This window comes from Elizabethkingia sp. YR214 (assembly GCF_003058195.1).
Lineage (GTDB): Bacteria > Bacteroidota > Bacteroidia > Flavobacteriales > Weeksellaceae > Elizabethkingia.
Map to the genome: position 1 here is coordinate 576713 of NZ_QBUH01000001.1, position 57671 is coordinate 634383.

At 36.3% G+C, this 57671-nt stretch carries 58 protein-coding genes and 2 tRNA genes (2 of these 60 running past the window's edge); 29 read left to right on the top strand and 31 right to left on the bottom strand.

All coding sequences use genetic code 11. The annotated features are described in order from the left end of the window. Positions 1-561, top strand: the 3' end of a protein-coding gene (locus tag C8J95_RS02590) for a GH3 auxin-responsive promoter family protein (protein WP_107807489.1). 957 nt of this gene lie to the left of the window's left edge; the window shows 561 of its 1518 coding nt (coding positions 958-1518); the start codon falls outside the window, past its left edge; the stop codon is at positions 559-561. Between the two features lie 41 nt (positions 562-602). On the opposite strand, the gene C8J95_RS02595 is transcribed toward C8J95_RS02590, so the two are convergent. Continuing rightward, positions 603-3140, bottom strand: a complete 2538-nt coding sequence (locus tag C8J95_RS02595) for an ATP-dependent Clp protease ATP-binding subunit (protein ID WP_059322809.1) — start codon at positions 3138-3140, stop codon at positions 603-605. Positions 3141-3322: 182 nt separating this feature from the next. Between C8J95_RS02595 and C8J95_RS02600 the strand changes: the two genes are divergently transcribed. Genes C8J95_RS02600 through C8J95_RS02610 form a run of 3 tightly spaced genes read left to right on the top strand, consistent with a single transcriptional unit; the run spans position 3323 to position 4991 of the window. Further along, positions 3323-3550 (top strand): uroporphyrinogen decarboxylase, encoded by a 228-nt coding sequence (locus C8J95_RS02600; RefSeq protein WP_107807490.1) that lies wholly within the window; start codon positions 3323-3325, stop codon positions 3548-3550. Positions 3551-3603: 53 nt separating this feature from the next. Next, positions 3604-4023, top strand: coding sequence for a SufE family protein (locus tag C8J95_RS02605; protein WP_009090307.1), 420 nt, complete (start codon positions 3604-3606; stop codon positions 4021-4023). Beyond that, entirely contained in the window at positions 4020-4991 is a 972-nt protein-coding gene (locus C8J95_RS02610; protein WP_107807491.1) for a glycosyltransferase family 9 protein, read from the top strand. Before C8J95_RS02605 ends, C8J95_RS02610 begins: the two co-directional genes overlap by 4 nt. Before the next feature lie 32 nt (positions 4992-5023). Here the strand turns inward: C8J95_RS02610 and C8J95_RS02615 are convergent. The 8 genes from C8J95_RS02615 to C8J95_RS02650 all read right to left on the bottom strand — a co-directional run bounded on the left by C8J95_RS02615 (position 5024) and on the right by C8J95_RS02650 (position 11886). Continuing rightward, a tRNA-Val gene (locus tag C8J95_RS02615) sits at positions 5024-5098 on the bottom strand. Between the two features lie 29 nt (positions 5099-5127). Then, positions 5128-5202 (bottom strand) — tRNA-Val (locus tag C8J95_RS02620). 45 nt (positions 5203-5247) lie between these two features. Further along, positions 5248-6492 (bottom strand): folylpolyglutamate synthase/dihydrofolate synthase family protein, encoded by a 1245-nt coding sequence (locus C8J95_RS02625; RefSeq protein ID WP_107807492.1) that lies wholly within the window; start codon positions 6490-6492, stop codon positions 5248-5250. A gap of 15 nt (positions 6493-6507) precedes the next feature. After that, positions 6508-7383: a ferric siderophore ABC transporter substrate-binding protein gene (locus tag C8J95_RS02630; protein WP_107807493.1), complete on the bottom strand. Its 876-nt coding sequence runs from the start codon at positions 7381-7383 to the stop codon at positions 6508-6510. 9 nt (positions 7384-7392) lie between these two features. Beyond that, positions 7393-7794, bottom strand: coding sequence for a biopolymer transporter ExbD (locus tag C8J95_RS02635; protein WP_009090321.1), 402 nt, complete (start codon positions 7792-7794; stop codon positions 7393-7395). Between the two features lie 7 nt (positions 7795-7801). Then, positions 7802-8497 carry a MotA/TolQ/ExbB proton channel family protein gene (locus C8J95_RS02640; RefSeq protein ID WP_024563795.1) on the bottom strand — a complete coding sequence of 232 codons (696 nt, stop codon included), beginning with the start codon at positions 8495-8497 and terminating at the stop codon, positions 7802-7804. Positions 8498-8595: 98 nt separating this feature from the next. Beyond that, positions 8596-9057 carry a hypothetical protein gene (locus C8J95_RS02645; protein ID WP_107807494.1) on the bottom strand — a complete coding sequence of 154 codons (462 nt, stop codon included), beginning with the start codon at positions 9055-9057 and terminating at the stop codon, positions 8596-8598. 93 nt (positions 9058-9150) lie between these two features. Further along, on the bottom strand, positions 9151-11886 hold the full coding sequence (locus C8J95_RS02650; protein ID WP_185124583.1) for a carboxypeptidase-like regulatory domain-containing protein: 2736 nt from the start codon (positions 11884-11886) through the stop codon (positions 9151-9153). Positions 11887-12118: 232 nt separating this feature from the next. Between C8J95_RS02650 and C8J95_RS02655 the strand changes: the two genes are divergently transcribed. The 3 genes from C8J95_RS02655 to trxA are packed head-to-tail and all read left to right on the top strand — an operon-like array spanning position 12119 to position 14186. Continuing rightward, a complete protein-coding gene (locus tag C8J95_RS02655) occupies positions 12119-13522 on the top strand; it encodes a rhodanese-like domain-containing protein (protein ID WP_107807496.1) in 1404 nt (467 codons plus the stop codon). Continuing rightward, positions 13504-13881: a rhodanese-like domain-containing protein gene (locus tag C8J95_RS02660; protein ID WP_107807497.1), complete on the top strand. Its 378-nt coding sequence runs from the start codon at positions 13504-13506 to the stop codon at positions 13879-13881. Before C8J95_RS02655 ends, C8J95_RS02660 begins: the two co-directional genes overlap by 19 nt. Positions 13882-13886: 5 nt before the next feature. After that, on the top strand, positions 13887-14186 hold the full coding sequence (gene trxA, locus C8J95_RS02665; protein WP_107807498.1) for a thioredoxin: 300 nt from the start codon (positions 13887-13889) through the stop codon (positions 14184-14186). Between the two features lie 35 nt (positions 14187-14221). Here trxA and C8J95_RS02670 read toward each other — a convergent pair whose 3' ends face one another. Both C8J95_RS02670 and C8J95_RS02675 read right to left on the bottom strand, forming a co-directional pair. Next, on the bottom strand, positions 14222-16204 hold the full coding sequence (locus C8J95_RS02670) for a TonB-dependent receptor domain-containing protein (RefSeq protein WP_255412704.1): 1983 nt from the start codon (positions 16202-16204) through the stop codon (positions 14222-14224). Positions 16205-16342: 138 nt separating this feature from the next. Further along, positions 16343-16693, bottom strand: coding sequence for a hypothetical protein (locus C8J95_RS02675; protein ID WP_255412705.1), 351 nt, complete (start codon positions 16691-16693; stop codon positions 16343-16345). A 152-nt stretch (positions 16694-16845) separates the two neighbouring features. Here C8J95_RS02675 and C8J95_RS02680 point away from each other — a divergent pair, with 152 nt between their 5' ends. The 6 genes from C8J95_RS02680 to C8J95_RS02705 all read left to right on the top strand — a co-directional run bounded on the left by C8J95_RS02680 (position 16846) and on the right by C8J95_RS02705 (position 22912). Further along, positions 16846-18375 carry a helicase HerA-like domain-containing protein gene (locus C8J95_RS02680; protein WP_107807500.1) on the top strand — a complete coding sequence of 510 codons (1530 nt, stop codon included), beginning with the start codon at positions 16846-16848 and terminating at the stop codon, positions 18373-18375. A gap of 23 nt (positions 18376-18398) precedes the next feature. Next, a complete protein-coding gene (locus tag C8J95_RS02685; RefSeq protein WP_107807501.1) occupies positions 18399-19622 on the top strand; it encodes a PolC-type DNA polymerase III in 1224 nt (407 codons plus the stop codon). A 31-nt stretch (positions 19623-19653) separates the two neighbouring features. Beyond that, positions 19654-20853, top strand: a complete 1200-nt coding sequence (lysA, locus tag C8J95_RS02690) for a diaminopimelate decarboxylase (protein WP_045182530.1) — start codon at positions 19654-19656, stop codon at positions 20851-20853. An 83-nt stretch (positions 20854-20936) separates the two neighbouring features. Continuing rightward, the gene (locus C8J95_RS02695) at positions 20937-21677 is read left to right on the top strand and encodes an energy transducer TonB (RefSeq protein ID WP_107807502.1); all 741 of its coding nucleotides are present in this window, start codon (positions 20937-20939) and stop codon (positions 21675-21677) included. Between the two features lie 18 nt (positions 21678-21695). Next, a complete protein-coding gene (locus C8J95_RS02700; protein WP_107807503.1) occupies positions 21696-22475 on the top strand; it encodes an energy transducer TonB in 780 nt (259 codons plus the stop codon). Beyond that, a complete protein-coding gene (locus C8J95_RS02705) occupies positions 22475-22912 on the top strand; it encodes an META domain-containing protein (protein ID WP_107807504.1) in 438 nt (145 codons plus the stop codon). The genes C8J95_RS02700 and C8J95_RS02705 overlap by 1 nt, the downstream gene beginning before the upstream one ends. On the opposite strand, the gene C8J95_RS02710 is transcribed toward C8J95_RS02705, so the two are convergent. Further along, a complete protein-coding gene (locus C8J95_RS02710; RefSeq protein ID WP_107807505.1) occupies positions 22909-23184 on the bottom strand; it encodes a hypothetical protein in 276 nt (91 codons plus the stop codon). The two genes, C8J95_RS02705 and C8J95_RS02710, sit on opposite strands and share 4 nt — an antisense overlap. A 112-nt stretch (positions 23185-23296) precedes the next feature. Here C8J95_RS02710 and hflX point away from each other — a divergent pair, with 112 nt between their 5' ends. Genes hflX through C8J95_RS02725 form a run of 3 tightly spaced genes read left to right on the top strand, consistent with a single transcriptional unit; the run spans position 23297 to position 26563 of the window. Continuing rightward, positions 23297-24511 carry a GTPase HflX gene (gene hflX, locus C8J95_RS02715; RefSeq protein WP_034870890.1) on the top strand — a complete coding sequence of 405 codons (1215 nt, stop codon included), beginning with the start codon at positions 23297-23299 and terminating at the stop codon, positions 24509-24511. Between the two features lie 39 nt (positions 24512-24550). Continuing rightward, positions 24551-25825 carry a sodium:proton antiporter gene (locus tag C8J95_RS02720; protein ID WP_107807506.1) on the top strand — a complete coding sequence of 425 codons (1275 nt, stop codon included), beginning with the start codon at positions 24551-24553 and terminating at the stop codon, positions 25823-25825. Positions 25826-25831: 6 nt separating this feature from the next. Beyond that, on the top strand, positions 25832-26563 hold the full coding sequence (locus C8J95_RS02725; RefSeq protein ID WP_107807507.1) for a DNA alkylation repair protein: 732 nt from the start codon (positions 25832-25834) through the stop codon (positions 26561-26563). On the opposite strand, the gene C8J95_RS02730 is transcribed toward C8J95_RS02725, so the two are convergent. Then, complete coding sequence (locus C8J95_RS02730; protein ID WP_107807508.1) at positions 26560-26940, bottom strand: group III truncated hemoglobin; 381 nt, start codon at positions 26938-26940, stop codon at positions 26560-26562. The two genes, C8J95_RS02725 and C8J95_RS02730, sit on opposite strands and share 4 nt — an antisense overlap. A 93-nt stretch (positions 26941-27033) precedes the next feature. Here C8J95_RS02730 and C8J95_RS02735 point away from each other — a divergent pair, with 93 nt between their 5' ends. After that, positions 27034-27525: a YkgJ family cysteine cluster protein gene (locus C8J95_RS02735; RefSeq protein ID WP_107807509.1), complete on the top strand. Its 492-nt coding sequence runs from the start codon at positions 27034-27036 to the stop codon at positions 27523-27525. Positions 27526-27651: 126 nt separating this feature from the next. Further along, the gene (locus C8J95_RS02740; RefSeq protein WP_107807510.1) at positions 27652-27933 is read left to right on the top strand and encodes a hypothetical protein; all 282 of its coding nucleotides are present in this window, start codon (positions 27652-27654) and stop codon (positions 27931-27933) included. 89 nt (positions 27934-28022) lie between these two features. On the opposite strand, the gene gdhA is transcribed toward C8J95_RS02740, so the two are convergent. The 3 genes from gdhA to C8J95_RS02755 form a co-directional block, all read right to left on the bottom strand. Continuing rightward, on the bottom strand, positions 28023-29387 hold the full coding sequence (gdhA, locus tag C8J95_RS02745) for an NADP-specific glutamate dehydrogenase (RefSeq protein ID WP_078403242.1): 1365 nt from the start codon (positions 29385-29387) through the stop codon (positions 28023-28025). Between the two features lie 185 nt (positions 29388-29572). Beyond that, positions 29573-30682 (bottom strand): DNA-processing protein DprA, encoded by a 1110-nt coding sequence (gene dprA / locus C8J95_RS02750; protein WP_107807511.1) that lies wholly within the window; start codon positions 30680-30682, stop codon positions 29573-29575. 37 nt (positions 30683-30719) lie between these two features. Continuing rightward, positions 30720-31487 (bottom strand): rhomboid family intramembrane serine protease, encoded by a 768-nt coding sequence (locus C8J95_RS02755; RefSeq protein ID WP_107807512.1) that lies wholly within the window; start codon positions 31485-31487, stop codon positions 30720-30722. Between the two features lie 167 nt (positions 31488-31654). Here C8J95_RS02755 and C8J95_RS02760 point away from each other — a divergent pair, with 167 nt between their 5' ends. Then, positions 31655-32776 carry a DUF3078 domain-containing protein gene (locus C8J95_RS02760; RefSeq protein ID WP_107807513.1) on the top strand — a complete coding sequence of 374 codons (1122 nt, stop codon included), beginning with the start codon at positions 31655-31657 and terminating at the stop codon, positions 32774-32776. A 5-nt stretch (positions 32777-32781) separates the two neighbouring features. On the opposite strand, the gene C8J95_RS02765 is transcribed toward C8J95_RS02760, so the two are convergent. From C8J95_RS02765 to C8J95_RS02790, 6 genes are all read right to left on the bottom strand, one after another. Continuing rightward, positions 32782-34314, bottom strand: a complete 1533-nt coding sequence (locus C8J95_RS02765; protein ID WP_107807514.1) for a YifB family Mg chelatase-like AAA ATPase — start codon at positions 34312-34314, stop codon at positions 32782-32784. A 196-nt stretch (positions 34315-34510) separates the two neighbouring features. Further along, complete coding sequence (locus C8J95_RS02770) at positions 34511-36253, bottom strand: hypothetical protein (protein ID WP_107807515.1); 1743 nt, start codon at positions 36251-36253, stop codon at positions 34511-34513. Between the two features lie 32 nt (positions 36254-36285). Beyond that, on the bottom strand, positions 36286-36507 hold the full coding sequence (locus C8J95_RS02775) for a hypothetical protein (protein WP_107807516.1): 222 nt from the start codon (positions 36505-36507) through the stop codon (positions 36286-36288). Positions 36508-36639: 132 nt separating this feature from the next. Further along, positions 36640-38190: an AraC family transcriptional regulator gene (locus C8J95_RS02780; RefSeq protein ID WP_107807595.1), complete on the bottom strand. Its 1551-nt coding sequence runs from the start codon at positions 38188-38190 to the stop codon at positions 36640-36642. 280 nt (positions 38191-38470) lie between these two features. Next, on the bottom strand, positions 38471-39553 hold the full coding sequence (locus C8J95_RS02785) for a mannose-1-phosphate guanylyltransferase (protein WP_107807517.1): 1083 nt from the start codon (positions 39551-39553) through the stop codon (positions 38471-38473). Continuing rightward, entirely contained in the window at positions 39543-40130 is a 588-nt protein-coding gene (locus tag C8J95_RS02790) for a SprT-like domain-containing protein (RefSeq protein ID WP_107807518.1), read from the bottom strand. Before C8J95_RS02790 ends, C8J95_RS02785 begins: the two co-directional genes overlap by 11 nt. Positions 40131-40212: 82 nt before the next feature. Between C8J95_RS02790 and C8J95_RS02795 the strand changes: the two genes are divergently transcribed. From C8J95_RS02795 to C8J95_RS02805, 3 genes are all read left to right on the top strand, one after another. Continuing rightward, positions 40213-41346 (top strand): serine hydrolase, encoded by a 1134-nt coding sequence (locus C8J95_RS02795; protein ID WP_107807519.1) that lies wholly within the window; start codon positions 40213-40215, stop codon positions 41344-41346. Positions 41347-41429: 83 nt separating this feature from the next. Beyond that, positions 41430-42125, top strand: coding sequence for a 3'-5' exonuclease (locus C8J95_RS02800; protein WP_107807520.1), 696 nt, complete (start codon positions 41430-41432; stop codon positions 42123-42125). Positions 42126-42144: 19 nt separating this feature from the next. Continuing rightward, the gene (locus C8J95_RS02805) at positions 42145-42477 is read left to right on the top strand and encodes an SUF system Fe-S cluster assembly protein (RefSeq protein WP_009086500.1); all 333 of its coding nucleotides are present in this window, start codon (positions 42145-42147) and stop codon (positions 42475-42477) included. A 57-nt stretch (positions 42478-42534) separates the two neighbouring features. Here the strand turns inward: C8J95_RS02805 and C8J95_RS02810 are convergent, their stop codons facing one another. Both C8J95_RS02810 and C8J95_RS02815 read right to left on the bottom strand, forming a co-directional pair. Continuing rightward, complete coding sequence (locus C8J95_RS02810) at positions 42535-42936, bottom strand: OsmC family protein (protein WP_024565399.1); 402 nt, start codon at positions 42934-42936, stop codon at positions 42535-42537. 68 nt (positions 42937-43004) lie between these two features. Beyond that, positions 43005-43853: a hydroxymethylglutaryl-CoA lyase gene (locus C8J95_RS02815; protein ID WP_107807521.1), complete on the bottom strand. Its 849-nt coding sequence runs from the start codon at positions 43851-43853 to the stop codon at positions 43005-43007. 198 nt (positions 43854-44051) lie between these two features. On the opposite strand from C8J95_RS02815, the gene pepT reads away from it, so the two are divergent. Further along, a complete protein-coding gene (pepT, locus tag C8J95_RS02820; RefSeq protein ID WP_107807522.1) occupies positions 44052-45308 on the top strand; it encodes a peptidase T in 1257 nt (418 codons plus the stop codon). A gap of 152 nt (positions 45309-45460) precedes the next feature. Continuing rightward, positions 45461-46312 carry a UDP-2,3-diacylglucosamine diphosphatase gene (locus C8J95_RS02825; protein ID WP_034869902.1) on the top strand — a complete coding sequence of 284 codons (852 nt, stop codon included), beginning with the start codon at positions 45461-45463 and terminating at the stop codon, positions 46310-46312. 65 nt (positions 46313-46377) lie between these two features. On the opposite strand, the gene thiL is transcribed toward C8J95_RS02825, so the two are convergent. Both thiL and C8J95_RS02835 read right to left on the bottom strand, forming a co-directional pair. Continuing rightward, positions 46378-47436 (bottom strand): thiamine-phosphate kinase, encoded by a 1059-nt coding sequence (gene thiL / locus C8J95_RS02830; protein WP_107807523.1) that lies wholly within the window; start codon positions 47434-47436, stop codon positions 46378-46380. A gap of 4 nt (positions 47437-47440) precedes the next feature. Then, positions 47441-47935, bottom strand: a complete 495-nt coding sequence (locus tag C8J95_RS02835) for a thioesterase family protein (RefSeq protein WP_107807524.1) — start codon at positions 47933-47935, stop codon at positions 47441-47443. Positions 47936-48054: 119 nt separating this feature from the next. Between C8J95_RS02835 and C8J95_RS02840 the strand changes: the two genes are divergently transcribed. Both C8J95_RS02840 and C8J95_RS02845 read left to right on the top strand, forming a co-directional pair. Next, a complete protein-coding gene (locus C8J95_RS02840) occupies positions 48055-49269 on the top strand; it encodes an NAD(P)/FAD-dependent oxidoreductase (RefSeq protein ID WP_107807525.1) in 1215 nt (404 codons plus the stop codon). 104 nt (positions 49270-49373) lie between these two features. Continuing rightward, entirely contained in the window at positions 49374-49601 is a 228-nt protein-coding gene (locus C8J95_RS02845; RefSeq protein ID WP_107807526.1) for a hypothetical protein, read from the top strand. Positions 49602-49652: 51 nt separating this feature from the next. Here the strand turns inward: C8J95_RS02845 and C8J95_RS02850 are convergent, their stop codons facing one another. Beyond that, complete coding sequence (locus C8J95_RS02850; RefSeq protein WP_107807527.1) at positions 49653-50030, bottom strand: DUF2809 domain-containing protein; 378 nt, start codon at positions 50028-50030, stop codon at positions 49653-49655. A gap of 17 nt (positions 50031-50047) precedes the next feature. Between C8J95_RS02850 and C8J95_RS02855 the strand changes: the two genes are divergently transcribed. Continuing rightward, positions 50048-50422, top strand: a complete 375-nt coding sequence (locus C8J95_RS02855; RefSeq protein ID WP_107807528.1) for an energy transducer TonB — start codon at positions 50048-50050, stop codon at positions 50420-50422. A gap of 31 nt (positions 50423-50453) precedes the next feature. On the opposite strand, the gene mutS is transcribed toward C8J95_RS02855, so the two are convergent. Next, entirely contained in the window at positions 50454-53042 is a 2589-nt protein-coding gene (gene mutS, locus C8J95_RS02860) for a DNA mismatch repair protein MutS (protein WP_107807529.1), read from the bottom strand. 174 nt (positions 53043-53216) lie between these two features. Here mutS and C8J95_RS02865 point away from each other — a divergent pair, with 174 nt between their 5' ends. Then, the gene (locus C8J95_RS02865; protein ID WP_059322769.1) at positions 53217-53747 is read left to right on the top strand and encodes an RNA methyltransferase; all 531 of its coding nucleotides are present in this window, start codon (positions 53217-53219) and stop codon (positions 53745-53747) included. Then, positions 53747-54274 (top strand): GNAT family N-acetyltransferase, encoded by a 528-nt coding sequence (locus C8J95_RS02870; protein WP_107807530.1) that lies wholly within the window; start codon positions 53747-53749, stop codon positions 54272-54274. Before C8J95_RS02865 ends, C8J95_RS02870 begins: the two co-directional genes overlap by 1 nt. 28 nt (positions 54275-54302) lie before the next feature. Here the strand turns inward: C8J95_RS02870 and C8J95_RS02875 are convergent, their stop codons facing one another. From C8J95_RS02875 to C8J95_RS02885, 3 genes are all read right to left on the bottom strand, one after another. Continuing rightward, a complete protein-coding gene (locus C8J95_RS02875) occupies positions 54303-55169 on the bottom strand; it encodes a neutral zinc metallopeptidase (protein ID WP_107807531.1) in 867 nt (288 codons plus the stop codon). 36 nt (positions 55170-55205) lie between these two features. Then, positions 55206-57287, bottom strand: coding sequence for a sulfatase-like hydrolase/transferase (locus C8J95_RS02880; protein ID WP_107807532.1), 2082 nt, complete (start codon positions 57285-57287; stop codon positions 55206-55208). A gap of 69 nt (positions 57288-57356) precedes the next feature. Continuing rightward, on the bottom strand, positions 57357-57671 hold the 3' portion of the coding sequence (locus C8J95_RS02885; protein WP_107807533.1) for a hypothetical protein. It continues 69 nt past the right edge of the window; the window shows 315 of its 384 coding nt (coding positions 70-384); its start codon lies beyond the right edge, outside the window; the stop codon is at positions 57357-57359.

A 57671-nucleotide genomic window follows, 5' to 3' on the forward strand; every position in this document is an offset into this window, starting at 1 on the left:
ACAATTACCCTTGAAGATGTAGAGATCGGAAAGAATTATGCAATGGTGTTGACTACAAATGGTGGGCTATGGCGTTACCTGATAGGCGATACCGTAAAGTTTACTTCAACCAATCCTTACAGAATAAAGGTTTCCGGAAGAACCAAGCATTATATCAATACTTTTGGTGAGGAACTGATGATAGATAATGTTGAAGTTGCACTAAAAAAAGCCTGTGATTATACCAATTCGGAAATTATAGATTATACAGGAGCACCAATATATATGAACGGAAACGAATCCGGTGCACATGAATGGGTGATAGAATTCTCTAGAAAGCCATCTGAAATTGAAGCTTTTACTCGTATATTCGATGATACTCTAAAGAAAGTTAATTCAGATTATGAGGCAAAACGTTATAACAATATAACTCTTAAAGAGCCGGTAGTTCATATAGCCAAATCAAACCTGTTCTATGACTGGATGAATAGCAGAGGAAAGCTTGGTGGACAAAATAAAGTGCCGAGACTAAGTAACAACCGGGAATATATAGACCCGCTTTTAGATATGAATAAATATTAAAAAATAAAAAATCCCTCAGAATTTTCTGAGGGATCTTGTTTTTATGAAGTTTTAGGCTCTTTTTCCTTCTTTTTAGGAGACTTCTCTGCTTCCAGAGCATCTTTAGCCTCATTAATCTTAAGGGTGATTTTATCGCCTTCTTTCAACTGTTTGTTTACAAGCATTTCTGCCAGCAGATCTTCAATGTATTTCTGAATTGCACGCTTCAACGGACGGGCACCAAAATCTTTATCCCAGCCTTTTTCAGCAATGAACTCGGTAGCTTCATCGGAAAGCTCAACATGGTAGTCAAGTTTTTCCAGTCTGCTATACAATTTACCTAACTCCAGGTTAATGATTTTCTTAATATCATCTTTTTCCAGAGAGTTGAAGATTACAATGTCATCTATTCTGTTCAGGAATTCAGGAGCAAATGCTTTTTTAAGAGCATTTTCAATTGTACTTCTTGCTCTGGTGTCTGATGTAGACTTTTTAGCTGAAGTTCCGAACCCTACACCATCACCGAAATCTTTAAGATCTCTGGTTCCGATATTTGAAGTCAGGATAATAATGGTATTACGGAAGTCTACTTTTCTACCCAAGCTATCAGTAACATGTCCTTCATCCAGAATCTGAAGAAGAATATTGAATACATCTGGGTGAGCCTTTTCGATCTCATCCAAAAGAACTACAGCATAAGGCTTTCTGCGTACAGCTTCTGTAAGTTGTCCACCTTCTTCATAGCCTACATATCCCGGAGGCGCACCTACTAATCGGCTCACAGCAAATTTCTCCATGTATTCACTCATGTCTATTCTGATTAGTGCTTCGTCTGAATCAAAAAGTTCACGAGCCATTACTTTGGCTAATTCTGTTTTACCAACACCAGTTGTACCAAGGAAAATAAATGTTCCGATAGGTCTGTTCGGATCTTTTAACCCTGCGCGGTTTCTCTGAATTGCTTTTACAACTTTGCGAACTGCATCTTCCTGACCGATAACTTTACCGTTAAGCATGGCATCCATCTGGGAAAGTTTATCCAGCTCGTTTTTGCCTACTTTAGTTACCGGAACACCACTCATCATAGATACTACTTCAGCAACATTCTCTTCGGTAACAACTTCTTTCTTCTCTTTTACCTCTTTATCCCAGTTTTCCTGAGCAAGGTTAAGTTCAATTTGTAGACGTTCTTCCTCATCTTTAAGCTTGCGGGCTTCAAGATAATCCTGTGCTTTTACAGCTTTCTGCTTTTGCTCTTTTACCTCTTCTATCGCTTTTTCGTACTCGATAATTTCGGTAGGAACTTTCATGTTTTTGATATAAACACGAGATCCGGCCTCGTCTAAAGCATCAATTGCTTTATCCGGAAGGAAACGGTCGGTGATATATCTTGCTGTTAAATTAACACAAGCTTTGATAGCATCATCAGTATAAGTTACATTGTGATACTCCTCATATTTATCTTTGATCTGGTTAAGGATCTGAATACTTTCTTCAATAGTGGTAGGTTCTACCATTACTTTTTGGAAACGACGCTCTAAAGCACCATCTTTCTCGATGTACTGACGATATTCGTCCAGAGTTGTAGCACCAATACATTGGATTTCGCCTCTTGCCAAAGCAGGCTTGAACATGTTTGAAGCATCCAGAGATCCTGTAGAACTTCCGGCACCAACAATAGTATGAAGCTCATCGATAAACAGAATTACATCTCTGTTTTTCTCCAGCTCAGACATAATAGCCTTCATTCTTTCTTCAAACTGTCCTCTGTACTTAGTTCCTGCAACAAGACTTGCCAGATCCAGAGTGATTACTCTTTTATTGAATAATACACGGGATACTTTTTTCTGGTGTATTCTTAGTGCTAAACCTTCAGCAATAGCAGATTTACCTACTCCTGGTTCACCGATTAGAAGAGGATTGTTTTTCTTTCTTCTGGAAAGAATTTGAGATACTCTCTCAATCTCTTTTTCACGGCCGATTACAGGATCTAGTTTTCCGTCTCTTGCAAGTCCGGTAAGATCTCTACCGAAGTTATCAAGAACCGGAGTTTTACTCTTACCTGTTCCCAGATTTCCGGAAGGTTTTTTCATCTGACTGAATGCATCATCTTTGTCTTCATCATCATCGAATGCCTGATTTTTAGGCAAATCGCCGTTTTCCTTCAGCATAGATTTATAGTGCTTGGATACAGCTTGATAATCGATGTCGTAAGACTCCAGAATGCTGGTTGTCGGATCTTCGGTTTTATACAAAATACCCAGTAACAGGTGTACAGTATTCACTTCTGTAGATTTATATAATCTGCATTCAAGTGCTGCACGTTTAATAGCCTGATCTGCCATTTTAGTTAACGGAATCTTTTCCGTTACCATAGCATTCGGGTTGTTACTAGTTATGTTAAGGCTTTCAATCTTTCTTCTTATTTGTGTTAAGTCGGCGTTGAAATCCTCAAGAATAGCGTAAGCGGAAGAGTTCTCAGACTTTATAATACCCAATAATAAATGTTCAGTATTGAGGAATTCACTCTGCAATCTCTTGGCCTCATTACGGCTATTGTTGAACACTTGGTTCATCCCTTTTGAGAATTGATATTCCATGATTTTAAAATGTATACTAATTTAAAAGTTATTTCTGAAAAAGTTCTTGTTTTGTTATAGAAGTTTTTCAGCTTATTGAAATTTGCAAACATCTTACCAAAGAAAAAATATGCCGTTATGGCACAAAAAGATTTGATTTTAAGCGAATTGTTTATTAGGTTTGCGCCAAAATTGTATTCGTTATGAATGAAAGCTGGGTTGAAATTGTAGGTTATATAGCATCAGTACTAATAGTTCTGGGCTTTATACCGAAAGACGTATTAAAAATCAGACTTATTAATCTGGCAGGTTGTATTTGCTTTGTAATTTATGGTATTTACAGAGGGATGCTTTGGCCGATTATTATACCCAATGCAATTATCTGTTTCATTCAGGTTTACTATCTTCTTCAGAAAAAGGTAAAAAAGTAGATTATATGATCATTTCTTCCAAAATCTTTACCTTTGCATAAAGCATTTTAATAATGACAATTCAAGAAAAACAGAAGGCTTTAGTAGATGATTTTGCTTTCCTGGAAGACTGGGAGCAGAAATATGAATATATCATTGATTTGGGTAAAGAATTGAAAGGATTATCTGAGGACAAGAAGACCGACGAGAACCTTATTCGCGGGTGCCAGTCCAAAGTATGGATTGATGCTGAATTTAAGGATGGTAAATTATTCTTTCAGGCAGATTCCGACGGAATACTTCCTAAAGGTATTGTAGCAATGCTTACTCAGGTATACAGCGGCCACTCAACACAAGAAATTCTAGACTCCGATTTTAAATTTATTGAAGAAATAGGCCTTCAGGAGTTTCTTTCACCATCCCGTGCAAACGGGCTGATGGCAATGACCAAGCAAATTAAATTTTACGCAGTAGCATTTCAGTTAAAAAGTTGAAAACTATCTTGGCATACCGCTTCTCCGCATTTGGCGATGTAGCGATGACTGTACCTGTTTTTCGGGAATTTCTCGAACAAAATAAGGGTGTTCGTATTGTAATGGTTTCCAGAAAAGGCTTTTCGGGGCTTTTTGAAGGAATTGAAGGAATTGAATTTGTCGGAATTAACATAGACGACTACAAAGGAATTCTTGGTATGCGAAGGCTTGCCAAAGAACTTCTGAAAAAATATAATCCCGATTTTATTGCGGATCTACATGATGTGATCAGATCCAAAATTCTTTACCTATTCTTTAAAAGGAGAGGTTTTAAGGTTTATAAGATTAATAAAGGAAAAGAAGATAAAGAAGAACTTACTGATGTATGGAATCTGAATAAGCACCAGTTGAAAAAAACAACTGAACGATATGCAGATGTTTTACGCTCTATGGGGTATTCTGTAAAGCTTTCCCATACATTAAGACCTTTAACTAAAGATAAATCCGGAATTGGTTTTGCACCATTTGCTCAGCATAGAGGGAAAATGATGCCTCTTGAGAAATCTTTTGAACTTGTAAGGGAGCTTGCGAAAAGCGAGCATATTTACTTTTTTGGTGGAGGAGCATCCGAAGTGGAGGTTTTATCCAAATGGGAGAAAGAAATACCTAATACAACTTCTTTAGCGGGTAAACTAAGCCTTTCAGACGAATTAAATATGATATCGAAACTTCGGGTGATGATATCTATGGATTCGGCCAATATGCATTTAGCTTCTTTGGTGGGGACACGTGTGGTTTCTGTCTGGGGAGCAACGCATCCATATGCCGGATTTTTAGGCTACGGACAAAAAGAAGAAGATGTAGTAGGTGTGAAGGATCTAACCTGCAGGCCATGTTCTGTTTTTGGTGATAAAGAATGTTATCGTGGTGACTGGGCTTGTCTGGAAGAACTGAAAATACAACAAGTAATAGATAAGATAAAGAAATAAAAAAAACTCTCAGAAAACTGAGAGTTTTTTTGTGGGTCCTGAGGGATTCGAACCCCCGACCCTCTGGGTGTAAACCAGATGCTCTGAACCAACTGAGCTAAGAACCCGAATTTTTTAAAGGATTTCGAACCTTTTGTGGGTCCTGAGGGATTCGAACCCCCGACCCTCTGGGTGTAAACCAGATGCTCTGAACCAACTGAGCTAAGAACCCTCTTTTAGAGTTATTTTCTCTTTTTGAGTGGTGCAAATATACAACTTATTCGTGAATTGCCAAATTTTTTTCTAAAAAATCTCCAACAACAAAGTTGCTTCCTCCAATAAAGATCATATCGTCTGAAATACAATTTTCTTTAGCAGCTAAATAACCTGACTGTACATTATTGAATATCTGATAGTTTAGATTTTCTTTTTTGATAAGGCTTTCATATTCCTGAGGATTTCGCCCTCTGTGAATAGATGGTTTTACAAAATAAAATTTTTCATTTTTTGGAAGCAAAGGAATTACATCGTCTATATTTTTATCGTTTACAAAGCCAAGAACAATATGTTTTGACTGAGAATAGGTTTTCAACTGGTTAAATACATATTCCAATCCCGCCTGATTGTGCCCGGTGTCACAAATAGTAAGAGGACTTTGAGAAAACTCAAACCAACGACCAATAAAATTGGTGTTTTTATGAACGTGCAAAAGACCTTTTTCTAAAGACTCTTCCGAAATAGAAATATTCTGATGACGTAGTTCTTCGACTAGTGCCAGAACAACTCTGATGTTATTTTTCTGATAAGTTCCTTTTAAATCGGAGTTTAATTCAGGAGCCAAATCTGTAGCGTCTATAAACTTAGCATTAAGCTCATTTGCCTTTTGTTGGATGATATTCCTTACCGATGGATTTTCGTCGCCAGAAACAATAGGAATCCCTGTTTTTATAATTCCTGCCTTTTCTGTTGCGATCTCTTCTTTTGTATTGCCTAAAATATTGGTGTGATCCAGCGCAACATTGGTAATAGCTGTAAGTATAGGCGAGATAATATTAGTTGCATCTAATCTGCCTCCTAAACCTACTTCTATAATGGCAAAATCCACGTTCTGTTGCCGGAAGTACTCGAATGCCATAATGGTTGTAAACTCAAAGAATGAAGGCTTTATTTCCTCAGGAAGATTTTTCAGTTTTTGAATAAAATCATAAACAAACTCGTCGTTCGCATTCTTTCCATTTACTTTTATTCTTTCCGTGAAATGAATAAGGTGAGGAGAATTGTATAATCCGATTTTATAGCCTTCTTCCTGTAATACAGATGCCAGCATATTGCTGGTAGACCCTTTGCCATTAGTACCACCGATATGAACCATCTTAAGTTCCTTTTGTGGATTCCCAAAATATTCACAAAGTCGGATAATATTATCTAATCCGGGTTTATAAGCCTTTATACCATCAGTTTGATAATTAGGCATTTGTACAAAAAGCCATTCCAGGGCTTCTTGATATTCAGATTTTGTCATGATGATTTCATCGGTTTAGAAAGTGATGCGATATACTCCGGTAGAGGAGAAGTTAGCTTTTTCAGCTTTTACATATTGTTTTACCCACTGGATAGAAGTAGAGACGATACATGGATCCGAAATACCCCCTGAACGTCTTACAGATATTACATTTCCAGCTTTATCTACAGTATAAGCCAGTGTAATAGATCCTGATGCTTTACAAGAATGTACGGGCTGAGCACCGCCACGTCCCATGGTACCAGGAATATAGCCGGTAAGTTTTCTGTCAACTCCGATTTTGCTGTCGCCATTACCATCTCCGCCTAAAGGATCCCCTGCATTTCCGGCTTTTCCACCGTCACCCTGAGAACCATCTTTTGTTCCGCGTCCTTTTAGCAGATTTCCTATAGCTGCGGTTCCTTTTCCATCACCAGTTGCTCCTTGTTTTTTATTAGGACCATCGGCTTTAGTATTTCCGGTAGTCGTTTTCTTTGCGTCGCTTTTTTTAGTCTCTTTAACAGAAGACTTGGTAGCCGTTTTTTTCTCTGCTTTGTCTACTTTGGCAACGGGTATTTTTTCGTTTTTACCTGTAATAATTTTTTCTTTAGCCTCAATAGGTGGCTCTGGCTTTGCTATTTCTTTTACTGGCTCCTCTTCTACAACAGGTTTGGTTTCGAGAGGTGCAAAGCTCCCTTCCTGTTCTTTAGGCTCTTCAGTTCCGTTACCATTGCGATTGTCACCGAAATTAACAAGCATTGTATTAATAACTTCAGCTTCTTTCGGGAAGTTTACTTTAACGGAATACAGTGCAATAAAAAGCAGGAGTGTAGTCCAAACTATAGTGGTTATTACAGCACTTTTTAGTTTGTCTTTTCTTTCTTCCTTTTTATTTACTGAGAAATAACTCATCTTTTGTGTTTATTCAGCCTCTGTAGTAGTGGCGATCGCAATGTTGTATTTGTGCTTTTCTGCAATTTCCATAACGAAAACTACATCTTTATGTAAGCAGTCTTTATCGGCTCTTATTGTAAAAGATGGACTTGTTACATTCTGTAATCTGTTTACAATAAGGCTCTCCAGTTCGTTTCTCTGTACTTGTTTTTCATCTATAAAATAAGATCCATCCGGTTTAATGCTTACAGACAAAGGATTAGGAATATCCATTGCCTCGCTTTCTCCTTTAGGAAGTTTCACATCTATTGCATTTTGATTGGCTGCAGAAGAGGTGATCATGAAAAATATAAGAAGCAGCAATATAACGTCTGTCATTGCTGCCAAACTGAATTCAGGATTTGCTTTATTTCTTCTTGAGATTTTCATGATATTCTTACAAAGGTTTGTTGATGATATCTAAGAACTCTGCAGACAAGTTTTGAATCTTCAGAATGAATTTGTCAATTTTTGTCAGCAACAGGTTGTAAAAGAAGTTAGCCGGGATTGCCACTGCAAGACCTGTAGCTGTTTGTCCTAATGCTGTATAAATACCCTCTGAAAGTGTTTTCGGAGAGAATGAACCTGTAGAGTTAGACAAATTGAAGAAGGCTAATATCATCCCGATTACGGTACCTAAAAGTCCTAACATAGGTGCAATACTCGGTACAGCTGCCAACAAGTTAAGATTCATTTCCATATTAGCAACCTCAGCTTGTCCCTGACCTTCCATCGCATTTACAATGTCAGATACCGGACGGCCAATACGGGAAAGCCCTTTTTCCAGAATTCTGGCTTCAGGAGAATCCTGACGGGAGCAATAATCTATCGCTGCATCTACCTTTCCGTCTTTTAAGAAATCTTCAATATTTCTCATAAGATTAGGATCGGTATTGGAAGACATTCTTTTGATAAAGAAGAATCTTTCCAAAAACAGGTAAAAAGAGAATATACCCAGTAATAAAACGGTTATCATTACCACATTGGCAAATATATTACCGTGGAACATTATTTTCCAGAAAGAAAATTCCTGGGTTGTTGCCGCCACCTGAGTCTGTGCCTGCAATATGGTTGATATTTCTAAAAATGCCATTAATGAATTTGTTTAAATTTTAAAACGCAAGTTTCCTATAGATATTGTTGAGAACAATATATTAGAATACTTGTTTACGGAAAAGTTAAATTTTACTCTTATTCGTCGTCTGCCTCGGTAGTATCCTGTCTAAAGTGACATTTTAGTTTAAAGGCAATTGGTTCGTCCGAAAAAGTATAAAAATCATCTATGTTTCCTTGCCAGATTAACTGAAGATCTCCATTCTCATCTTTAGAGAATTTCAACTCATTATCATGGATGAAGGCATCTTCGTCATCATATAAATTTACACCACAATAGGTTTCTTCTTCAGAATCATTCACATTGAATGTCTGCCCTACAAGTTTGTCTGTATCAATAGGGAAGTCCGAAATGCTTAAAGAAAGCTGTGGAAAATTATACTGCAAAGAGTCGTCATCAACGTGATCCAGATCATCATCCGTAATGATTTCTACTTCCAGGAAGTTTTGCTTATTACTATAGACTGCCTTGCAGTAACTACTTTTAATATTGTACTTAAGGATCTCTTCCGGATGGTAGATTTTCAAAATCCCTTTCATAGGATAGTTTAAATGCTTTTAGTTAATTAATAATCAGTATATGGAACAAAGATAAAAAACATTTTTTTTCAGACAAGATACAAGGCTTCAAAATTATTTAAAATTAAATTTCACCGTAAACATAATCTGGCTTGGACGGATATACATTCTTCTGTATGTAGTACCAATAGAGCTGTTTCCTATTTGTTCATATGTCTTTGTATTGGCGATGTTTAACCACTTTATTTCAAAATCTATTTTCTTTTTAGCCCATGTATATTGGTAAGTTAAATCATAGAATGGGTTTTGAAAACTTTGTCCACCTTGGGAGAAATTTGTCTGATCCCAGTTAAATCCAATAGAGTGATTCTCGATAGGGTAGAATATTAAGTTTAGATTTTGAGTCCAGTTATTAGACTTTACAGTTGTCTCTCTTCCCTGTGTTGTATACAGGTTATTTCCCCATCCATAGTTCATTGTATAATCTAGACTCATCCAGCTGAAGTAAGCATTGTTAAATTTGAATGCTATACTTTCATTGTTGTTTTTAGAGCGTTGAAGAATATTATCATTTAAGCTTAAAGACTTGTTGTTGCTATTTGTAAAACTTACAGAAGCATTTGTTTTAAACTTAGGGAAATATTTACCTACCTCGAAGCTTTGTGAGTTAGTATTAATATCATTATTTCTAACAATATAAGCAAGTGTTACGTTTCCCCCATTGTAAGAAGTATTTGCCATAAGGTTATTTCTCGTATTGGAAACGCTGCCTCGTATATTAAAGAATAAGTTATTCAAAGGATTTCTATATTCTATTCTCGCTCCTGATGACTGCACTCTGTTTTGGGATAAAACACCATCCGCAGCTGTTGCTATAAGGCTTGATGGCGTTTGTAATATATAGCCAGCATATACACTATTAATAGTCCCGAAATTATAATTAATATTACCGCTAACAGAGGCTTTCCAAAATGATGCAAATTCATATTGAGCAAATAAACTAGGCTCAAATGTAGTTTTTTGAAGATCGATTGCTACCTTCCTTGCAGGATCTGTTGCTTTAATATTATTAAAGTTAACAGGAAGCGTTAGATACATACTGAAGTTTGATCCTTTATAATTAATCTGGGTAGAAGCTGTTGGAGTTGTGTTGGTGAATTCCAGGTTATTGGAATAGTCATCTCCATAATTTTCTCTATATCCATTATTATCAACACCAAACAGAGTTGTATTCAATTTATTACTTATATATGAGATCCCAATCTCTGGAGTGAATGTCCATTTTTTAGCAGAGAAACTAACATTTACTGCATTGTTGGTTTCAAAAGTTTTAGTTCTTAAATATTGTTCTGCAATTTTTGCGTTAGGTGAATATGCAAATATAGGTGTGAAAATAGGCTTCCCTGAAGAATCAAAAGACTGTTTGTCTGTAAATTTAATGGGATCTACACGAAGTGTTTGTCTGTCTGTCTGATAATTGATAAAAGATCTGACATTAATTAACTTTTCTTTCCAAGGAATAATCGTACTCAAGGAGTTTTGAAAACTTGTTGTAGGCGATTCTAAGGCTTCATTGGCAGGATTCGCAATAAATCCAGAGCTTTGACTGATACTTCTGTCAATAACAGCACGATCTGCATTCCAGAATTGGGAGAAAGTTGTGGTGTTTTTAAAGAAGCCTTTTTTAGCATTCTTAGTGAAGATAACTTCTCCTTTTACTTTATCTGTATAAAAGTTGTTTTTAATTGCATTTGTTACTTTTGCCCCTTGGTTAAACTGAGGTATGTATTGCGTTTCATTATACGACTCTCTTTCTACAGCATTGTTAGTATAACTAGCATTGGCTTTGAACTCCCATTCTTTATTTTTATTCAAATTTGTTAGTAGATTTCCGGAGAGATAGTGAACGCTGTTCATTAAATATCTTTTTTGCGGAATATTTGGCGCATCAGAATTGTCCACATTCAGCCAATTATTTTGGCTAATGTTTCTTCTAATACCTTCATAGCGGCCTCCAAAAGACAATATGTTTCCTTCATTTTCTACGGCCTCACCATTATTATTGGATTTATAATTAAATAACCATTGTATCTTATCGGTAAAGAGCATTGGTGTTAATTTTACATTCCATAAAAGAGGAGAGGCTCCTAATCCTATTTCTCCTCGGCCAGTCATGGTTACAGATTTTTTTAATTTGATATTAATCGCTGCACGATCACTCGGAACTTTATCCTGAAGAATTTTTACAGGCTGGTGATTTTCCATAATTTCTACCTTACCAATGGCATCAATAGGTAAAGAATTGTTGATGGTGCCATAGCCTCCTTCCATTAAATCTTTTCCGTTGACATAGAATTTATTAAGTGGCTCACCTTGGTACAAGATTGTTCCGTCTTTATTAACGTCTATACCTGGGATTTTCTTAAGTGCATCTGCTAAAACACGGTCATTTTTATTGGCAAAAGCTTTCAGGTCATACGCAATTGTATCTCCTCTTTTTGTGATGAGTTTAGTTTTTAGTACCACCTCTTTTATTTCGGTAACATCAGATGCAAGACTGAAATTGACGGTCTGATCCTGGTTGCTAACTTCTTTAGTTTGTGGTTTTTGATTGAATGCTTTAACTTTTATATTGATTTTGGATAAATCTGTGTTGAAGACAATTTTATAATTTCCTTTGCTGTCGGTAATTCCGTAAGCAATAATTACAGGGTTATCTGGGTTTTCGATAGTGACACTTGCGCTTGCAATTCCGTTGCCACTAGTATCCGAAACTTTTCCGGAAATAGTCTTCTGTGCAAACAGGAAAAAGGTTGCCATGAAGAACAAAAGAGTTAAGAGTTTTTTCATATCAAATTTTATAACTAAATAATTAGTAAACGAAATTGTGACTTTGTTACAGATAAAAATAAATAAATTTCATAATAGTTAAGATAAATGATCATGCATAAAGTTAAATATAGCCTCGGAAAATGTGGAAAATAACAATAAAAGTCATGTTATATATTGAGTTTACGGTATGGTCTTTGACGCAAAAGTTGTACTTTAGATGGCTATTTTATTCATAATAAATTAAATTAAAATGAAAGTAGAACAAATATATACAGGATGTCTTGCACAAGGAGCTTACTATATTGTATCTCAGGGAGAAGCAGTAATTATAGATCCATTAAGAGAAGTGCAGCCATATCTGGATAAATTACGACAGGACAATGCGAAGCTAAAATACATTCTCGAAACTCACTTCCATGCGGACTTTGTGTCAGGGCATGTTGATTTAAGTGGTAAAACAGGAGCAGCCATCGTTTATGGACCTACTGCAAAACCTGAATTTGAAGCAACCATTGCTAAAGATGAGGAAGTTTTTGAGGTAGGTAATATCAGGATAAAAGTATTGCATACACCCGGGCATACGATGGAAAGTTCATGCTATCTCCTTATTGACGAGAATGGAAAAGAAACAGCTCTGTTTTCAGGAGATACTTTGTTTTTAGGAGATGTTGGAAGACCAGATCTTGCACAAAAAGGTAAAGATCTTACACAAGAAGATCTTGCAGGAATGCTTTATGATAGCCTGATGAATAAGATTATGCCTTTATCAGATGAAATAACGGTTTACCCTGCTCACGGAGCCGGAAGTGCTTGTGGTAAAAATATGCAAAAGGAAACGGTAGATACTTTGGGAAATCAAAAGAAAACTAATTATGCACTGAATCAGCCGGATAAAGTAGCTTTCGTTAAAGAAGTTACGGATGGATTAACGCCGCCACCAGGATATTTTGCTATGAATGTTGCTATGAACAAGATGGGTTATGAAAGTTTTGATCATGTTCTTGAACAAGGGCTTAAGCCATTATCTGCAGAAGATTTTGAAGCTGCGGCAGATGAAACAGGAGCATTGATTCTGGACACAAGACCTGCAGCAGAATTTTATAAAAACTTTATTCCTCAATCTGTAAATATCGGAGTGAAAGGAGATTTTGCACCATGGGTTGGAGCAATGATAGTAGATGTAAAGCAGCCGCTATTATTGGTGACAGATGAAGGAAGTGAAGAGGAGGTTATTACCCGTCTTAGTCGCGTAGGCTTTGATAATGTATTAGGGTATCTTAAAGGCGGTGTTCCGGTATGGCAATCAGCTGGAAAAGAAACTGATTCTGTGGATAGAATTACCCCTGAAGAATTTGCTCAAAGATATACAGAGGATGCTAAAGTAATAGACGTAAGAAAAGAAGGTGAATATGCTGCAGAGCATATAGCAGATGCATTTAGCCGTCCTTTGGCGTATATCAATACATGGATAAAGGATATTGATCCAAAAGAACATTTCTTCCTGCACTGTGCAGGTGGTTACAGAAGTATGATCGCAGCAAGTATTCTACAGGCAAGAGGTTACCGTAATTTCACAGAAGTGGAAGGTGGTTTTGGTAAGATTAAATTAACAGAAGTGCCAACAACGGATTTTGTATGTCAAAGCAAATTGTAGGAAGTATACTAACTATTCTGTTATTTGGTGGCATGATTTCCTGTTCGGTAACCCCAAAAACAGAGAACCAAAAAATAAGCAGGCTTGTAAATGATAACAAAACGTTTTTAGTAGATGTCCGTACTCCGGAGGAATATAATGCTGAAAAAATAGAAGGAGCTATTAATATTCCGCTGGATCAGATTGAAAACAGATTATCTGAATTTCGAGGTAAGAAGAACATTGTTGTTTTTTGTCGCACCGGAATAAGAGCAGGAAAAGCAAAAGATCTGTTACAAAAAAATAACGTGCCGGATGTTTATAGCGGAACTTCTTATCAGAATGTTTTTGAGGTAAAAAAGAATAAAACTAAAAACTGAGAAAAATGTCAGCAAAATTTAATGAACTTATTCAGTCAGAGAGACCGGTATTAATAAACTTTTTTGCAACGTGGTGTCAGCCATGTAAAGTAATGTCTTCAGTTTTAAATACTGTTAAACGGAATGTAGAAGAGGAAGCCCGAATTGTAAAAATAGATATAGATCAGTACCAGTCTATAGCTGCAGAATATGGGGTGAGAAGTGTTCCGACATTACTACTCTTTAAAAAAGGTGAGTTGTTGTTCCGACAGAGTGGTGTAATGGATGTAAACAGTCTGACAACAGAACTGAAAAAATATATATAAGATAAAAAGAGCCTGATTTTTCAGGCTCTTTTTATTTAAAATGTATAGGAACAGGTTATTGCAAGATTTCTTCCGGGAGAGATAAACCTTTGGGTATAACCTGAACTGGCTGAGGTTTTATTTAGATATTCAGTATAGGCTCTGTTGAAAATATTTCTGAGCTGTAATGTAGCATTGAAGTTTTTGAATACCTCAACACGGGCATCAATATTAAACAGCGTAAAATCTTTCGTTGCGATTTCTCCAAATAAAGGATTTGTTCTGTTTTGCTGTCCAGTGTATCGCATCTCTGCACCCAGAATGAATACATTGAAGTTTCCTTCTAGTCGGAAGCGTGTTTCTAATGGTGCGATTTCAGGAAGAGGAACATCCTGACTCATATTTTTTGCATAAGTATAAGCTGCTGCTGCCTCGGTTCTCAGATAATTTGTAATATTCCACTGGACGGATCCTTCAATACCAGCTTTATAAGCATTGTCTATATTTATCATTTGACGGACTCCTTTAAACATCGGGAATGTAGGTTTTATATCTGTAGAAATTTCAGAGGATATAAAGTCTTTCAATCTGGAATAAAAAGCATCCATCTGGAAGCTCAACTTGTCTTTTTTATAAGAATATACCAAGTCTATCTGATAGTTTTTTTCCGATTTTAAGAAAGGATTTCCCAGGTACTGATAGAAATCGTTCCCAAGAGGGAAGAAGCTTATATAGCGTTCAGTAATACCCGCGCTTCTTTCTCCGCGACCTATTAATACAGTTATCTGCTGATGCTGGTCTAAAACTTTGTTGTAAGAAAGACTAAAGCTGTGTGTTGTCTGGTTTGTTGAAAGTTTATCCCCATACCATGTAGTAAAAAGAGGGGAAGGATCATTAGCAGTTGAATGAGAATAATCTAATCTGTAAGAAGCCGTAATTTTATTATTTCCCCAATGACGCTGGAACTCATTAAACCAGCCTAAACGGTTTATTTGTCCATTCTGCCAGGTGCTATAACTTTTCATGGGCATTCCACCGTGCGACATATTCATTTCCTGCGGAACTTCCCGTTCTCCGTCATGACGGAAATCGGCACCTGTGTAAAGCAGATTGTTATCCCACTGTAATTTAAGTTCGGCACGTCCACCTCCGGACCTGCTTTTTATTCTGGAGATCATACTCATGTCAGGAGCTCCCATGGTATGATCTACTTCTGATAAATAACTGCTCAGGCTTAATTTTTTGAAAACAGAATTCTGGAAAGTCATATCATGCTTTAGAGAGTATAGCCATGTATTATCTTTTAGAAGATCCATCATTCCGGTTGCAAACTTTACATCTCTGGCCTGATTAGTTGTTACCTGTGCGGTTGTTACATTATGATCATTCCACTGATAGGATACCCGAGAGCCAATATTATATCTTTCGAAAGCAGAAGGGACTTTATTACCATTGCCGTCTTTATAATCATCAGCTTTTTGATAAGAGCCAAACAAGTCTATATTGAATTTGCGAGTAGAAAGACGGGTAAGAAGCTCATTGCGTGTTCCATATCCGTTGGTCTCATATCCGGTAGAAAGTCTGCCGCTAAAAGCAGGTTTTTCAGTAAACTTCGGATCAATACTTACAAAATTAATGGTGCCTCCGAAAGAATTCCCGAACCGGAATTGATACGGACCTTTGTAGATCTCAGCTTCTTTCACAAGGTTTAGGTTTACCTGACTTGCAGGTGGATCCATTCTGCTTGGGCAGGCTTGTATACTTGTAAGAGATCCGTCATTGACAATATTAAGCTGCTCGAATTTAAATCCTCTTAAAACAGGATCTGTTGCATAGCTTCCGGCAATTCTACGTCCGCTGATTTCCGGAAGATTGGTGAGGAAATTTCCGGCATCATGATTTAGAAAATCAGAATGATTTGCAGAGATTTTTTTACTGGTGTTGTTTTTGAGAATACGTACTACTTCAATATTTTGCTGAAGTATTGAATCTGATTTCTGAGCGTATATATTGCTTGCGCCAAGGCTTAAAAATGCCACGACAGCGATATTTTTATTGGATAATATCATAATGTGTTATAATAAGTTTAATGATGATGTCTGATTATTAGAAGAATAACCAGATTGAAATAAACGATGTACGGTTTGTACATGTTTATATATTCGGAGAAATTAAACTTATAATACGGGAGGCCTTAGATGCAGGCGCAGAAATCCAAATAACAGAGTCTGGATTTTATGAGGAACTTCTTGAAATACAGGTAAGATCCTATGAATAGAAACCGAAGTTTCAAGGGCTGGCAATCCAATAAATTCTGAAGCTATTTTTAACCATGTAAAATTAGGATTGCGAGTTTCTTCTTGGTTCAGTTGGCATTTTCCGTTACAATGCAGTTCCGGTTTATTTTTATTGGTACAATTTTCAAGATACCAGTCCATATTGATTTTATATTCTGCCCATACCCATGTCTTCTGGAAAACAAGAAGGGTGCAGATAAAACTAAATAAATATGGAGTAAGTCTTTTCAAGAAAATTAATTCTATGCAAAATTAACGATTAATATTCCCTTTGTTATGAGGATTGTTAATGATTTTTGTCAAGAGAAAAATAGTTCAATATTAAAAAATATGTCCTGTTTTCACCCAAAATTTCTAAATTTATCCGTCAAAAATATTTTTAGATGGCAGATAAAGGAAAATTTATTCAGGAGCTTACAGCTAGATATCAGTGCAATGGTGAACATATTGTACTAGGGAAAGGTATTTTTAATGGAGAAGTAGTTCCTGAAGTGGATGTGTGTATTCCTTTGAGCACAGTAAACCGACATGGGCTTATAGCAGGAGCAACAGGAACCGGAAAAACAAAGACGCTTCAGGTTTTTGTAGAGCAGCTTTCCCGTAATGGGATCCCATCCATGGTTATGGATATTAAGGGTGACTTGTCCGGATTGGGAGCTGCAGGAGAAAACAATGCTAAGATCCAGGAGCGCTATGCAAAAACACAACTGCCATATAGTCCACAGGCATTCCCTGTAGAATTTATGAGCATTTCCGATGAGAAAGGAGTGCAACTAAGAGCTACAGTAACCGAATTTGGACCTGTATTACTAAGCAAAATTTTAGGACTAAATGATACCCAGTCGAGTATCATGTCTATTATTTTTAAATATTGTGATGATAAAGCTCTTCCGTTACTGGATTTAGACGATCTGAAGAAGGTATTGCAATATGTTACAGATGATCCACAAGGAAAATCGGAACTAAGTAGTAATTACGGAAGTATCGCTTCGGCATCGCTAGGTGCGATACTACGTTCTATTGTTGCTTTGGAACAGCAAGGGGCAAAAGAATTCTTTGGAGAATTATCCTTTGAAGTAGAAGATCTGTTACAAACCCGAAATGGCTTGGGAGTTATTAATATTTTGCGTGTAACCGATTTACAAAGCAGACCACAGTTGTTTTCTACATTTATGTTATCATTACTGGCGGAAATTTTTGATAAATTTCCAGAAGTGGGAGATAAGGGAAGACCGAAATTTGCGTTGTTTATAGACGAGGCTCACTTGTTATTCAAAGAAGCGTCTAAAGCACTGTTGAACCAGATTGAGACTATTGTAAAGCTAATCCGCTCTAAAGGTGTAGGGATTTACTTTATTACTCAGGTGCCGGGGGATGTTCCGGATGGCGTTTTGAGCCAGCTTGGTTTAAAAATTCAGCATGCACTAAGAGGCTTTACAGCTAAAGATAAAAAGGAAATAGATAAAGCGGTTGAAAACTATCCTACAACGGAGTTTTATAAAGCATCGGAACTTATTCAGAACCTTGGGATTGGTGAAGCATTTGTAACGGCTTTAGATGAAAAAGGAATTCCTACACCTTTGGTAGATACATTCCTTATTTCTCCGGAGTCCAGAATGGATATCCTTACACCACAGGAAATAGATAATCTGGTTGTATCTTCTTCTTTGGTACAAAGATATAAAGATGCAATAAACAGAGAATCTGCATATGAGATTCTTAGTAACAGAATGAATCAGGTGATTCAGAATCAACAACAGGCTCCGTCTTCAAATGGAAGACAGCCAAAACCGGAACCCGGAATGTTTGACCAGGTTCTTAAAAGTCCATTAGCAAAATCTGTAGGAAATACCATCGTAAGGGAAGGTATGAATATGCTTTTCGGAATGCTGGGACTGAAAAAAAGAAGATAATTTTATTTAATTAATAGAGAACATTGTATTCAATTATAGATATTGAAAGTAATGGCGGTGCTTTCAAGAAAGAAAGTATTATCGAAATTGCTATATACCGATTCGATGGACACGAAATCGTAGATCAGTTTATATCTCTGGTAAATCCGGAAGATGTGATTTCTCCGTATGTCCAAAAGCTAACAGGAATCACTGCCAAAATGGTAAAGACTGCGCCTAAGTTTCACGAAATTGCAAAAAGGATTGTTGAAATCACGGAAGGTACTGTAATCGTTGGGCATAATGTAGAGTTTGATTATCGAATGATCAGGCAATCTTTCCATAGGTTAGGATATAATTACGAAAGAGAAACGATAGATACTATTCCGTTAGCAAAAAAACTAATTCCAAATGAAGAAAGCTACTCTCTGGGCAAGCTTTCAAAATCTCTGGGCATTCCTCTCACGGATAGACACCGTGCATCTGGAGATGCAAGAGCGACTGTGGAATTGTTCAAAATATTACTGGCAAAAGACCAGGAGAAAGAAATTTTGAAGCACCAGAAAGAGACTCAGGTGTCAAATAATCTGAATAAAAAGATTACGGCGCTTACAGAATTTCTTCCGGCAGAAAACGGAATTATCTATTTTCAAAATGCGAATGGTGATATTCTGTATACCGATTATTCATCTAATATTTATCAGACAGCAACAAAGATATTCCATGCGCGGACAAAGAAATGGGACAAGTTAAAAGCTGAGACTACTCAGATTCATTATGAATTTACAGGAAATGAGCTTATTGCAAAACTTATGATGCTGCAGAAAACTAAAAAGAAAACGCCTTCGTTGCCTTTCGGATTGTATTATAAGAATGATAAATACATAATAGAAAGAACCAAGGGACAGACAGGTGATTTACTGAAGTTTAAATCTTTTTCACAGGGGAATAAAGTAAAGACTTTTATCACTGAACAGGAACGTTTTCAGGATAACCCAACAGCTTTAAAAGAGTTTCTTTCATTAGATAATCGAAATGAAGTATGGATTTCTGAGGGAAGAACTAAAAGCGAAAAATCCTTTTTAGTTCTGGAAAAAGGAAAACTGACAGGGTACGGATTTTATGAGCTTCACCACCAGATAAAGTCTTTAAGTAAGATAAAAAAACTGAAAATTGAAATTCATGCAGTAAATAATATGATATACAATGAATTAAAATTATCTTTGCTGCGCAATAATTATGAGATAAAAAATCTGCCAACAACATAATGTTAAGTACAAAAAGTACAAGAGAAGCCATATGACAAATCAAGAATTACTAAAAATTGCAGGAGAGTACGGAACACCCGTATATGTTTACGAAACTGATAAAATCAGAGAACAGTATGAAAAGCTTACCAAATCGTTCGATGATAAGACCAGATTTTTCTATGCAGCAAAGGCTTTAACTAATATCAACATTCTGAAGTACATACAAAAGTTAGGTGCTAATATCGATTGTGTGAGCATTAATGAAGTGAATTTGGGCCTTAAGGCTGGATTTACACCAGAGAAGATCTTGTTTACACCAAACTGTGTAGATATTACTGAGATTGAAGAGGCAATGAAGCTTGGTGTACACATCAATATTGATAACATTTCTATTCTGGAACAATTCGGAAATAAATATGGTAATACATATCCGGTATTTATCAGAATCAATCCACATATTTTTGCCGGAGGTAACTATAAAATCTCCACTGGGCATATTGATAGCAAATTTGGTATTTCTATTCACCAGCTAAGACATATTCAGCGTATTGTAAAAACTACAGGACTAAATGTTGAAGGTTTGCATATGCATACCGGAAGTGAGATTAAAGATATTGATGTCTTTATCCAGGGTCTTGAAATAATGTTTGAGATGGTGGAGGACTTCCCGAATCTTAAATATATCGATATGGGAAGTGGTTTCAAGGTACCATATCAGGAAGGAGAGCTGGAAACTGATGTGAAAACATTGGGTAAAAAAGTTCTGAAAGCAGTAAACAATTTCAAAAAAGAAACAGGAAAAGATTTTGAACTATGGTTTGAACCAGGGAAATATCTGGTGAGCGAAAGCGGACATTTCCTTGTAAGAACTAATGTTATCAAACAGACTACAGCAACTGTTTTTGTTGGTGTTAATTCAGGATTCAATCACCTGATCCGTCCAATGTTCTACGATTCATACCATAAAATAGAAAACCTTTCCAACCCGACAGGGCCGGAGCGTATCTATACTGTTGTTGGAAACATCTGTGAAACAGATACTTTTGCATGGGACAGAAAAATAAATGAAGTAAGAGAAGGTGATATCCTTGTCTTTAGAAATGCAGGAGCTTATGGTTTTGAAATGAGTTCTAACTTCAATAGTCGCTTAAAGCCTGCTGAAGTAATGGTAATGGACGGAAATGTACACTTGATCAGAAAAAGAGATGTTTTTGAAGATCTTCTTAAAAATCAGATCGAAGTGTTGTAATTTTTAACATTCACATAATACGATATAAAGGCATTAAAGACTATATTAGCAGACTCTTTAATGCCTTTTTTAATGAAACATTTATGATGAAAAAATTACTTCTTTTTACTTTATTAGGATCTTTATTTTTTGCACAGCAAAAAGAGGGAGTAGCTCCTGCTGTTTATGACAAATATCCCAAAGGACAGAGCGATTATAATGGAGGTAATGTCCAATTCTATAAAGAACTTCATCAATTAATTATAGATAAGAAGATTCAACCCTGCGAAAATAAGACAGAACTATATTCTGTTAGATTTGTGGTATATCCGGATGCTACAATAAAATTTGTGAAAGAAGAGAATCCTGAAAAAGCAGAGAAAAATAAATGTGCTTACCAGTTAACCAGAACCCTTTTTAAATATCTGGATGGCTGGAAGCCTGCTGAAGTAGACGGACAAAAAGTAGCAGCTATTACAAGTATGATTATATTCCCGGATGCACTGTTCGATAAATATGTAGAAGGTTATGATGCTGTAAATTATTATGGGCCTCCGGCTGAATTTCCGGGAGGCGTTCAAGCTTTTAGAAAGAAATTTAGTCGTAATGTAAATGCAAATGGCTTTAAATGGGACCAAAGGATTCAACTTGTGATGTATTTTAAAATTGATGAAAATGGTAATGCAGTAGATTTTAGGATGGATCCGAGTTCCGGTAATGCTGATTTTGATGAAATGCTTATAAAATCTGCAAAATGGATTAAAGATAAATGGAAGCCCGCAACACTACATGGAGTGAATATTAAAACCGGATTTAGATTTCCAATAGTTCTCAGTGAAAATTAATAAACCCAACACCAAAATATGAAATCACAACTATTATTAGTTTTTACACTTATGTGTAATCTGTTTTTCTCTCAAAATACTAAAAAGCTCAAAGAATTTGTATTAGATAAATATCCTGATGATCAGGTTTTCTACAAAGGAGGATTAAAGGCTTTTTATCGCGATGTACATAATGTTATTGAAGAAAATAAAATAAAAGCTTGTGGTCAAGATGATCCAAATCAGTATTATAAGCTTAAACTTAAAATTTACCCTGACGGAAGAATAGAAAAACTTAAGAATGTAGATTCATTAATCAATGCAAAAAATGAATGTGCACGTGTACTGGCTAATAATGTTGTAAAAGATCTTAAAAATTGGAATCCTGGAATCTATCAGGGGCGTAAAGTTCCTGCTATAGCTGAGATTTATATCTTTCCATACGACTTGTTCGGAAATTATAAAGACGGACTTAATTCTATAGAGAATTTTACATTACCGGAATTTCCGGGTGGTAAGTCTGTTATGATTAATACAATTCATAGAGAATTTTACACCATCTTCAGAGATTTTGATATTCAAGGAGGTATTCTACTGAACTTCGATATTAATGAAAAGGGAGAAATGAACAATCTTACAGTATGGCCAAAAATTATGGAGCAGAATTTTGTATGGGAAACGATGCGGACATTTAAAAGAATAAAGACTACCTGGAAACCGGCTATGAGAAACGGAGTTCCTATGGCTTATCATTTTGAATATGGAATGGGGATGTCAGTGGGATACAATTATGATAAAACAAACAAAGACAACAATTAATGAAAAGAATTTTAACCGTTATTGGATTTATGCTAGTAACGATGTGTGTTACTGGGTGCGCAACCACTCAGAAAGAAATAAGTGCCAACCTTAAACGACAATGGATGCTTGTTTCTATGAAGGAGTTCTCTAAAGACGAACTTATACATGCAAAAGCATCTGTAGATTTAACAACCAGAGAAGCTGGGGCTATAGGTTACTCCGCTTTTATGGGGTGTAATAATCTAAGATTCCAATTGAATGAAGTAAACGGGAATAGATTATCTGTATCTGGTGTTTCCGGAACAAAAATGTTTTGTCCGAATCACCTTGATTTAGAAAATCAGTTTATAGCTCTTTTTCCTACAATGAAGTTTTATAATGTAGAAGGACATTTTCTTACACTGAGAAACAGAGATGGGGAAGAAATGAAATTTGTGGCAGCCGACTGGGATTAGTCAGAAGAAGCTATCTGCCAGAATATATCAGCATCTTTTGGAAGCATTATCTTATGAGGGCTTACCAGAAATATATCAGCATCCTTATCGTAGGTCACTATATTTTTAAAATATTTTAGCAAATCGCTATTAGAAAAACCTATCCGGAACTCATTTCTGAGCTCCGGATTTTCGTGTACAAAGCAAAGATTTCCGGAATTGTCTTCCGGTAGGTATTCCAATTTTAATACCTTTTGTAAATAATCTTTTAATATTTGTATTTCATCTCTCACAACACTATAAAATTAATAAAAAGTATAATTATACATAACTGTGTTACTAAGGGTTAAAATATGTTTTATATTTAATTCTGTAAACTTTATTTCACAATTCTTATTTTTGTATATGCTAGAAAAAAAAGAACATCAGTATGAAAAGGCGGTCTTGGTAGGTCTTATTACCAAAGATCAGGATGAGGAAAAACTAAAAGAATATATGGACGAACTGGAGTTTCTTGCTTATACAGCAGGAGCGACGGTCGAAAAAAGATTTACCCAGAAAATGTCCCAGCCGGACTCTAAAACATTTGTAGGTAAAGGTAAAGCTGAAGAAATACGAGACTATGTAAAGGAAAATGAGATAGGAACAGTTATTTTTGATGATGAACTTTCCCCTTCTCAGTTAAAGAATCTTGAAAGAGATATAGAGGTTAAAATTTTGGATAGAACCAATCTTATTCTGGATATTTTCGCTCAACGTGCTCAGACATCCTATGCAAGAACACAAGTAGAACTTGCGCAATACGAATATCTGTTACCACGACTTACCAGAATGTGGACTCACTTGGAGCGTCAGCGAGGGGGTATTGGGATGAGAGGACCTGGTGAAACCGAGATTGAAACTGACCGTCGTATTATCCGTGACAGAATATCTTTATTAAAAGATAAACTAAAAACAATAGACCGCCAGATGGCGACCCAAAGAAATAACCGTGGAAAAATGGTTCGTGTTGCTTTGGTGGGCTATACCAATGTAGGAAAATCGACTCTGATGAATTCCTTATCTAAATCTGAAGTATTTGCAGAAAACAAACTTTTTGCAACACTGGATACCACAGTAAGGAAAGTAGTGATAGGCAATCTTCCTTTTCTGTTAACAGATACTGTAGGATTCATTCGCAAGCTGCCAACACAGCTGGTAGAATCTTTCAAATCAACATTGGACGAGGTGCGTGAGGCAGACTTATTAATCCATGTTGTCGATATCTCACATGAAAGTTTTGAAGACCACGTTAATTCAGTAAACGAAATTTTACAGGAAATAGATGCACACAAAAAGCCTGTGCTAATGGTGTTCAATAAAATTGATGATTTCAGCTATGAGAAAAAAGCTGAAGATGATCTGACGCCAGCTACTCGGAAAAATGTTTCTCTGGAAGAATGGAAAAATACATGGATGGCAAAGTCTAAGCACCCTACTGTTTTCATTTCTGCTCTTACGAAGGAAAACTTCCCTGAGATGAAAAAAATGATTTATGATGAGGTACTGAAAATTCATATCTCAAGATTCCCATATAATGATTTCCTTTTCGAATATTATGACGATGAAGAAGTAGAATAATAAATAAATTAAAAAACACAACAAGAAGAAAAAAGAAGAATGGAGTTATATTATTCGTTTTCTGCACTCATAGTGCTGGCATCTATTTTTGCCTATATCAATTATAGATTTCTGAAGCTTCCCAGTACAATCGGGATTATGGTAATAGCCATTACGGTTTCTACATTTCTGGTATTATTTGGAGAAAGTGTATTGCCTAAAACATTTGTAAGGCTAAACCGCCTGATGGATAGTATTGACTTTACAGAGGTATTGATGGGAGCAATGCTTAACTTTTTATTATTTGCCGGCGGGATTCATATTAATATCAATGACCTCAAAGAACAGTTTCGGCCGGTCTTTATATTTTCGACGATAGGTGTGGTAATCTCCACCTTTGTGGTAGGTTTTGGAGTTTATTATATTTTTCCGCTTGTAGGGGTACATATTCCTTTCCTTTATTGCCTTGTATTTGGAGCCTTGATTTCACCAACTGATCCTGTAGCGGTGCTCAGCATTCTGAAGCAGGCAAAAGTATCTAAATCGCTCGAAACAAAGGTTGCCGGAGAATCATTGTTTAATGATGGTATGGCTGTCGTTGTCTTTACAGTGGTATTGCAGTTGGCGGTGGGTAAAGAAGTGGATCTTGGAATCGAGAATATATCTCTTTTATTACTTCATGAAGCCGGTGGCGGATTGTTACTCGGTGTTTTGTTAGGTTGGATTACTTCCCGATTGATGAGAGAGGTGGACGATTATATTATATCCGTACTGGTTACACTGTCCGTAGTAATGGGAGGTTATCTTATTGCACGACAACTACATATTTCAGGGCCATTAACGATGGTTGCCGCAGGTTTGTTCATGGGGAATTTCAATGTTAATTTCAAAATGAAATCTGTTACCCAGGATTATCTTATTAAATTCTGGGAGCTGATAGATGAAATTCTGAATGCCGTTTTGTTCCTGTTTATAGGTTTTGAACTTTTAATGATAAAAGATCTTCAGAACTTTATCATTCCGGGTATTATTGCTATTGTAGTGGTATTACTGGCAAGAGTTATTTCTATATGGGGGCCGACTCAGTTTATGTCTTTCAGAAGTCGATTCAGCCCGCAAACGATTAAGGTTTTGATATGGGGAGGAATCCGGGGAGGTGTTTCTATCGCTTTGGCGATGTCTATTCCGAAGAATGAATATAGTACGGCTATTCTCAGTATCACTTACTTTGTTGTTGTATTTTCTATTATTGTTCAGGGCCTTACTATTGGTAAGGTGGCCAATCCTAAGAAGATTGCAAATGAAGAAAAAGAACAGGAGCATATTTCAGAATAATAATATATGAAAGGAAAAGCAGATCATATAGGACAACAGATAGAAGAAGCCCTTCAGATGCTCTCTACACGAGAAAGAGCTGTTCAGATGCCACGATATTTCAAAACCGGAAAAGGAGAGTACGGAGAAGGAGATATATTCTATGGTGTTTCTGTTCCGGATCAGCGAAGTGTAGCGAAAGAGTTTTATAAAGAAATTTCACTGAAAGAGCTTTCGGATGTGTTAAAGTCCGAAATACACGAAATGCGCTTAACAGCAATCTTTATGCTGGTGGCCAAATATGAAAAGGCAAAAAACAATACAGAAAAAAGACAGTTGGTAGATTTTTATCTCGATCATCTTGAATATGTGAACAACTGGGATATTGTAGATTCTTCTGCGCATAAAATATTGGGTGCCTATGCTTTCCACAACGGTGAGGAGGAAATTTTATACAAGCTTTCCTTTGATGAGGACTTGTGGAAGAAGAGGGTAGCGGTTATAGGATCGTACTGGTTTATAAAGAATAAGCATTATGAGTTGACACAAAAGCTAGTACTAAATAACCTGAAACATCCGCATGATCTGATGCATAAAGCTAATGGTTGGATGCTTCGGGAAATTGGAAAGAAGGATGAAAGTGTAATGTTGGATTTCCTCAACAAGTACTATAAAGAAATGCCGAGAACAAGTCTTCGCTATGCTATTGAAAGATTAGATGAGGAGCTCAGACAAGATTATCTTAAGGGAAATATTTAGAGCCTTCTGGCCATTTCCATTTTATAAGCCATAAGATTCGCAATATTATTGGCTTTGTATATGGCTAAGTCTGCATTTTTTCCAGAGAAGTTTTCTTCTACTGTTTCTGTCCATAGCTTTATCCAGTGTTCAAAATGCTCTTTCTCAATAGCTTTTATTTCATTAATTGGGAAATGTACCCGCATTGGATTTCCTTTGTAAGTCATTTGACCAAAAAGAATAGACTCCCAAAAGTCATACATCTTGGGTAAATGCTTGCTCCAGTCAACCTTGCCAATATCATTAAAGAATAAGCCTATCTTGTTGTCTGTCTGAATTTTCTGATAGAATTTGTTTACCAATAATTCTATATCTACTCGGGTTTCCAGGTCATTCATTCCCACTATTTTTATCAAAGGTACAATGAGAAGCAATGCTTTACAAAATTTTAAAGACTGATTAATTACATATCCTTAATTTTGTAGCTTATTATGGATTTAAAATATTACGCCGAACAGGCTAAACTAAAACATAAAGAACACAAAAAGTTTCTGGATTCTCTTAAAAAGAAACCTCCTAAAAATCTGGATTATGCTGTACAGGAAACTCATGATGAGGTTTTCGAGGAAATTGACTGTCTGCAATGTGCTAATTGCTGTAAAACAACAGGGCCATTATTTACTGAAAAAGATATAGAACGGGTTTCGAAACATCTTCGTATGAAAGCTTCTGACTTTGAGGAGAAGTTTCTGAGAGTAGATGAAGATCAGGATAAGGTTTTACAGGCCTTGCCTTGCTTTTTTCTGATGAATGACAATAAGTGTTCTATTTATGAGGTAAGGCCTAAAGCTTGCCGCGAATATCCACATACAGACCGAAAAAAAATTTACCAGATTAATAATCTTACATTAAAGAACACGATTATATGTCCTGCAGCATATACCTTCGTAGAGAAAATTAGAAAAAATTTGGAAAAAAAGTAAACGTATTCCCAATGAATATTAAATAATGTCAAAGTGCGTTAAAGTTTTATAATGTAAACAATTTCAAATAGATAATGATCGTTTTAAGAGTGAACACTAAAATTTAATTTTTAAAAACGAAACATTATGAAAAGGTTATTTTTCTCAGCCATTTTACTGGCTTTAGGTACAGGTGCTACATTTGCTCAGTCAACAACTCAGGACACTACTAAGAAAACTACTACAACGACAACAGAAGTAGCAACAACACCTTCTACAAGTACAACAACTACGACTCCGACGACAACTACCTCAACAGAAATGAGTACTTCTACTAACGTGAATACGGATGATAAGAAGCAACCGGCTACGAATGATCAGAAGGCAACTCATGAAAAAAAGAAGAAAAAGGAAAAGAAAATTGAATAATCCAAAACTTCACTATTTAGTTTTTCTTCAAAATAAAAAGGATGGTTCAAAACCATCCTTTTTATTTCTTCATATTTTACTTTTTGTTTCTATACAACACCTTGCGCAAGCATAGCTTCTGCTACTTTTACGAATCCGGCAATGTTAGCACCTTTTACATAGTTTACATAGCCATCCTCATCTTTACCATAGTCTCTACAAGCTTTGTGAATACCAATCATAATTTCTTTAAGACGAGCATCTACTTCTTCAGAAGACCAGTTAAGACGTAGAGAGTTCTGCGTCATTTCAAGACCAGAAGTTGCAACACCACCAGCATTGGATGCTTTGCCAGGAGAGAACAATACTTTGTTATCCAGGAAGTAGTTAATAGCATCTAAAGTAGAAGGCATATTTGCTGCTTCGGTTACACAAATACATCCATTAGCTACTAATAACTTAGCATCTTCAAGATCTAATTCATTCTGCGTTGCGGAAGGAATAGCAACATCACATTTTACCTCCCAAGGTCTCTTGCCTGCAACAAACGTTGCAGAAGGATATTTCTTAGCATAATCTTCAGCTCTGTTGTTTCCAGAAGCACGAAGTTCTAATAGATAATCGATCTTATCTCCAGAGATTCCTTCCGGATCATAGATGTATCCGTCCGGACCAGAAAGAGTAATAGCTTTACCTCCTAGCTGATCAATTTTTTTAATTACACCCCATGCTACATTTCCAAATCCGGAAACAGCAAAAGTTTTACCGCTGATGCTTTCACCAATGGTTTTTAGCATCTGCTCGCAGAAGTATACCACACCATATCCTGTAGCTTCAGGACGGATAAGTGAACCTCCATATGCAAGTCCTTTTCCGGTAAGTACACCGGTAAATTCGTTTCTTATTTTTTTGTATTGACCAAATAGGTAACCGATTTCTCTTGCACCAACACCAATATCTCCAGCAGGAACGTCAGTGTCTGGTCCAATGTGCTTACAAAGCTCTGTCATAAAAGCCTGGCAGAAACGCATGATTTCATTGTCAGATTTTCCGCTTGGGTCGAAATCTGCACCACCTTTTCCTCCACCCATTGGTAGAGTTGTTAAGCTGTTTTTGAATACTTGTTCAAATGCTAAGAACTTTAGTACACTTAGGTTAACTGTGGGGTGGAAACGTAACCCTCCTTTATATGGTCCGATTGCAGAATTCATCTGAATTCTGAAACCTCTGTTTACCTGAATTTCTCCTTTATCATCAAACCATGGAACACGGAAAATAATTACTCTTTCTGGTTCAGCCATTCTTTCTAATAGCTTGAATCCTTTGTACTGATCTTTTGAAAGAATGAACGGAATCACCGTTACGGCTACTTCGCGTACGGCTTGGATAAACTCTGGTTCATTAGGGTTTTTGGCTTCAATATAAGCCATAAAGCGGTCAATTTCCTGTTGTACTTCTGCACTAAATTGTTCCATTAGAATTTGATTTTTGTCCGAACAAAGTTAAAATTTTTCCCATATCTACCAAGGAATATTTTGAATTTCAGTAAAATTTAAAAAAAATACGGGTTTGTTTTAAAAATTTTACAATTTACTTTTGTTTGTTAGAAAGTTTCATTCTTTATTCATTAAATAATATAATATTAAGAAATTGTTAATTCTCAGCTTGGGTAATATTGTCTCCCGGAAGAGGCTTTAATGTGCCCCAAAAGTTCCAGATCTAATATTATGGGTAAAATTTTATACACAGGAAGAGATACTTTTTCGGCAATTTCATCCGGATTTATGTTAGGACAATCTATAATAGCAGATAGAGTCAGTTGTTGCTCCGATGTAAGGCTTGCAGGAATCTCTTTTTTATGAAATAAAGAGAGTTGTTCCACAGGCTTGGCAGCAAGGCCTAGATAGTCAATTGTATCGGATATGGAAACGATGATTCTTGCCTTGTTTTGCGAAATCAAAAGATTGCATCCCTGGCTGTATTTATCTTCAATAGGCCCTGGAAGAGCAAGGACTTCACGGTTATATATATTGGCATAATTAGCAGTGCTTACAGAACCTCCACCATAAGCCGTTTCTGTTATGATTGTGGCGGGGGATATGCCGGCAATAATTCTGTTTCTCTGGATAAAACTTTCTCTTATCGGTGGCTGTAATGAATTAAATTCAGTGAAAAGACAACCATTATGCTCCAGAATTTTATCAGCTAATTTTCTGTTTTTAGTAGGATACAGCATATGAAAACCATGTGCTAATACTGCGACAGTGGGAATGTTATTTTTTAAAGATTCTTCATGCGTACAAGTGTCTGTTCCTATAGCAAGCCCACTCACTGTTTGGAGATTGTTATTTCTTAGAGAATACAGAAATTCGGTAATAAACTCTTTTCCATACTTCGAACATTTTCTTGTGCCAACTATGCTAATATTTGTCCTGTATTGATTAAATTTTCCTTTCTGATAGAGTATTGCTGGTGTATCATCGCAATGGTGTAATAATTCTGGGAAATTTCCCTGATGAGAAAGTAAAATCTGAATGTTATTCTTATAGCAAAACTCTAGTTCTCTTTCGGCAAATTGTAAATGAGAATCTTTCCCAATCTCTTCCGCTATTTTGTTCCCAATACCATATAATTTGATCAGCTCATGTTTGTGTAGATTCCATGCTCTTTGGGCAGAGCCTGCTGTACCAACTATTTTCTTGAAGTATAAATCCCCGATCTGTGGGCAGTGTCTTAGCGCTATGGAATAAAGATGCTCTTCGGAAAACATTTAAAATATATTTCCTTAAAAATAAGAAAATTATTAATTATTTTCCTCTTATTTCATCTAAAAAATCCCAAACATTCTCTTTTTTTCTGTAAGGAAGTTCTCTGAAATCTTCCGGGTTTTCCTGTATATATTTCTGCCAAAGTATATCATCTTTCTCATTATAATACTCAGGATATTCCCAAATAAATTTTTTTCTTTTTTCTCCCTTATCTTTATAAATGAAGGCCATAATAATACCTATAACAGCCCCGGATAAATGGGATTGCCAGGATATCCTGCTGGGCTCATTTAGAGTGAAGAGAAGTTCCTCAGGAATCATTCCCCATATCATACTTCCATAATAAAGAGCCACTATAAGCGATACTGTTAATAATTTTAGGTTCCATCGTATAACACCACTGGCGAAAAGGAAGAATGCAAGTACATATATAACACCACTAGCGCCAATAATACAAGAGGTATAGGTCTGGTGGTCGAACAAATTAACAGACGGTGTCATCCATACAGCTAAACCGGAAAATAACCAGCCATACAGCATAACTCTATCTGCTACGGATCCGTAAAACTGGTATAGTAACGAGCTTAATACAACCAAGGGTAATGAGTTGCCAAGTATATGTTCCCAACTGCCATGTAAAAAAGGTGAAAAGAAAATACCTTTAAGCCCAGAAGGAACTAATGGTATAATAGCACCATCACAACCTTCGATCAGTCCAAGGTTCTGTACGAGAAATCCTAACCATATTGCGGCTAAAAAAAGTAAAGGCATAATAATGGCCTTTGGATGTATAACTCCTTTGAACATAACTAGAAAGTGCGCAAAAGTTTTGCCATACTATTTACGATTTATTTTTGGCATCTTTTGACATAAAATGAGTATTTATTCGTTTTTAAATAGTCATAGAAGTGACAAAATTTCTTTTTTTATAAAGAAGTTGTATTTTTGAACGAATTTTAAAAAGATTGGAAAAAATGAATAGGGTTTTAATAGGTACGTTGTTCTTTTTTGCAATGCTGGTTTCTGCTCAGCATGCAAAAACAAAAGCTGTTATCGATTCTATTAATCAGGCTAAATGGAAAGAAAACAGTGTAAACGTAGACAGTCTTTCTAATTTCAGCATGGTGAAAATTCCAAGAATAAAAATAGATACTATTATTATTCAGCAGCCCGCAGTTATAGCTGCACTAACAGAGCCTATACCAGTTACACCTTATCAGATTATGAGATCCCCAAGTCTTAGAAGATGGTACGTATATGGGCAGAATAATGTTTTGTTTAACCAGGCAGCCTTCTCTAACTGGAATGCAGGGGGGAATAATAGTGTAGGAATAAATGCTAAGGTAAATTACAGCCTGATTTATAAAAAAGGGAGGCATTTTCTGGACAATAATTTTCAATTAGGCTACGGGTTGGTATCTTCTCAAGGGCAATCGTCGAGAAAGACAGATGACTATATCAATATTATGTCCAACTATGGTTATGATCTTAGAAAGAATTATTATCTGTCTGCAGGTATACAGTTTCTTTCTCAGTTTTCTCCGGGATATAATTATTCTACGACACCGGAACCTGTTTATAATGACAGGATATCGAAGTTTATGGCTCCGGGATATCTGAATATAGGTCTCGGTATCTCTTACAACCCGAAAGAGAATTTTCAGGTGATATTTCGTCCGGCAACAGGAAGGTTTACTTTTGTATTGGATCCGAAACTTCAGGTAGCTGGTAATTATGGTTTGGAAAGAAATGGCCAAAGTGTAAGAACGGAGTTTGGTGCATTAGCCAATATTATGTACAAAATCCAGATTATGAAGGATTTTAGCTTTACCAATCAGCTAAATCTTTTCTCCAGTTATACAAGCCACCCGGAACGGGTTGATATCTCTTATACAGGTGTAGTTAATATTAAATTCAATAAATTTATTTCTACTATTATATCTGTTGATTTGCTGTATGATCATGACCAGATTCAAAAACTACAGCTAAAGCAGACTTTAGGAGTAGGTATTTCTTATAATCTTGGTTTGCAAGCGGAGGACAGGCCCGATGGTAAAAAATTTATCAAACCTTTTGGTACAGGAGTAAGAGGGTAGTAGCTTCAAACATTCCAAAATTCCCGATCCAGACTTCTGTATTGTATAGCTTCTGAAATGTGAGCTGTGGATAGGTTATGAGAATTTTCAAGATCAGCAATTGTTCTGGCAACTTTTAGTATCCTGTCGTAGGCTCTGGCGGAAAGGTTTAATTTTTCCATAGCTGTTTTCAGTAGCTTCATGGACGCTTCATTGAGTTCACAGAACCGATCTATTTCTTTTGCACCCATTTGCGCATTATAATTTATGTCCAATTCAGTAAATCTGTCAGACTGAATTTTTCGGGCTTTAATAACACGTTGACGAATTTCAGAACTGGTTTCCCCTTTCTTTTTGTCAGAAAGTTGCTCAAAATCTACTTTGTCAACTTCGATATGAATATCGATACGGTCTAATAAAGGTCCTGAAATTTTATTCATATACCGTTGCATTTCAAAGGTTGAAGATGTGTTGTTGGGATCATCAGGGAAATAACCTGATGGACTTGGATTCATAGAGGCAACTAACATAAAACTTGCAGGGTAATTCACCGTAAACCTAGCTCTGGATATATTTACCTCACGATCTTCGAGGGGCTGTCGCATCACTTCCAGCACACTGCGTTTGAATTCGGGCATTTCATCCAAGAATAATACACCATTATGGGCAAGTGAAATTTCTCCGGGCTGAGGATAACTTCCTCCACCCACCAGAGCGACGTCTGATATTGTGTGGTGAGGATTTCGAAAGGGTCTTATAGTAATTAGTGAGGCATTATTCTCTATTTTTCCGGCAACAGAATGTATTTTTGTCGTTTCCAGAGCTTCTTTTAAATTCAGAGGAGGCAATATTCCGGGAAGTCTTTTTGCAAGCATGGTTTTTCCACTTCCGGGAGGACCGATTAATATAATATTATGCCCTCCTGCAGCAGCTATTTCTAAAGCCCTTTTCGCCATTTCCTGACCTTTTACTTCACTAAAATCCGAACTAAAATTATCAGTCTTTTGTTCAAATTCTTTTTGAACATCGAATTCTGTTTTGGGTAAAGGTTTATCCTGGTCGAAGAAATCTATAACCTCTTTAATATTAGTGATACCATAGACATCCAGCTTATTTGTAATAGCAGCCTCTTGTGCATTTTGTTTAGGTAAGATAATTCCCTTGAATCCTTCTTCAGCGGCCTGAAGAGCAATTGGAAGAATGCCTTTTAGTGGCTGTAAACCTCCGTCCAGAGATAATTCTCCCATGATAATATATTTATCAAGATTTTCGGCTTTTATAGAATTGTTTGCAGCTAATATACCAATAGCAATTGTGAGATCATAGGCAGAACCTTCTTTGCGAAGATCGGCAGGTGCCATATTGATGGTAATTTTCTTTCCAGGAAGCTTATATCCTACATTTTTTAGAGCAGCAGAAATTCTGTGACTGCTTTCTTTAATGGCATTGTCTGGTAAGCCAACAAGATAATAGCCAACACCTTTATCGATATTGACTTCTACAGTAATACAACGGGCAGAGATACCATGTATGGCACTTCCATAAACTTTCACTAACATATATTTTTAATCATTTGTTAGTGAAAGGTATAAAAAATAAATTAATATATAGAATTGTGTTTTATATTTATGTTTATTTGGTTAAAAAAATGATTTAATTTATACTGTTATAATTAATAAAGGCGGATAACCTTTTTGATTCAGAATTACCCGCCATTTACAAACAAATGATGAAGTTGTTAAACTTATTTTCTATTTAAGTATTCGGAGTTGATGTTGTTCTTACACAACGAACCATACGGCCTTCGGTTTTGGCTCCGGATCTCACTTCTGCATTACTCCAGCCTACAAACCACGCAAATCTGGAATAACTCATGTACCAATAATTGGCATTGTTGGTGTTAACAGAAGTAGAAGACCAGTAATATGCGCCACCGCCGCCTAGGGCACCCAGAAAAATTCCTCCGGGAGAATCACTTACACTTGTACCTCCTAAAAACCCGGGTGCAGTTCGATATCCGTAAAAAGAAAGAAATAGTCTTTGGGAATTTGTGGGGAAGGATGTATTTAAACTATTTCCTGCATCCAGATTATATACAGCACTAAAATTTGCACCTAAGAATAATCCATAATTTTCTTTTTTGTCATCAGGTTGCCCCAAATTACTGAATTCAGTATTGGTAGGCATACGCCACATTCCTTCAGGATAAACTTTAGAACATGCATCAGTATTGTCAGATGAAGATCCGTTTGGTGTTGCTGCCATCCAGTTCCAGTATTCTATGTCTTTGTCTGGCTGAGAATATTCATTATCCGGTCGGAAACGATATTTATCAGCTTGAGAGGAATAGATTAAGTTTGTACGCGCCCATAATAATCCCTTTAGTCTGACACCTGACTCTATCAGGCGTACATTGAGGGTATAACGGTTTCCTAAAGCAGGTGTAACTGGGATATTGCTATACGGTACGATACTGTTGCTAAAGCTTCGTGTGCTGTTGTCATCCATGTTAAGATCTAGCTGATTCAGTCTTATTCTTAGATTATTTGACGGTACAGGTGCTGAGCTTACAGTATAGAAAGTTGCTGTTTTAGTAGCTCCGGCTGCACCACCGGCTCCAGCTTTGTTAACCATATTAGCGCCTGTTACTGCGGATACATTCTGAAGGTTAGAATATTGTCCGGTAAGTACATTAAGGTCTCCTGTTTTAATTATGCTGGAAAAAGCAGATCCGGTACCTGTTCCAACTTCTACTGAGGTTGTATTATTGATGGTTCCAAACATTCCTCTTGTATCCAAATCTAATTGTATACGTGCTGTGTTGCGCTTAAGGACAATGCTCATATTGTTTTGTCCATATTGTGCATTTATAGTTCCCTGGTTCCATAATACGTCTTTGTTGGCCAACGAAGCTGCAGAAACAATTCCCGTAGCAGTATTCACTGATGGTGTCGAATTGTCGTTTGTAGAGACAATATACCATTTGTATTGTTTTCCTGCATCTACCTGGATATTTGGATTTGTTCCTGAAGTTGCATCAACATTTTTTATAAGTGTGTTGCTTGCAGCATCATAAATTAACAAACGATACTTTGTACCTGTTATCATAGGGGTATTGGTTACCGCAGCCATAGCTCCTGTATATGAAGATGTAAGAGAGGCTGATAACCCTTGTGATTTATCAGATGTAATCTGACCTTCAGCGCTGATCAGGGCATCGAAATTTTCCGTTGAAATTACTTTTTCTGGAGCAATTGAAGCCGATGAAGATTTTCCTGTATTTTTTATAGATGCAGTAGCGAGGTTCGTTATATTTTCCTCTTCCTCGATACCAGCAATATTAAAGCTTAGAAATGTTCCTTGCATTCCTGCATTTCCATCCGGGTTTTTGGTTTCTTCATCCCTTGATGAACAAGAGATGAAGCTGAGTAGCAGAGTTCCTGTAAAAATAAAAGAACTCGTTGCCTTAATTAGATTTTTGTGTATAGATGTATTCATAATTGTGTTTTACCTGATTAATGAGCTTTTAATTACAAGTCAAAATCTTTACCGCCCAGACTTCCACCATCATTCCAGTCTTCGACCTGTGGTGTATTGGGAGAGCCTGCATCTCCGGGGTTTAAAGTGGCTGATGTTGCGGCGAAACCGTGCTCCATTTCTATTAAAATGACTTCTAATGCAGGTGGAGTGTATGCCTTTTTGCCGGAAGCATAAATCTCAGGTAAGACATGTTTGTTTTTCTCTTTTTTCATCACTCTGATTTTTAATGTTTTATGCCGTAAAATTAGAATGATGACAGGCTTGGCTGTTAGTATTGTAAAAGCAGAATTCTGGAAAATTGCTTTTGTTTGAATTTTAACTTGTTGTTTATCAGTGTTTTGTGATTATTTGTTTTTTCTTTTTAATGTTCTTATAAACTCAGAAGGGGACAGTCCTACTTCTTTTTTGAATATATAAGCAAACCGGCTTTGTGAAGAAAAGCCACCTATGTCTGCCAAATAACTGATTTTGTAATTCTGAAATTTAGGTTCTTTACAGAGGCAATGGACAATGTATTTTATTTTCAGGCCATTAATATAATCGTTGAAATTTTTATTCCGGTGGGCTTTCAGGAGGTAGTGTACATACTTTGTATTGGTATCAAGAATCGATGCAAGGTTTGAAAGAGTAAAGTTTTTTGCCATAAAATCGGTACTGGTTTCAAATTGGTTTAATTTTTCCAAAAGCTCAGATTCTTTAGCTTCAGAAATAAGAGTAGATGTCCGGGTAATGTTTTCGTAATTGAGATTTATAAAACTAAAGTTTTCAGTAGGCTGTATGTCATTTTCAGATACATGCTTTATTTTCTTAATGAAGGCAATTCCAACGTTTTCTGTATGATTTGGAGGTCTTTTCTTATATGTTTTTTTATCTTTTATAATAATATATAAGGTTATAATAGCGGTTAGCAGGATAAAAAAGCTTTTCCAATGTTCTATCTGGCTATTCTGATCGGTAACTTTTTTTTCTTCCCGCTCAATCTCCAGCTCATTTACTTTTTGAATTTCGGTTAAGATCTTTTTGAAGAACTCTTTGAAACTTTTAGAGCTGCGATCGTCCAATTGGCTAATTTTGCTTAGAATTTTCTCTTCTGAAATTCGCTTGGCTAATACCTGATAACCTTTTTTTTCTGCAATTTTTTCTGCAGAATCAAACAACTCCCGGGCTTCTTCTCTTTTGTTTTCTTTTGTTGCTATCATTGCTTTGCACAGATCATAATAGGGTGTCTGATAGTGGGTGGCAATATTTATATTCTTTAAATAGAGCTCTGTTTTTTCAAAATTTTTTTTAGCCTCGTGGAGATTATTGTTTTTTAAATAATCATATGCAATGATATTATGCTCCAAAGCGAGATCAATTTTTTGCTGAAAAATAAAGGGCTTCGACTCGGGGAGGTTTAAATATTTTTTCTTTAACAGGTCTATGTTTTCCTGATGGTATAAGATGGCTAAATGAAACTGGTTACTATGCTCCATTCTTCGAGCCTTATACAGGTTAGTCATTATATAAGAATCTATCTTGTCCAGAGAATTAGAAAAAGAACATGCTATCCCCCAATATTCATTGGCTTTATTAGGGAAACCTATACTCCGGTATATATCACTCAGAAAATAATTAATGACAAAACGTTCCTTGTTATGATGATTCTTTAATGCGTAATAATTGGCTTGTTCATAAAGTTTAATGGCGTCAGTATATCTTATCTGTTTGTAGAGGGAATCTGCCATTTGTGTATATGTCAGTATCTTTTCCTGATCTGTGCGTGGTGTTGAGAGGAGAGAGTTAGTGTCTAAATAGTAGAGCTTTCGGATATATCCAGAGATATTGAAGCTGTCTGTTGCTTGTGCAAATGTAAATGCAGAAAATAGCATCAGAGCGTAAAAATATTTTATCATCATTCCTTTGTTTGTGTAAAAACAAAGAAAGGAAGAAGCTTTCTCTAATACATTGTTATTTGTATTAAATGTTGGACAGTTTTCTGGAATATTGTAAAAAAAGGAGGACTTAATTCCAGAAAACAGATCATAATTTGACGTAATTTCTGAAAACTAAAAAAAACAGGGTGAAATTCCCTGTTGTCTTTTTAGTTATATCTTAATGTATATTGCTGAAAAGCGCACTGAAAAGATAAATTTTATAGCGCTTTGGGCTAATAAAAGAAAAATAAAAATATGTTTAGATGAATTTATCTCCCTTTTTTGTTGTTTTCAGATCAATTACATAATCTTTAATTTCCTGATCGTGACTTCGAGGACAAATTAGTAATGCTTTATCAGTGTCTACAACGATATAATCATTTAATCCGTCTATGATTACAGCCTTATTTTTATTTTTAATGTGTATGATATTACCTGTAGAAGCATAAGACAATACATATTTAGAATTTTCAGCATTGTTATGTTCATTCTTTTCAGCATTTTCAAATACCGATGTCCATGTACCCAAGTCGGACCAGCCTAAATCAGCTGGAATCACAGCTACATTTTTAGTTTTTTCCAGAATACCGTTGTCAATGGAGATTTTCTGAACCTTTGGATAAATGGTTTCAATACATGTTTTTTCAGACTCATTGTTGTATTCACATTCTGTGAATTGCTGATACATTTCAGGAAGGTTATCTTGAAATGCTTTCAGGATATCCTGAACATTCCATACAAATATTCCGGCATTCCAAAGGAAGTCTCCAGATTCAATAAGTGTTTTGGCTACTTCTAGAGTCGGTTTTTCAGTAAAGGTTTTTACTTTGAAAACATTTTGCCCTTTTTTTTCTAAAAACTGAATGTAGCCATAGCCTGTTTCCGGGCGTGTCGGTTGTATACCAATAGTTACAAGTGTATGATTTGTATTTGCTTCTTCAAAAGCAAGTTCGACAGTGTTTAAGAAAACGTCTTCTTTTAAAATAAGATGATCTGAAGGAAGGACCGTTATTACAGCATTAGGGTTAATTTCCGCTATTTTCATACCCATGAAAATATTACAAGCTGCAGTATTCTTCATCACTGGCTCGCCAACAATATTTTCTGGTTTTAATTCTGGTAACTGATTTTGTACCACGCTAACATGCTCGCTGCTGGTAATAACAAAAATATTTTCAACAGGAACAATTTTGCTGATCCTGTCATAAGTTTGCTGAATCATGGTACGTCCTACCCCTAATATATCCTGAAATTGCTTTGGAAACTTGGAGGTACTGATAGGCCAGAATCTACTGCCTACACCCCCTGCCATTATTACACAATATCTGTTTTCAATCATCATGAGTCAATTTTTTAACCTGAACACAGGTTCGGAATAAATATTTTTTTCCCGAATGCAGGTTTTTGCAAATATAGCGTTTTTTCCTTACTTCGAGGATTTCAAAAGTCTGATTTTGATATTCAAAAATATGGCCAGGATCCAGATCTTCAATAAAATCCTCATTTGTATTTTTACTGAAATAACGAACTATCTCTGGCGTTGCCATATAGTTTGCTTTTGGGGTTTTAGAAAAAGCCATTACCATTGGGCGGAAATCTTCTTCATAAATATTCAGACTCTCTAGTAAAAGATTACGATAGCACGTTTTCCATTCCTTACCGTGTGGTAATATTTTTTTGTCCGCAGAGAATGTAATGAGATGTGCAATTTCATGTGTTAATACAAAGAAAAAGAGCTGTGGTTCCAGATCTCCATTAATCGATATTTGCTGGGTTTCACCGGAGCGATAACGATAATCACCAAGTTTAGAGTTTCGTTTCTTTGTTATTCTGATATGGCAGGAATAAGGTTTCAGCCATTTTTCGATAAAGAAAACGGACCCTTCCGGAAGGTATTTTTGTAAGACTTGCAGACTCATGACTTTCAAACAAAGGTCTTAATTTTTTCGTTAGAATCAATACCTTTATTTAATACATTTGTAAGAAACAACGACAGAAAATATGCTGAGTATAATTGTAGGTATTGTAGTTCTTCTTATTATCATTTGTTTTGTATTAGGGTATGGTTATCTCTTTACAGCCGTAAGGAAAACCTATTTTAAAGGAAAGACCGGAGCGCATATTTTTGATGGTCAGGACTTTTCCTCCAATACTATTGGAAACGGAAACATTCTGCCATGGGAGAAGGCGTCGGACTATAATCAGATTTCACTTCCTCAAAAGCTTTTAGTGCATCTCAATAAAACCAAAAGCGTTTCTTTTCTTGTTATTAAAGATGGAAAACTTTTAAGTGAAAACTATTGGCAGGGAAAGAATCAGTCCTCCAGAACTAATTCTTTTTCTATGGCTAAGAGTGTCACCGTTATGCTTTTAGGATGTGCAATTCAGGATAGAAAAATAGAAAGTACAGATATTAAATTATCCTATTTTTATCCCGAATTTGCTAAAGACCCAAAGGGGAAAGACTGCACACTTGGTAATCTTTCGGCAATGGAAAGTGGGCTGGACTGGGACGAAAATTATGCAAATCCGTTTAAACCAAATGCAAAAGCTTATTATGGGGATGATCTTGCAGATTTTATGCTGAAAAGAAAATTTAAAGCAGTGTCCGGAACTCAGTTTGAATACCAAAGCGGTACCACGCAACTTTTAGGCTTTGCAATTCGTAAAGCAATAGGAGAGAGCCTGAGTAGTTATGCTTCCGAAAAGCTTTGGAAACCATTAGGGATGGAATACCCTGCTTTCTGGAATCTCGACAGAGAAAAAGGTATGGAGAAAACCTATTGCTGTATCAATGCGGCATCAAGGGACTTTGCAAAATTTGGACAATTACTTCTTGATAACGGAGTATATAATGGGCAGCAACTTCTGAGTTCGGAATTTGTGCAAAAAATGATTACTGGAACAAAGTTATCGAAGGAATCCTATGGTAATGGGATCTGGGTGAATAATGATGCAAAAATTAAACATTATTATTTGCGGGGATTATATGGGCAGTATGTAATTTGTATTCCTGATTATAATATGATTGTTGTGAGAACGGGTTCCTCCAGAGACGAAGCTAAAGATACCAAGGAACGTCCTGAAGAAGTTGAGATGTTTGTAAATGAAGCAGTGGCCTTATTCGGAAAGTAAATTTATATTTTGTTAAATTGCATACTTCATAGCAGGAGCGTTATTCAATTTGTGAGTTTCACTCTGGCGGAAAATTATACAAAATGATCCAAAATATTCCTTTTGAAAAAATTCTATTTTTAGATATTGAAACTGTACCACAGGCTGGTAACTGGTCCGATTTGGATGAAGCAACACAGAAGTTATGGGACAAGAAAACAAGATTTCAAAGAAAAGAAGATGTTTCAGCTGATGAATTTTATGAAGACAGAGGTGGGATAATGTCTGAGTTTGGTAAGATTGTTTGCATTTCTGTAGGAATGCTCGCAAAGTCCGGAAAGTTGAAGATTCATTCATTTAGTGGGCACGACGAAAAGAAGCTGCTGGAAGAATTTGGAGAAATGTTCAATAACCCACGAATGAATCAGGTGGTACTATGTGCACATAACGGAAAAGAATTCGATTTTCCTTATATATCGAGAAGAATGTTGATTAATCAGATGCAGCCCCCGGTTCCGTTACAAATGTTTGGTAAGAAGCCGTGGGAAATTCCACATATAGATACAATGGAACTCTGGAAATTTGGTGACTGGAAAAATTTTGTTTCGTTAGAATTATTAGCACATATATTTGGTGTTCCGACACCTAAAGATGATATAGACGGATCTATGGTCGCGTCAATTTATTATATAGAAAAAGACTTAGAACGTATTCGTGTGTATTGTGAAAAAGATGTCTTAACTTTGTGCAACGTTTTCAGGAAGATGCGGCAAGAGGATTTGTTGCAGCGTGAAGACTAAAAACAGGAGACAATTTATAATGGAGACACCTTATACAGACGAATTTATAGCAGAAATCGGAGATAATATCATAAGAGTTCTGAAGACTATTTTTGATCCGGAAATTCCGGTAGATATTTATGAACTGGGGCTTATTTATGATGTACAGATTAGCGAAACAGGAGAAGTAAAAGTACTGATGACACTAACAGCACCTAACTGCCCGGTAGCGGATACTCTTCCGTTGGAAGTAGAACAAAAAGTAGGTATCGTAAAGGGAGTAACAAAAGCTTCGGTAGAATTAACATTCGAGCCTACCTGGACAAAAGATATGATGAGCGAAGAAGCTCGATTTGAACTTGGGATGTTATAGTCCGTAATAAACTATTTTTATATATAGAAAGAGCCTTCATTGAAGGCTCTTTTATTTTTATCCGTAAGTGAAGCTTACCGTTTTTTTTACGTCTGGGTGAAGACTTAGGGCAACAGGGCAATTCAGTGCTGTTTGTTCGATAAATTGCTTTTCCTCATCGCTGTAATTCGTCGGGAATTTCAGATCACATATAATCTCTGCAATCTTACGCGGAGCCGGATTCATTACTTTTGTAATATCACAGGTTGCACCTTCTATATCTATATTCTTGCCTTTTCCCAGAATAGCAATGGTAGTAAGCATACATTGTCCTAATGAAGTTGCGCAAAGATCTGTGGGAGAGAATGCAGCACCTTGTCCGTGGTTATCTGTCGGAGCATCTGTAATAATAATGCTTCCGGATTGCAAATGCTGAGATTCGCATCTAAGCTGGCCTATGTATTTTATTGCTGATGTCATATTTTTATAGATTTATTGAAACCGTATATCTTTCTAAATAGCTATACGACTTTACTGTTTTACATTAATTAAAAATGAAAGATATCTTTTGCCTGATTGTAAGAACTTTCAAAGTTTAACAAGTTAAGCCTGTTATCAATTTTTTCGATCTGAAGGAAATTAATAAGCTGTTCCGTAGGCATATTTCCGACAAGTTCATCTTTAGCCATAGGACAGCCTCCAATCCCTTTAATTGCGGTATCAAAACGTCTACAGCCGTTATCATAAGCTGCTTTTAGTTTTTTATAGGAATCTTCATAGCGATTATGAAAATGGGCTCCGAACTCTATATCCGGAAATAAAGGCGGGATTTTGGAAAACAGAAGAGCAATTGTTTCAGCGTCCGAAACACCGGTAGTGTCCGATAGCATAACTGTCTTCACTCCCATATTACTAAAACGCTGTGCCCATTCTTCAACATCCTGCCATTTCCACATTTCTCCGTAAGGATTACCAAAAGCCATAGAGAAATATAAAATAAGGTCTTTGTTTTTACTTTTAGTCAGATCAAAGATTCGCTGTACTTCTGTAAAAGCTTCCTCCCTGCTTTTATTAGTATTTCTGTGCTGAAAGGTTTCTGAGATAGAAAAAGGGAAACCCAGATAATCTATCTTTTCATGTTCCAAAGCTTTTTCGGCACCTCTGAAATTAGCAATAACAACAGAAAGTTTTGTACTGGAACGGCTTTTATCAATGTTATCTACAACCTCACCGCTATCTGCCATCTGTGGAACCATTCGGGGATTTACAAAGCTGCCACAGTCCAGAATATCATACCCGACATCCATCAGGCTGTTCATATAATCGATCTTCTTGTTGGTCGGAATCAGTTCCGGCCAGCCTTGCATAGCATCTCTGGGGCATTCTGTTATAAACATATTCTAAAACTTTTATTAGGAAAACCCTGAAAAACAAGGGCTTCATAAAATTTGTCATTCGTTCTATAAATATATAAATTTGTTCAACACAAACAAAAAGTATGAAAACCTCAAAGAATCTGTAAGTTAATAGGATAAAAGAGGGTTTTACAGAATGTAATAACAGTTGCCGGAAGAGGCAAAATAAAAAATAGTAGAATGAATAAAGTAGAATTGAATAAGGAATGGGAAGAAAAACTTTTAGAGAGATTTTTGACCTATGTGAAAATATATTCAACAAGTGATCCGGAAAGCGAGAAGACGCCAAGTACAGAACAACAATGGGATATGGTTAATTATCTTTATGAGGAATTACAAAGAATTGGTCTGGAAGATGTTTCCAAAGACGAAAACGGATACGTATATGGCTTCGTTCCTTCTACATTAGATAAAGAAGTTCCTCAGATTGGTTTTGTCTCTCATTTCGACTCTACACCAGACTTTAACGGTAAAGATATTAAACCAATTGTATGGGAAAATTATGATGGTGGAGATTTGTTATTGAATAAAGAAACAGGATTTACGCTTTCTTCAACTAAGTTCAAAGAACTGGCAAACTATAAAGGAAAGACTATTATTACAACTGACGGGACTTCTCTTTTAAGTGCGGATGATAAAGCTGGTATTGCTGAAATTGTAACAGCGGCTGAATATCTGATCGCAAACCCAGAGATTAAGCATGGACGTATTTCTATTGGTTTTACACCAGACGAAGAAATAGGACGTGGTGCTGATAAATTCAACGTTGCACACTTTAATGCAGAATGGGCTTATACAATGGATGGCGGAGAGATCGGAGAATTGGAGTATGAAAACTTTAATGCTTCCGGAGCAGTAGTAAAGATTCATGGATTAAGTGTACACCCGGGTTATTCTTACGGTAAAATGGTAAATGCTGGTTTACTGGCAGCTGAATTTATTCAGAGCCTTCCGGCAAATGAAACTCCGGCAACAACACGTAGTTATGAAGGATTCTTTCATTTAACAGATGTTAAGGCTGATGTATCAGAAGCTAAACTGCAATATATTATTCGTGATCACGATGATACTAAATACGAACAGCGTAATGAATTCTTAAAACAAAAGGTTGCAGAATTCAACCAGAGACATGGAGAAGGAACAGCTGAAGTAGAGATTAAAGAGCAGTATCTGAATATGCGTAAACATATTGAAGATAAAATGTACATTATTGATTTCGCTGAAGAGGCAATGAAGATTTCAGGTGTTACACCAGATATCAAAGCGATTCGAGGTGGAACAGATGGTGCAAAGTTATCTTATATGGGGTTGCCTTGTCCTAATATTTTTGCCGGAGGTCATAACTTCCACGGACCATATGAATATGTTCCGTTGCAGTCAATGTCTAAGGCAACAGAAGTTATACTACACCTTGTACAGTTAGTAGCAGAAAAATAAAAATAGCGGGCAATTGCCCGCTATTTTTTTGAGTTTTTCTTTTTCAAAAGGGCCTTTCATTCTCTTTTATTAACTAAAACGTAAAGAAGTATTAATAATTCCTTAATCATAAATATGTTTCAGGTTTTTAATTTTGTCAAAACCCTGTTACAATGAGAAACAGTGAAGTTGTTATTATTTCAGATGTGCATTTGGGAACTTATGGTTGCCATGCAAAAGAGTTAATTTCCTATTTAAAAACCATAAAGCCTCGTTTACTGATACTTAATGGTGATATTATAGATGGCTGGGCATTCTCAAAAAGATATTTCCCGGCTTCTCATATGGAAGTTATAAACGAATTCTTTCGATTATTGAAAGAAGGGACGAAGATTGTCTATATCACAGGAAATCATGATGAGTTTCTGCGCAGGTATTCCGATACCCAAATGGGGGAAATATGGCTGACAGACAAGCTGTTATTTGAACTGGACGGGAAAAAACATTGGGTTTTTCATGGAGATGTGTTCGATAATACGACGAAAGGTTATGCAAAATTTATGGCCAAGCTTGGCGGAAAAGGTTATGACCTCCTTATCCTGCTGAACCGGGCGATTAATTATACTTTCAGTTTATTCGGGAAATCAAAGATTTCATTATCCAAAAGAGTAAAGAATAGTGTTAAAGAGGCGATAAAGTTTATTGCAGATTTTGAACAGACAGCTGCCGAATTGGCTATAGAAAACAAGTATGATATTGTGATCTGCGGACATATTCACCAGCCTGTAGACAAAATGATAGAAACAGAGAAAGGAAGTGTAAGGTATCTGAATTCAGGAGACTGGATAGAAAATTTGACGGCTCTTGAATATCATAATGGTGAATGGAGTCTTTATAAATTCGACGAAAAGAATTACAAAGAGCCAGTTATATCAAAAGAAGATATCGGAATCAATATAGATGAACTCATCCGACCAAGCCAGATCGCGGCATTCTTAGGAAATAAAAAGGGAAGATTTATATAAGATAGTAGTAATATAACAGTGTAACAACTTATCAATCTATTGTTACACTGTTATATTAATTATAATTATTCACCTTTGTTCAGGAAGGCATCCCATCCCTGAGCAGTAAGCTTTATGAGTTCGTTAGAACCTCTTGCAACCATATAGTTGCCTTGATTAGCCTCTACAGCGTGACCGATAATAGTAAAATCAGGATGGTTCTTGATTTTGTCATAGCTATCCGGACTGATGGTAAATAATAATTCGTAATCTTCTCCACCATTAAGTGCAGCAATTACCGGATTAAAATTAAGTTCCTCAGCGGTATTAATCATCTGTGTATCCATAGGGATCTTTTCTTCATACAGATGGAATCCTACCTTAGACTGGTCTGAAAGATGAAGGATTTCGGAAGCAAGGCCGTCCGATATATCAATCATAGTAGTTGGGATAATATCCATTTCTTCCAGAGTTGTTCTTATATCTGTACGGGCCTCAGGTTTCAGCTGACGCTGAAGGATATAATCATAGCCTTCCATTTCGGGTTGCATATCTGGGTTTGCTAAATAAACAGCATGTTCTCTTTCCAGAATTTGTAATCCCATATAGGCCCCACCAAGATCTCCGGTTACAACCAGAAGATCATTAGGCTTCGCTCCGGATCTTTTAACAATTTTCTGTTCGTCCTGTAGGCCTATTGCGGTAATACTCATTACTAGTCCTGCATTGGAACTTGTGGTATCTCCGCCTATAAGATCTACATGATAATGCTGACATGCCAGAGCAATACCAGCATACAATTCTTCAAAAGCTTCTACCGGAAAACGGTTAGATGCAGCTAATGAAACCAAAATCTGAGAGGGTACAGCGTTCATTGCTGCAAGATCACTCAGATTCACAACTACAGCTTTATATCCCAAGTGCTTTAGTGGAGCATATCCCAGATTAAAGTGTACACCTTCGGCTAAAATATCTGTTGTTACAACTACTTTTTTGCCTTCCGGATTTATAACAGCAGCATCATCTCCTACACCTAATTCCGAAGAAGAGTTTTCCAATGGAAAATTCTCTGTCAGGTGTTTTATAAGCCCAAATTCACCAAGTTGGGAAACAGGGGTTAGTTGAGGTTTTTTATCTTCTAACATAATATTATTTAAAAACGGATGGATCTATATTTTCTGGTCGGTGAGAAAGTTTTTTTAAATCTTCCTTGGCCAAAAGTTCCGTTTGATCAGTTTTGTATTTTAATAAGCTTACCAGAATATCGTCTGGTGGAGTTGTCATTTTACGAAGCATCATATCAATCCATACACCTGTAACTTTAGATGTTGCACAGTGTGTTCCGTCTGGAAGATAAAATTTGTGTGTGAAAGAATAAATAGAGCTATCTTCGGACATTCCGGAAATTTCCAGACTTACATATACTGTTTGGTCTGCCATGATTTCTTTATAGAAAGAATATTCCTCATGCAAAATTACAGGACCGATTCCCCAGTGTACAAGTTTGGAAACACCCATATTATGAGCATTCATAAAAGCCATACGTGTTTGGGCACAATACATTACATAAGATGAATTTGCCAGATGACGGTTGGCGTCAATATCTGACCACCTTACCTCGAATTTATAATAGAATGCTGACATGCTTAAATTGAATTTTTTTTGAAAAAAAGACTTTGTTGATGATTTTTATCTAATCTTCAAAATTAAGGATAAATGATGGTTTATAAAAATTGTAATTTTGTGCCTTGCATTGTATTACTATGAATCTGGAAAAGAAAAAACTTGTTATTATCGGAGGTGGGGCTGCGGGCTTTTTTACAGCGGCAAATGTGGATGGAGAAAAATATGATATCCATATCCTGGAGCAGGCTTCAGATGTTTTGCAAAAAGTAAAAATTTCAGGAGGAGGCAGATGTAATGTCACTCATGCCTGTTTTGATCCCCGTGAGCTTACTTCTTTTTATCCGAGAGGGAATAAAGAATTATTGAGTGTTTTCACAAAGTTTCAGCCGGGAGATACAATGGGCTGGTTTGAAGAACGGGGCGTTGCTTTAAAAATTGAAGATGATAACCGTATTTTTCCGGAAAGTAATTCTTCATTGAGTATTATGAACGCCCTTGCAGATGCTGTAATTGCAAATGGAACAAAAGTTTCGACTAAACAGGTCGTTAAAAAAATAGAACAGCAAGGAGAACAGTGGGTAATTACGACATCTTCTGAAGAATTTACAGCAGATTTAGTAGTTTTTTGTACAGGAAGTTCACCAAAATCTTATCAGCTTCTAAAGCCTTTAGACTTTAAAATAGTAGATCTGGTACCATCATTGTTTACTTTCAATATCAAAAATAAAAGCATAGAAGGATTAATGGGAACTTCGTTTCCGAATGCTTGGGTAAAGCTCCCTGCATTAAAGAAAGAAGAAAGCGGGCCTTTATTAATAACCCATTGGGGTTTAAGCGGACCAGCTGTTCTGAAATTGTCTGCATGGTGCGCACGGGAATTATTCGCAATGGATTATAATTTTGATGTGATCGTTAACTTCCTGGGTATTGATATTTCAATTGCTGAAGATACTCTAAATCAGTTTAAAGCAGATAATCCTAAGAAGAGTATAGGACAGTCTAAGATTTTTGATATTACCAATCGCTTCTGGAACCATTTATTGGATATTTGCAACATCGATCCGCAAAAGCAACTAGGAAATATCAGCAATAAAGAAGTTCAGCTGATTTTAGAAAGTCTTTGTCAAAATAAGATGCTGGTAAAGGGTAAGAGTACTTTTAAAGATGAGTTTGTAACAGCCGGAGGGGTAGACCTGAAGGAAATAGATTTCAAAACGATGCAGAGTAAAAAGTATTCTAATTTTTATCTTGCAGGGGAAGTACTGAATATCGATGCAGTTACTGGTGGCTTTAACTTTCAGGCTTGCTGGAGTGAAGCATGGTTAATTGCGCAGGACTTGAATGCAAAATAGGAGTTACTAAAGAAATATGTATTTCACCCCATAAGAAATTATACTTTTACTATATGATAAATTCTATGTTTAAATAACTTATACATTCTCCAGTATTAATTAAAATGGAAAACCACTTTTTTAAAATTTTTATGATAGGTGTTGGCTTGCTTATGATGTGGTTGGGAAGAGATAAAGATAAAGAAGTACGGTCAGATTCTTACTCTGACGCAAAACGAATACAAGCTTTTTTATTTGGGATTTTCCTTATTATCGTAGGAGGATATGGCATTTTTTCTGAAATAATGGGATATCTGAAAGAAATTTTTGCAGTGCCTTATCAACCTATTTAAGTGTATTTTTTGTACAACGAATAGTAAATAGAGGGCGAGGTATAAATTAAATTATGCGGGATATAAATTCCTTAACCTTTCAACAGCAAAGGCAATTAAACAGCCAGCGCCATAGCAAACTATATCAATCCAACTAAAACTGTTACCTACTACAATGTAAGCAATACTTCCGCGTTGTAAGCCTAATAAATCGGCTATGTTGAAGTATTGTAATATTTCTATAAAAACAGAAAATATGAAAACACCAATCAGGAGTTTTCCGCTATCGATAGCAAAGAAGCTTTTTACAAATGTATAAATCAGAATAGTTACCAGAACATCTCCCAGGTAAGCGCGGACAAAGAATAAATCTTTGAAAACAGTAGCTATAAGGACTTCTGTGATGAAAAGGATAATTGTGGCAATAAAATAATAGAGGTTGAATTTCATTTTGTTACATTTGTTCTATGAGTCACAAATATATCTTACTTTTTTCAATTTTATTCTCCGGATCTGCTTTTTCTCAGGCAGTAAAGGATACACCTACGGTTACTAGGCAAGTAGAATCACCGGATAATCTCACTACTTTTTATAGAGATCTAAGCCAGTCTTTTAATACACGTAATTTTGTAGGGAAAGGAGACTTGTCTTGCGTTCTTTCTTTTACAATTGAGAAAGACGGAAGTATGACCCGAATTAGTGCGGCAGGAGATAATCAACAGTTTAATAATGAAGTAATTAAAACTTTAAAACGCATTAGAACAAAAATAAAAGTAAGACTTGAAAATGGTCAGCCTATTGCGGCTAACTATAGATTACCTTTTAGGTTTAATGACAATTAAAATTTCAACTACTTCACTAATATACTTTTCTTTAACTACCTATCATCTTTTTGATAGAATTCAGCTTCATTAAAGCTTCAATAGGAGTTAGTGTATTAATATCGATTTTAGTTAATTCCTCACGGATATTTTCCAAAACCGGATCATCCAGTTGGAAGAAGCTTAATTGCATATTTTCTTCGGTTACTCTTTTTATTTTTTCAGATGAACCGCTTTGTGCTCTGGAATCCTCCAGTGTCTTCAGAATTTCCTCTGCACGGTGAACAACTTTAGAGGGCATTCCTGCAAGCTTTGCTACATGGATACCAAAACTATGCTCACTACCGCCAGGGATTAACTTTCTGAGGAATATAATGTTCCCTTTATTTTCCTGGATACTTACGCTAAAGTTTTTAATCCGTTCAAAGTTTACGGTCATTTCATTTAGCTCATGATAGTGCGTTGCAAAAAGAGTCTTTGGCTTTGTTGAGTGTTGGTGCAGATACTCTGCAATAGCCCATGCAATGGAAACACCATCGTATGTACTTGTACCACGTCCAATCTCATCCAGTAATATTAATGAACGGTCGGATATATTATTCAGAATATTGGCCGCCTCATTCATTTCCACCATAAAGGTAGATTCACCAGCCGCAATATTGTCAGAAGCTCCTACACGGGTGAAAATTTTGTCAAGTAATCCCACTTCGGCATGTTTTGCCGGAACATAACTACCAATCTGAGCCAAAAGACAGATAATAGCTGTTTGTCTTAATATGGCTGATTTACCGGCCATATTGGGGCCTGTAACCATAATAATCTGTTGTGAATCCTGATCCAGATAGATATCATTCGGAATATATTTTTCACCCAAAGGCAAAGATTTTTCTATAATAGGGTGGCGTCCTTCCGATATGCTGATTACAAAGCTATCATTAAGAACAGGTTTTGTATACTGCTCCTGTACGGAAAGCTCGGATAAACCTAATGCGCAATCCAGCTGAGCAATTAAAGCAGAATTCTCCTGAATAAGATCTATATATTGTAGTAGATAAGCACAGGTAGTGCGGTATAGTTGTGTTTCCAGTAACGAAATCTTTTCTTCAGCTCCTAGAATCTGGCTTTCATACTCCTTTAGCTCTTCGGTGATATAGCGTTCTGCGTTTACAAGAGTCTGTTTACGGATCCAGTCTTCCGGAACTTTGTCTTTGTGGGTATTTCTTACTTCAATAAAATAGCCGAAAACATTGTTGAAATCTATTTTCAGACTTGGGATACCAGTACGTTCAATCTCACGATCGCGCATCTCATCCAAAAAGCCTTTGCCTTTGGACTGAAGATTTCTCAGGCGGTCTAATTCTTCGGAAACACCTTCCTTTATTACATTTCCTTTGTTAAGGTGTACAGGAAGTTCCTCATTCAGATGTTGGTATACATACTGAAGAATTTCATCCAGATCATTTAACGGATCCAGCCATGCCAGAACATCCGGATGTGGAATAAGTAATTTTTTGATTTCCTGAATGCTCTCTAGTGATTGACGGAGATATCCCAATTCCTTAGGACTTATTTTTTCGGCAGCAAGCTTACCCATTAGTCTGTCGAGATCAGAAATCGTTCTAAGTCTTAAAGAAATTTCATATTTCAGCTGATCTTCTTTATTCAGAAATTCAACAAGACTTAGTCTGCGGTTAATTTCATTGATATTTTTCAGAGGAAGGATTAGTCTTCTGCGGAGTAATCTTCCACCCATTGGGGTTGAAGTTTTATCGATGATGTCGAGTAAACTTTTTCCTTTCTGCTGACTGGAAAATACAATTTCCAGATTACGAAGGGTGAAAGCATCCATCATCAGATAATCTTCCTGAGGAATAGGCTGTATTTTGGTGATATGGTTCAGAAGACTGTGATGAGTATCTTCTACCAGATAAGCAAAAATACCCCCTGAGGCTACAATTGCCAGTTTTTGATCCTCTATACCAAAACCTTTTAAAGATTTTGTTTTAAAATGTTGTGTAAGCTTCTCATATGCATAATCATACTGATATGCCCAATCCTCCAGTTTGAATGTATTTCGGTTTTTAAGAACAGCAGGAACTTCAGTACTTCTTTGAAGAATAATCTCGCTAGGATCGAAGGTATTGACAATATGGAGTAACTTTTCAAGATTACCCTCGCTCACCAGGAATTCTCCGGTAGAAATATCCACCAATGCTATTCCGTATTTTTCTTTTTCTTTGTGAAGCGACAGAAGGAAATTATTTCGCTTGGCGTTCAGAACCTGATCATTGAACGTAACCCCCGGAGTTACCAATTCGGTAACACCTCGTTTTACAATACCTTTAACCATTTTCGGATCCTCCAGCTGGTCACATATCGCAACACGCATTCCGGCACGAACTAACTTCGGTAAGTAGCTGTCCAGTGAATGATGTGGGAAGCCTGCTAATTCTATATGAGAAGCAGTGCCATTTGCTCTTTTAGTTAAAACAATACCTAATATCTGAGATGTTTTAACCGCGTCCTGTCCAAAGGTTTCATAAAAATCACCAACTCTGAACAGTAAAAGGGCATCCGGGTATTTTGTCTTTATACTGTTGTATTGTCCCATTAAAGGAGTTTCCTTCTTTTCTTTCGCCATTTTTTATAGGTATAGGTTCCAAATTTAAGGATTAAATTCAGGCTTTGAAAGTTTGTTTTTTGTAAAACTCATTTTCACATTTTATGACTTTGTACGTATAATATTTTTACGTTCCCAAATGTACCTGCGTACCATAAGCTTTTTTGTAAATTTGTAACCGAAAAATGAAGTTTCATGGTAGAGAAGTTAAAACTGGAAGAACTCGGCAGAGTAGATATAGAAACCTTTAAACAATCAGAAAAAATTCCGGTAATTGTTCTGTTGGATAGTATCCGTAGCATGAACAATGTAGGAGCGGTATTCAGAACAGCTGATGCTTTTATTATAGAAAAGGTTGTATTATGTGGTATAACGCCGCAGCCACCACACCGCGAGATTCATAAGGCAGCATTAGGGGCTACCGAAAGTGTAGACTGGTATTACGAGAAAGATGTTACCGATGCTTTGCAAAAACTAAAGTCCGAAGGATATAAAATTTTAGCCATAGAGCAAACTACAGGCAGTATTGCTCTGAATGAGCAGATAATTTCCAAAGATGAGAAGTATGTGGTGATTATGGGGAATGAAGTTGACGGTGTATCGGATGAAGCGTTGGCGTTATGTGATGGCTTTATTGAAATTCCGCAACTGGGAACAAAACATTCATTGAATGTAAGCGTATGTGCAGGTATTATCATGTGGGAATTCTTTAAAAATCTGAAGTAATGGACTTTCCGGTTTTAGAAACCCAAAGACTTATTCTGCGTCAGCTTATACAAGATGATGCCGGAGATCTGTTTGAATATTTCTCAAAAGATGAGGTTACAGAGTATTATGATTTGTATACTTTTAAGGAGATTGACGAGGCAGAAAAACTGATTCAGGATTTTAATAATAGCTTTGAAAATAACAGAGGTATCCGTTGGGCGATTCAGCTAAAAGATAATGCTAAAATGATCGGAACCTGTGGTTATCATAACTGGGCTCATGAACATTTTAAAATAGAGTTGGGTTACGAGCTGAATCCTTTGTACTGGCGTCAACATTATATGGAAGAAGCGATAGCAGCGATTCTTCCTTATGCTTTTTCAGAAATGAATATCCATAGGGTAGAAGCGTTTACTGACCCCAATAATCTTGCTTCAGAAAGGTTATTGTTGAAAATGAATTTTAAGGAAGAAGGATTGCTTAAAGATTTCTTCTTTGAAAAAGGGAGATTTGTAGATGCAAAAATATTTGGACTAGTGCCATAAAAAAATCCTGCGAAAGCAGGATTTTTATTTATCGTAATAAAGCGTTGAAAGTATCGCCTTGTTTTATATCGCCGGTATTATAACCTTTCATAAACCATTCTACACGTTGTGCCGATGATCCGTGGGTAAAGCTTTCCTGATTCACATAACCAGATGATCTTTTCTGAATATTATCATCTCCTACAGCCTGCGCAGCACTTACCGCAGATTCAATATCTCCTGGTTCCAGAATTCCTCCCTGAACACGTTCGTTGTTCTTTTTAGTCCATAGGCCAGCATAAAAATCTGCCTGTAATTCTACGGCTACAGATACACGATTCATTTCAGCTTCTGAATAACGTCCACTTCGTCTTAACTGATCTACTTTCTGTGTTGTTCCTAATAAAGTCTGTACGTGGTGACCAACTTCATGTCCCAGAACGTAAGCCACTGTAAACTCACTTACCTTTGCTCCATATCGAGACTGTAATTCATTAAAGAAGCTCATGTCCACATATACAGACTGATCTGCCGGACAATAAAAAGGACCCATTGCCGCCTCTGCAGGACCACATCCGGAATTTGTACGATTACTGAACATAACAATTTTAGGGGCAACATATTTCATCCCATTTTCCTGGAAAATTTGTGTCCATGTTTTGGTATTCCATGCATCCAGCATGCTTACAAGTTCATAGAGTTGTTTATCTTGCTCACTAGATGCTTGTTGGCGTTGCTCAGTACGTGCTGGAGCAGCAGAGCCTCCGGAATTAAGTATAGCAGAAGGATCACCGCCCAGGAAGAAAATAATAGCCGCAATGATCAGGGTGCCTAAACCGCCACCAACCATCATTCCGCCACCGCCCATACCGCGTCGGTCTTCTACATTTCCACCTCTTTCTTCAGTCCATTTCATTTTTTATCGTTTTTTGTGATGTTAAAAGTACAAAAATTATCTGTTCAGTTTATTTTCCTTCAACCATTTGGATACCGTTTCATAAGTAGCAATCGTTTCATCTACAAGCGGTTGTTTTGGCTGTTTTACCGGTATTTCTTCATAGTAAATATTAAACTCAGCCGGCAGGTCTGAAGGTTTTTGCTGTAGCTGGTATTGTTTTACTTTTCTGGTTGGAGAGATAATGGTTAAATAATTATCCTTTATGTAACCCAGATCTTGATAAGTTGCTACATAAGCTCTTGGAGCGTAGTTAGGTTTCAGCACATCTTGTCCCAGGAATTTAGATGTATAATTAAAATTTAAAAGTCCAAATACGGTTGGCATTAAATCAATCTGTGACATTAGTTTGCCAAATTGCTGAGGTTGTACAGATCCGTCTGGGACGTAAACCATAGCAGGGATACGGTATTTATCCATTGGAAGCTCTGTTTTCCCAGCACTAGATGCGCAATGATCGGCGACAATAACAAAGACTGTATTGTTATACCAGGATTGTTTTTTAGCCATCTCGAAAAACTTCCGAAGGGAGTAATCGGTGTATTTAACACCTCCATCACGGGATTTTGCTGTTCCCGGAATATCAATTCTACCATCAGGATAAGTAAACGGGCGGTGGTTACTTACCGTCATCCAGTGATTAAAGAAAGGTTTCCCGGTCTGGGCTTCCTGATTCATTACCTGAATAGCTTTCTTAGCCATATCTTCATCGGCAACACCCCAAACATTAGCGAAGCTTATTTCTTCTGGTTTGAAGTTGTTTCTGTCAACAATATCATAGCCATTTCCTCTGAAGAAATCTTCCATATTATCGAAATAACTATAGCCACCATATAGGAATTTTACATGGTAACCTTTGGATTTGAAAAGATTTCCTGTGGAAAATTTATTTTTATTATTTTGTCTTTTTACAATACTTTCTCCGGCAGTTGGCGGAATATTCAGCGTAAGAGCTTCCAGCCCACGAACAGTTCTGTTACCTGTAGCATACAGATTGGTAAACATTAAACTCTTGTTAGCCAGACTATCCAGGAAAGGGGTAATCTTATCTTTATTTCCGTAATGTTGCATAAAATCTGCCGAAAGACTTTCTATAGAAATCAGAACCACATTCTTATGCTGTTCTGTGGAATCACTTGTAATAGGCCTTGGCATAGTTTGTGGAACAAACTGTGATAGATATAGTTTTTCAGCTTTATTTTCGGCTAATGTTGGATAGAATTTAAAGTAATCCAGTTCACTATGCGTAAATGCATAATAGAACTTATATAATCCATTAGACTGAATTTCTTCAGCAAAGTTGTTGTCGTCCTTTATTTTCTGAAACGGTGCTATTAAAAAGTAACAGCCAGTTGCTAATATAAGGTAAGAGAATAATAGAACAAGCTTTTGTTTAAATGTAGGAAGTTCAACAAGGTTTTCTTTTGTTCTTTTATAGATAAACCATGTAATAATTGATGTCACAGCAATTATTATGGAGAATAAAGGAACAATAGGATAGGACTCCATAATATTGCCAATTACCTCATTGGTGTAGATAAGGTAGTCTACAGCAATAAAATTATAGCGGACTCCAAATTCATTCCAGAAGAAATACTCACTAACAGCATTGAATATAATAAGCAATACATACAGAAAAATTGCAAAGAAATACAGAATATTTCGGATGGTGAATCTCTGTCGGGGAAGGAAAAGCATTAAGGCGAATAATAGCGTCTTGATGCCTAAAAATGCCAGTACAATCTCTGAAACCGAGCCTCCGTACTGTTTGAAAATATTATTGGGATAAAAAGCTACATATAGAATTGCCAGGACTAAAATTGCAAGAATAATTTTCCCCCAGGGTTTACTGTACTTAGAATCAGAGAGGAAGAGTGTATAAAGAACAAATAATGAGCTGGCCAGGGCAAAGATGAAAAAATCGTTAACCAAACCTATAGACAGTACTTTAGTACATTCCCAAATACTAAAATTACTCGTTGTAATAGGATGGAAAATAAAAACGAATCTTAAAATAAAAGACACTAGAATATACAATGCCCCAAGACAGAAAAATGGCTGTAACCTTTTTAGATACATGAAATAGTTTTATATCCCAAAATTAGACAAAAAAAGGAACATTATGAATGTTCCTTGTCAATATGATATTTATTTTAATGTAAATTTCACAGGTTTGAAATATTCTGTATAATTTACTTTGTAAATAATTCCGTTTTCCTGTGGTGTCCCTTGTGGTCTGTAACCATGTATTTTTCTGGTTTCAGCAATAACATTAATGTGGTAAGTATTTTCTTTTTTATCGGATGGATTAATCTCTTTTCTGATCCGGTTAATAACAACAGCAACAGGTTCTGCCCCTTTGCCAATAACATCGAAAGTTACATTATAACCTCGCTCTCCGTTAATATCGTACATTTTATAGGTTGCATTTTTTACTTCCTGAGTATCATTTGTGACATTATT

Bases quoted from the DNA above. Each gene is read 5' to 3' on its own strand.
- C8J95_RS02595 (WP_059322809.1), bottom strand. From the start codon at position 3,140: ATGGAATATCAATTCTCAAAAGGGATGAACCAAGTGTTCAACAATAGC.
- C8J95_RS02600 (WP_107807490.1), top strand. From the start codon at position 3,323: ATGAATGAAAGCTGGGTTGAAATTGTAGGTTATATAGCATCAGTACTA.
- C8J95_RS02605 (WP_009090307.1), top strand. From the start codon at position 3,604: ATGACAATTCAAGAAAAACAGAAGGCTTTAGTAGATGATTTTGCTTTC.
- C8J95_RS02625 (WP_107807492.1), bottom strand. From the start codon at position 6,492: ATGACAAAATCTGAATATCAAGAAGCCCTGGAATGGCTTTTTGTACAA.
- C8J95_RS02630 (WP_107807493.1), bottom strand. From the start codon at position 7,383: ATGAGTTATTTCTCAGTAAATAAAAAGGAAGAAAGAAAAGACAAACTA.
- C8J95_RS02635 (WP_009090321.1), bottom strand. From the start codon at position 7,794: ATGAAAATCTCAAGAAGAAATAAAGCAAATCCTGAATTCAGTTTGGCA.
- C8J95_RS02640 (WP_024563795.1), bottom strand. From the start codon at position 8,497: ATGGCATTTTTAGAAATATCAACCATATTGCAGGCACAGACTCAGGTG.
- C8J95_RS02645 (WP_107807494.1), bottom strand. From the start codon at position 9,057: ATGAAAGGGATTTTGAAAATCTACCATCCGGAAGAGATCCTTAAGTAC.
- C8J95_RS02650 (WP_185124583.1), bottom strand. From the start codon at position 11,886: ATGAAAAAACTCTTAACTCTTTTGTTCTTCATGGCAACCTTTTTCCTG.
- C8J95_RS02655 (WP_107807496.1), top strand. From the start codon at position 12,119: ATGAAAGTAGAACAAATATATACAGGATGTCTTGCACAAGGAGCTTAC.
- C8J95_RS02660 (WP_107807497.1), top strand. From the start codon at position 13,504: ATGTCAAAGCAAATTGTAGGAAGTATACTAACTATTCTGTTATTTGGT.
- trxA (WP_107807498.1), top strand. From the start codon at position 13,887: ATGTCAGCAAAATTTAATGAACTTATTCAGTCAGAGAGACCGGTATTA.
- C8J95_RS02680 (WP_107807500.1), top strand. From the start codon at position 16,846: ATGGCAGATAAAGGAAAATTTATTCAGGAGCTTACAGCTAGATATCAG.
- lysA (WP_045182530.1), top strand. From the start codon at position 19,654: ATGACAAATCAAGAATTACTAAAAATTGCAGGAGAGTACGGAACACCC.
- C8J95_RS02695 (WP_107807502.1), top strand. From the start codon at position 20,937: ATGATGAAAAAATTACTTCTTTTTACTTTATTAGGATCTTTATTTTTT.
- C8J95_RS02700 (WP_107807503.1), top strand. From the start codon at position 21,696: ATGAAATCACAACTATTATTAGTTTTTACACTTATGTGTAATCTGTTT.
- C8J95_RS02705 (WP_107807504.1), top strand. From the start codon at position 22,475: ATGAAAAGAATTTTAACCGTTATTGGATTTATGCTAGTAACGATGTGT.
- hflX (WP_034870890.1), top strand. From the start codon at position 23,297: ATGCTAGAAAAAAAAGAACATCAGTATGAAAAGGCGGTCTTGGTAGGT.
- C8J95_RS02720 (WP_107807506.1), top strand. From the start codon at position 24,551: ATGGAGTTATATTATTCGTTTTCTGCACTCATAGTGCTGGCATCTATT.
- C8J95_RS02725 (WP_107807507.1), top strand. From the start codon at position 25,832: ATGAAAGGAAAAGCAGATCATATAGGACAACAGATAGAAGAAGCCCTT.
- C8J95_RS02730 (WP_107807508.1), bottom strand. From the start codon at position 26,940: ATGAATGACCTGGAAACCCGAGTAGATATAGAATTATTGGTAAACAAA.
- C8J95_RS02735 (WP_107807509.1), top strand. From the start codon at position 27,034: ATGGATTTAAAATATTACGCCGAACAGGCTAAACTAAAACATAAAGAA.
- C8J95_RS02740 (WP_107807510.1), top strand. From the start codon at position 27,652: ATGAAAAGGTTATTTTTCTCAGCCATTTTACTGGCTTTAGGTACAGGT.
- gdhA (WP_078403242.1), bottom strand. From the start codon at position 29,387: ATGGAACAATTTAGTGCAGAAGTACAACAGGAAATTGACCGCTTTATG.
- dprA (WP_107807511.1), bottom strand. From the start codon at position 30,682: ATGTTTTCCGAAGAGCATCTTTATTCCATAGCGCTAAGACACTGCCCA.
- C8J95_RS02755 (WP_107807512.1), bottom strand. From the start codon at position 31,487: ATGTTCAAAGGAGTTATACATCCAAAGGCCATTATTATGCCTTTACTT.
- C8J95_RS02760 (WP_107807513.1), top strand. From the start codon at position 31,655: ATGAATAGGGTTTTAATAGGTACGTTGTTCTTTTTTGCAATGCTGGTT.
- C8J95_RS02765 (WP_107807514.1), bottom strand. From the start codon at position 34,314: ATGTTAGTGAAAGTTTATGGAAGTGCCATACATGGTATCTCTGCCCGT.
- C8J95_RS02770 (WP_107807515.1), bottom strand. From the start codon at position 36,253: ATGAATACATCTATACACAAAAATCTAATTAAGGCAACGAGTTCTTTT.
- C8J95_RS02775 (WP_107807516.1), bottom strand. From the start codon at position 36,507: ATGAAAAAAGAGAAAAACAAACATGTCTTACCTGAGATTTATGCTTCC.
- C8J95_RS02780 (WP_107807595.1), bottom strand. From the start codon at position 38,190: ATGATAAAATATTTTTACGCTCTGATGCTATTTTCTGCATTTACATTT.
- C8J95_RS02785 (WP_107807517.1), bottom strand. From the start codon at position 39,553: ATGATGATTGAAAACAGATATTGTGTAATAATGGCAGGGGGTGTAGGC.
- C8J95_RS02790 (WP_107807518.1), bottom strand. From the start codon at position 40,130: ATGAGTCTGCAAGTCTTACAAAAATACCTTCCGGAAGGGTCCGTTTTC.
- C8J95_RS02795 (WP_107807519.1), top strand. From the start codon at position 40,213: ATGCTGAGTATAATTGTAGGTATTGTAGTTCTTCTTATTATCATTTGT.
- C8J95_RS02800 (WP_107807520.1), top strand. From the start codon at position 41,430: ATGATCCAAAATATTCCTTTTGAAAAAATTCTATTTTTAGATATTGAA.
- C8J95_RS02805 (WP_009086500.1), top strand. From the start codon at position 42,145: ATGGAGACACCTTATACAGACGAATTTATAGCAGAAATCGGAGATAAT.
- C8J95_RS02810 (WP_024565399.1), bottom strand. From the start codon at position 42,936: ATGACATCAGCAATAAAATACATAGGCCAGCTTAGATGCGAATCTCAG.
- C8J95_RS02815 (WP_107807521.1), bottom strand. From the start codon at position 43,853: ATGTTTATAACAGAATGCCCCAGAGATGCTATGCAAGGCTGGCCGGAA.
- pepT (WP_107807522.1), top strand. From the start codon at position 44,052: ATGAATAAAGTAGAATTGAATAAGGAATGGGAAGAAAAACTTTTAGAG.
- C8J95_RS02825 (WP_034869902.1), top strand. From the start codon at position 45,461: ATGAGAAACAGTGAAGTTGTTATTATTTCAGATGTGCATTTGGGAACT.
- thiL (WP_107807523.1), bottom strand. From the start codon at position 47,436: ATGTTAGAAGATAAAAAACCTCAACTAACCCCTGTTTCCCAACTTGGT.
- C8J95_RS02835 (WP_107807524.1), bottom strand. From the start codon at position 47,935: ATGTCAGCATTCTATTATAAATTCGAGGTAAGGTGGTCAGATATTGAC.
- C8J95_RS02840 (WP_107807525.1), top strand. From the start codon at position 48,055: ATGAATCTGGAAAAGAAAAAACTTGTTATTATCGGAGGTGGGGCTGCG.
- C8J95_RS02845 (WP_107807526.1), top strand. From the start codon at position 49,374: ATGGAAAACCACTTTTTTAAAATTTTTATGATAGGTGTTGGCTTGCTT.
- C8J95_RS02850 (WP_107807527.1), bottom strand. From the start codon at position 50,030: ATGAAATTCAACCTCTATTATTTTATTGCCACAATTATCCTTTTCATC.
- C8J95_RS02855 (WP_107807528.1), top strand. From the start codon at position 50,048: ATGAGTCACAAATATATCTTACTTTTTTCAATTTTATTCTCCGGATCT.
- mutS (WP_107807529.1), bottom strand. From the start codon at position 53,042: ATGGCGAAAGAAAAGAAGGAAACTCCTTTAATGGGACAATACAACAGT.
- C8J95_RS02865 (WP_059322769.1), top strand. From the start codon at position 53,217: ATGGTAGAGAAGTTAAAACTGGAAGAACTCGGCAGAGTAGATATAGAA.
- C8J95_RS02870 (WP_107807530.1), top strand. From the start codon at position 53,747: ATGGACTTTCCGGTTTTAGAAACCCAAAGACTTATTCTGCGTCAGCTT.
- C8J95_RS02875 (WP_107807531.1), bottom strand. From the start codon at position 55,169: ATGAAATGGACTGAAGAAAGAGGTGGAAATGTAGAAGACCGACGCGGT.
- C8J95_RS02880 (WP_107807532.1), bottom strand. From the start codon at position 57,287: ATGTATCTAAAAAGGTTACAGCCATTTTTCTGTCTTGGGGCATTGTAT.